Origin of the sequence: Stenotrophomonas nitritireducens (assembly GCF_001431425.1) — a bacterium.
Classification (GTDB): domain Bacteria; phylum Pseudomonadota; class Gammaproteobacteria; order Xanthomonadales; family Xanthomonadaceae; genus Stenotrophomonas; species Stenotrophomonas nitritireducens.
Window position 1 is genome coordinate 170,597 of sequence record NZ_LDJG01000002.1, and the last position, 56,558, is coordinate 227,154.

A 56,558-nucleotide genomic window follows, 5' to 3' on the forward strand; every position below is an offset into this window, starting at 1 on the left:
GAAGACCCTCAACCCCTTCGATCTGTTCGACGTGCGTTCGCTGCTGAGCGAGGAGGAACGCGCGGTGCAGGATTCCGTGGCCCGCTTCACCGACGAACGCGTGCTGCCGATCATCGGCGACTGCTTCGACCAGGGCCGCTTCCCCGACGAACTGATCCCCGAGATCGCCGACATGGGCCTGCTCGGCTGCACCCTGCCCGAGCAGTACGGCGGCGCCGGCCTCAACGGCGTCAGCTACGGCCTGATCTGCCAGGAGCTGGAGCGCGGCGACTCGGGCCTGCGCAGCTTCGTCTCGGTGCAGAGCTCGCTGTGCATGTACCCCATCTATGCCTACGGCTCGGAAGAGCAGCGCATGCGCTGGCTGCCGGACATGGCGCGCGGCAAGGTGATCGGCTGCTTCGGCCTGACCGAAGCCCACGGCGGTTCCGACCCGGCCAGCATGAAGACCCGCGCGGTCAAGGACGGCGGCGACTGGGTGATCAACGGCTCCAAGATGTGGATCACCAACGGCTCCGTGGCCGACATCGCCATCGTCTGGGCCAATACCGAGGAGGGCGTGCAGGGCTTCGTCGTCGAGAAGGGCACCCCGGGCTTCACCGCCCAGGAAATCAAGCACAAGATGAGCCTGCGCGCCTCGGTGACCGGAGCGCTGTTCTTCGACAACGTGCGCGTGCCCGACGCCAACCGCCTGCCCAACGTGAAGGGCCTGAAGGGTCCGCTGGGCTGCCTGACCCAGGCCCGTTATGGCATCACCTGGGGCCCGCTGGGCGCCGCGATCGCCTGCCTGGACGAAGTGCTGGCCTACACCAAGGAGCGCATCCTGTTCGGCCGCCCGGTGGCCGCCACCCAGAGCGCGCAGATCAAGATGGCCGACATGGCCCGCCGCATCACCGCCGGCCAGCTGCTGGTGCTGCAGCTGGGGCGCCTGAAGGATGCCGGGCAGATGCAGCCGCAGCAGGTCAGCCTGGCCAAGTGGAACAACTGCCGCCTGGCCATCGACATCGCCCGCGAATGCCGCGACCTGCTCGGCGGCGCCGGCATCACCACCGAGCACGGTGCGATCCGGCATGCACTGAACCTGGAGTCGGTCATCACCTACGAAGGCACCGAGACCGTGCACCAGCTGGTGATCGGCCGCGAACTGACCGGCATAAACGCGTTCTGAACGCGCCTTCTGAATGCCAGGCGGCCTGCATGCGATCATGCCGGCCGCCTTTCGCATGACTGGACATGAAGACACCCCCACAACTGCAGGTACTGATCGACGACGGCGTCATCGACGAAGTGCTGCGCCCGCTCAAGAGCGGCAAGGAAGCGGCCGTCTATGTCGTCCGCAGCGGCGATGAGATCCGTTGCGCCAAGGTCTACAAGGACATGGCCCAGCGCAGTTTCCAGCAGCGGGTGCAGTACCAGGAAGGACGCAAGGTGCGCGGCTCGCGCGAGGCGCGCGCCATCGGCAAGGCCAGCAAGTACGGCCGCAGGCAGCAGGAAGCGGCGTGGAAGAACACCGAGGTGGATGCGCTGTACCAGCTGCGCGGGGCCGGCGTGCGCGTGCCCGAGCCGTTCGGCTATTTCCACGGCGTGCTGGTGATGGAACTGGTCACCGACGCCGAGGGCTTCAGCGCCGCGCGCCTGGGCGAGGTCGAGCTCGACGCCGCGCAGGCCCGGCGGTTCCATGCGGTGCTGGTGCAGCAGGTCAAGCTGATGCTGTGCTGCGGCCTGATCCACGGCGACCTGTCGCCCTACAACGTGCTGGTCGGCCCGGATGGCCCGGTGGTCATCGATTTCCCGCAGGTGGTCAGCGCCGGCGGCAACAACGCCGCGCGCGCGATGCTGCTGCGCGACGTCAACAACCTCACCGCCTGGCTCGGGCGCTCGGCGCCGGAGTTGTTCGATACCTGGTATGGCGAGGAAATGTGGGAGCTGTTCCAGGCCGGCGACCTGCAGCCTGACAGCGCGTTGACCGGCGAATTCACCCCGGACCTGCGCGCGGTCGACCTGGACGGCGTCCGCGAGGCAATCAACGACGCCCGCGAGGAAGCCCTCATCCGCCAGCAGGGGCGCGAGGCGGCGGAAGAAGACTACTGAGCGTGGGCAGGTCGCGCCGGGCGTGGCGATGGTCCGCGGCTGGGCATGGCGGTGTTGCCAGGCGTCTGGACATGGCAACCTTCCTGCCTGCGGACTGCGTGGTGATCGGATGAAGCTGCTCGAAGGTATCCGCGTGCTCGACCTGTCGCGCATCCTGGCCGGGCCGTGGGCCACCCAGGTGCTGGCCGATTTCGGCGCGGAGGTCATCAAGGTCGAGCGCCCCGGCGTGGGCGACGATACCCGCGGCTGGGGACCGCCGTTCCTGAAGGATGCCGAGGGCAACGACACCGGCGAGTCGGCGTATTACCTGTGCGCCAACCGCGGCAAGCGTTCGGTGGCCATCGACTTCACCCGGCCGCAGGGGCAGGCGCTGATCCGCGCGCTGGCCGCGCGGTGCCAGGTGCTGGTGGAGAACTACAAGGTCGGCGGGCTGGCGAAGTACGGGCTGGACCATGCCAGCCTGCGCGCGATCAACCCGGCGCTGGTGTACTGCTCGATCACCGGCTACGGCCAGGACGGGCCGTACGCGCACCGCGCCGGCTACGACGCGGCGATCCAGGCCGTCGGCGGACTGATGAGCGTGACCGGCGAGCCGGACGGTGCGCCCGGCGGCGGACCGCAGAAGGTGGGCGTGGCCGCCACCGACCTGATGACCGGCATGTACGCGGCCAGTGCGATCCTGGCTGCGCTGCGCCATGCCGAGCGCACCGGGCAGGGCCAGCAGATCGACCTGGCCCTGCTGGATACGCAGGTGGCGTGGCTGGCCAACCAGGCCTCGAACTGGCTGGTCGGCGGGGTGGTGCCGGAGCGGCAGGGCACGGCGCACCCGAACATCGTGCCCTACCAGGTGATGCCGGCGGCAGACGGCCATTTCATGCTGGCGGTGGGCAACGACGCGCAGTTCGCGCGTTTGTGCGACGTGATCGGCGAGCCGCAGCTGGCCGCCGATGCCCGCTATGCGACCAACGCCGCGCGTGTGGCGCATCGCGCCGAACTGGTGCCCTTGCTGCAGCGGCGCCTGCGCGCCCGCCCGGCGGCCGAGTGGCTGGCCGCGCTGGAGCAGGCGGTGGTGCCGGCCAGTCCGGTCAACCGTATCGACCAGGTCTTCGACGATGCGCAGGTCCGCGCGCGCGGCCTGCGCGTCGACCTGCCGCACGCCACCGGCGGCACCGTGCCGGGGGTGCGCAATCCGCTGCGGTTCTCGGCCACGCCGCTACAGTACCAGCAGGCCGCGCCGGTGCTGGGGCAGCACACCGCGCAGGTGCTGGGAGAGATGCTGTCGCTCGACGCCGACCGCCTGCGGGAACTGCAGGCGGCGGGCGTGATCGACGGCTGCGGGTGAGCCCGCAGCCGTCGGAGGTTCAGGGCCGGTTTTCCGGCTGGCTGATGCCGGTCTTGCGCATCACATCCATGGTCTGTTCGCGCATCGCCGCGCGCTCGGCCACGGTCATGCAGACGGTCTGGGCGCGGTTGCTGCCAATTGCCGTCTCGCGGCGGCAGATGAGCCGGCTGTCTGCCTTGGCCTTGGCGAGAATGGTATTGACCAGCGTCTGGTCGCTGGCGACTTCCGCCTGGGCGGCCGGGTCCAGCGGGGGCAGCACGCCGTCGTCGCCAAGCTTCCCGCGGATCCGCGAAAGCGCATCGACGACCTGGGCACGGTCTGCCTGCTTCAGCTCGCTGTAGGTCTTGTTGTCCGCCAGTTCGGTCTGTATGCGATCGATCTGCGGAGCCAGTGGCTTGCCCGCGTCGATCATCGGATTCGTTGAAGCCGCATGGATCTGGCCGGTGAAGGCGAGTCCAAGCAGTCCTGTGGCAATAGCGATACGCAGCATCATCCTTCCGGTGGTTGGCGCATTGGTATGCGGGGGTTGCCGAGCATACTGATGCAGGCCTGTCCAGCGCTACCTGTCGCCATGCCCTTGCTTCACTGGCCGCCGGGAAATCCATGCTGGCGCCATGCCTCGAACACGACCACGGCGACCGAATTGGACAGGTTGAGGCTGCGGTTGTCCGGCTGCATCGGCAGGCGCAGGCGGTGGCCGGCGGGCAGGCTGTCGAGCAGGTCCTGCGGCAGGCCGCGCGTTTCCGGGCCGAACAGGAAGGCGTCGCCATCGGCGAAGCGCACCGTGTCGTAGCGCACGCTGGCGCGGGTGCTCATGGCGAACAGGCGGTTGGGCGCGATGCGCGCCAGCGCGGTGTCCAGGTCCGGGTGGACCTGCATGCGCGCGTACTCGTGGTAATCCAGGCCGGCCCGCTTGAGCTGCCTGTCGCTGAGGTCGAAGCCGAGCGGTTCGATCAGGTGGAGCCGGGCGCCGGTGTTGGCGCAGAGCCGGATCACGTTGCCGGTATTGGGCGGGATCTCGGGCTGGTACAGCAGTACATGGAAAACGGGAGGAGCGGTCATCGGCGGAGTTTACGCCGTGGTCGTCTCGTTAGAACCTGTCCGCGCCGCTGCGGCCAATGGCGGGCGATGGTGCAGGCCGCGCGCCGTGCAGGGGCGGCACGGACAGGTCCGGATCGGGACGACGACTCACTTGGCGACCATCCCGTTGGCGACCTGGCCCAGGGTGTCGGTGGCCAGATCGGCGGCCAGCGTCTTGATCTGCTGGGCGTCCGGGCGAACGGTGATGGCCGGCAGCGAGACCATCCACTGGCCGATGCTGGCGCCGATCGCCACCGGGGTGTGCGCGGCGAGCTGGGCGGCAGCCTGCTCGGCAGCCAGTTCGACGATCTGGCCGGCGGTCGGGCGCACCTGCACCGAGGACAGGGTCGGGATGGCGCTGCTGCGCTCGAGTTCGGCCTGGGCCAGCTGGTCGGCGGAAGGACGCACCTGCACGGTTTCCAGGGTGACGATATTGGCGGCATGCGCGGAGGCGGCAAAACCGGCGGCGAGGACGAGGGCGATGGCGAAGGTTTTGGTGTTCATGGCGGGCCTGCTTGGTGTTTGTGAGCGGTGGTGTGGTAGTAAAGTAATACACCAAATCTCGAGATGCAAGGAATTTTTTGCTTTCCTTCGATTTGTTCAGCATCCAGTCATGATCGCTTCGGTTTTGACTGGTTGCTGGTATTACTCAAGCAGGATGCGTGCCAATCGCATCATTTTGATTTTCAAGGATATTTCTCATCGCCGGAGTGTCCGCTGTCCGGACGGTGCAGCCAGCGGCCGGCGTCCGCGGACAGCGGAGCGGCCATGGGCGTGTTGATGGTTCATTGCCGGCGAAGGGAATGCGTCGCCCGGAAGGAAGCGGTGTGGCGCAGGCAAGCGATGCGTCGGCGACCGGCAATAAAGACGTGCCTGGGTGGCTGCCACCCATGACGCATGGCGTATGCCCTCCGATGGCATGCCGGGTAGGATCGGCGTTCACATTCATTGCTCAAGGAAAGTGGGATGAACGCAGCAACACCCCGGACCGCCCTTCTCGCCGCCGCGCTCGGCCTCGCCCTTGGCGGACTCGCCGGCGTGCCGCTGACCGCCGCGGCGAAGGCCCCGGCCGCCGCGCCGGCGGTGGATATCCCGTTCGAGGAGTTCACCCTGCCCAACGGCCTGCGCGTGGTGGTGCACACCGACCGCAAGGCGCCGATCGTGGCGGTCAACATCTGGTACCACGTCGGCGCCAAGGACGAGCCGTCCGGCCGCACCGGTTTCGCCCACCTGTTCGAGCACCTGATGTTCCAGGGCAGCGAGAACCACCATGGCGAGTTCTTCGAACCCTTCAAGCAGGTCGGCGCCACCGACCAGAACGGCACGACCAACACCGACCGCACCAACTACTTCCAGAACGTGCCGACCACCGCGCTGGACATGGCGCTGTGGATGGAGTCCGACCGCATGGGCCACCTGGTCGGCGCGATCGACCAGGCCGCGCTCGACGAGCAGCGCGGCGTGGTGCAGAACGAGAAGCGCCAGGGCGAGAACCAGCCCTACGGCCAGGTGTGGGACAAGCTGACCCGCGCCCTGTACCCGGCCAGCCACCCGTACCACCATGGCGTGATCGGCTCGATGAACGATCTCAACGCCGCCTCGCTGGACGACGTGAAGACCTGGTTCAAGACCTGGTACGGCCCGAACAACGCGGTGCTGGTGCTGGCCGGCGACATCGACGTGGCCACCGCCAGGGAGAAGGTCGCCCGCTACTTCGGCGACATCCCGGCCGGCCCGACCATGGCCCAGCCCAAGGTCGACGTGGCCCAGCGCGCGGCCTCCACCCGCGAGGTGATGACCGACAAGGTGCCGCAGGCGCGCATCTACCGCGCCTGGAACGTGGCCCAGGTCGGCACCACCGACATCGACCAGCTGCAGCTCTTCGCGCAGGTGCTGGGCGGGGCCAAGTCCTCGCGCCTGGACCAGCGGCTGCTGCACCAGGACAAGCTGGTGGACAACATCGGCACCATGGTCGGTCCGTCGCAGCTGGGCTCGAACTTCATCATCATGGCCACGGTCAAGCAGGGCGTGGACCCGGCCAGGGTCGAGGCGGTCATCGACGAGGAACTGAAGAAGCTGGTGGCCGAAGGCCCGAGCGCCGATGAGCTGGCGCGCGCCAAGACCGCGTTCCGCGCCGGCTTCATCCGCGGCATCGAGCGCATCGGCGGTTTCGGCGGCAAGGCCGACGCGCTGGCCGAATGCGCCGTCTACGAAGGCGACCCGGGCTGCTTCCGCACCTCGCTGGCCACCATCCGCAACGCCAATGCCGCCGACCTGAAGGCGGTCGGCGCCAGGTGGCTGGGCGTGGGCGACCACACCCTGGTGGTCGAGCCGGGTGAGCGCGTGGCGCTGGAGGAGCTGCCCTCGGGCAAGCCGGCGCCGTTCAACGTGCCGGCGGTCGATCCGAAGTACCGCGTGCTGCCCTCCCAGGTCGACCGCAGCGCGGGCGTGCCGCAGACCGCGACCTTCCCGGAGCTGAAGTTCCCGCAGCTGCAGCGCGCCACGCTGAAGAACGGCACGCGGGTGGTCCTGGCCGAGCGCCACGACGTCCCGGTGGTGCAGTTCAGCTACGAGTTCCCGGGCGGCTTCACCGCCGACCAGGGGCGCAAGCCGGGCACCGCCAACTTCACCATGGGCATGCTCGACGAAGGCGCAGGCAAGCTCGGTGCGCTGGGCTTCGCCGATGCCGCCGACGCGCTGGGCGCACGCATCGGCGCCGGCGCCTCGCTGGACGGCGCCAACGTCTACCTGTCGGCACTGAAGGAGAACCTGGCGCCGTCGCTGGCCCTGTATGCCGATGCGCTGCGCGCGCCGCGCTTCGACCAGAGCGAGATCGACCGCATCAAGGCCACCTGGATCGCCGGCATCAAGCAGGAGAAGGTCAATCCGAACGCGGTGGCGATGCGCGTGCTGCCGCCGCTGCTGTACGGCAAGGGGCATCCGTACGCGATCCCGTTCACCGGCAGCGGCGACGAGGCGGCGATCCAGGCGCTGGGCCGCGAAGACCTGGTGGCCTTCCACAAGGACTGGGTGCGCCCGGAGAACGCGACCCTGGTCGTGGTCGGCGACACCACGCTGAAGGAGATCGTGCCGCTGCTGGACCGCCAGCTCGGTGACTGGAAGGGCGATGGAGTGGCGCCGAAGGTGGGTGCGCCGTCCCCGGTCGCGCGTCCGGACAAGGCCCGCGTGTACCTGATCGACCAGCCCGGTGCGGTGCAGGCCAACCTGTTCGCCGGCGAAGTCGTGCCATCGACCATGGACCCGGGCGCGACCCGCTTCGACATCGCCAACGGCGTGCTCGGCGGCGACTTCACCTCGCGCCTGAACATGAACCTGCGCGAGGACAAGCACTGGTCCTATGGCGCGCGTTCGAGCGCCAGCGGCGCGCTGGGGCAGCGGCCGTGGATGGCGGTGGCGCCGGTGCAGATCGACAAGACCGGCGAGGCGATGAAGGAAATGCAGGCCGAGATCAGCCAGTTCGCCAGCGGCCAGCGTCCGCCGACGACCGAGGAGGTCGCCCGCATCCGCAACATCCAGACGCTGAGCCTGCCGGGCGCCTACGAGACCGCCTCGGCGGTGATGAACACCATCGGCGGCATCGTGCGCTACCAGCGCCCGGACGACTATGTGTTCAAGCGCAAGGCCGAGATCGAGGCGATGACCCCGGCGCAGGTGGCCGAAGCGGCGAAGACGCTGGATCCGTCGAAGCTGACCTGGGTGGTGGTCGGTGATCTCAAGCAGACCGAGGCGCCGGTGCGCGCGCTCGGCCTGGGCGAGGTGATCGTGATCGACAGCGACGGCAACCCGGTGCCGGCCGCCAAGTAAGGCATTGCCGCGGCCCGCCCTTCGCGGGGCGGGCCGCGGATCATCATCGATTCATCCATGAACGGCACAATCCGTTCCGATCTCCACAAGGACCTGTCCATGCGCGCTCTGATCCTTACCGCCCTGATTGCCAGCACCGCCGCCTGCACCTGGGTGCCGATCGAAAGCGGCGGCAAGTCGGTGCGGGTGCTGCCGGCCGGCCCCGTGGCGCCGGGCTGCGTCGCCAAGGGCGAGATCGTGGTCTCGGTCAAGAGCAAGGTGGGTTTCTACAACCGCAACCCGCTGCGCGTGCAGGAAGAGCTGGAAACCCTGGCGCGCAACGAGGCGCCCAGCGCCGGTGCCAACGCGATCCAGGCGTCGGCTCCGCCGGCGGACGGCAGCCAGCGCTTCAGCGCCTGGCAGTGCCGTTGACGCGGCCGCCGGCTCGCGCCTGCTCCTTCAACGGTTGCATTGAATGAGGGCGGTCGCGGACCGCCTTCCGTAGCGTGGCGATGCGCCGGCCGTGGGCGGCGTCCCGATCGAAGCGGCGCTTCGTCCCATGCGCTTTCTACTTGACCATGTCCCGGCCCGGGGCATCCCTGTCGTCGGCCTGCCGTCCTGCCGGAAGCTCCCGGCCGGAGCGCATTCCGTCTGGCCGCAGGCGGGGCCGCCTCCATACGCACGGCCCGAAAATCGTTAAAGATGCGTCAAGGGCGGCCAGCCGCTAGAATAGCGCCCCCTTCGCCTGAGTCCTGGCGCCTCCCGATGCCTTTCCAGAATGTCTCGATCGCGGGACTGGCGCATGTCGACGCGCCGCATACGCTGACCTCCAAGGAAATCAACGAGCGGCTGCAGCCGACGCTGGAACGCCTGGGCATCCGCGCCGACATGCTGGGCGATGTCGCCGGCATCCACGCGCGCCGCCTGTGGGACCAGGGCACGCAGGCCTCGGACGCGGCCACGATGGCCGGGCGCAAGGCGCTGGAAGATGCCGGCGTGTCCGCCGACCGCATCGGCCTGCTGGTCAACACCTCGGTCAGCCGCGACTACCTGGAGCCGTCCACCGCCTCCATCGTTTCCGGCAACCTGGGCATCGGCGAGGACTGCGTCACCTTCGACATCGCCAACGCCTGCCTGGCCTTCATCAACGGCATGGACGTGGCCGCGCGCATGATCGAGCGCGGCGACATCGACTACGCGCTGATCGTCGACGGCGAAAGCTCCAACCTGGTCTATGAAAAGACCCTGGAGCGCATGATGGCGCCGGACGTCACCGCCCAGCAGCTGCGCGACGAGTTCGCCGCGCTGACCACCGGTTCGGGCGCTGCCGCCATGGTGCTGGCCCGCGCCGAGCTGGTGCCCGACGCGCCGCGCTACAAGGGCGGCGTGACCCGCGCGGCCAACCAGTGGAACAAGCTGTGCGTGGGCAACCTGGACCGCATGGTCACCGACACCCGCCTGCTGCTGATCGAAGGCATCAAGCTGGCCACCAAGACCTTTGAAGCCACGCGCATCGCGCTGGGCTGGGCGGTGGACGAAATCGACCAGTTCGTCATCCACCAGGTCAGCCAGCCGCACACCAACGCCTTCATCAAGGCCTTCGGCATCGACCCGAAGAAGGTGATGACCATCTTCGGCGAGCACGGCAATGTCGGCCCGGCCTCGGTGCCGATCGTGCTGAGCAAGCTGCGCCAGCTGGGCAAGCTCAAGAAGGGCGACCGCGTCGCGCTGATGGGGATCGGTTCGGGCCTGAACTGCACCATGGCCGAGGTGGTCTGGTAACACCGGCGCCCGCAGCGCCGCCATGGTCTGCCAGGCCGCACTGGCGTGAAACCCCGAAACGCCCGCAAGCAGCACTTGCGGGCGTTTTGCGTGGCGGCCCCCGCCCGCACTTCGCCGGCCATCACCCCGTGCCTTGTACGGGCGTGGGCTCGCCCTGTGCGGGCTCTACGGGGGATGGTGTGTGCCGGGAGGGCCCGGAACCTTCGCCGGGCCGGAGAGGCCGGGGATGCAACCCCGGCCAGGGGTTCGGCGTCTGGGCAGGCCTGCCCCGCCCGCTCAGTTCAGCCCGCAGCACTTCTTGTATTTCTTTCCGCTGCCGCAGGGGCAGTCATCGTTGCGGCCGGGTTCCGCGTCGCGGCGGATCGGCACGCGCGGGGTCAGGGCGTCGACGCGGTGGCGGTTGAGGTCGGCCAGCATCGCCGGCAGCTCCATGGTGATGTCCAGTCGTTCGCGGTAGGTGACCTTGGCCGGCGGCGCCCCGGGGTTCTCCGGATCGATCCGTTCGCCGCTGGCCAGCTGGTCGAGCAGGTCGAAGATCTCTTCGATCCACTCGTGTTCGTCCAGCCACTTGTCCCATTCCGCTTCATGCAGCATGACCGCGGTGAAGAAGCCCAGCGCCCAGTCCCGGCCCACATCGAGCTCGGATTCGGCCAGGGCGTCCTCGGCCTGCTCCGGGTCTTCCGGCAGCCACATCAGCGGCGCGAGGTGGTCGGGCAGGTCCTCGCCCTCGAACCGCGCACGTGCGGCGCACATGTTCCAGTGGCCCATCAGCAGGTTCTGGACCTGGAGGGCTTCGTCCTCGTCGTTCCAGCGCGGCACCTGGCCGCCCCAGACCTGCGGCTGCCATTGGCTGGGCGGCGCGGACGCCGGCGCAACCACCAGGGCCGAGAGGAAGCCGTCCAGCGCCTCGAGGTTGAGGCCCTTGAACGGCACCGCGCGCTGCTCAAGCAGGCTGGACAGCCGTTCGATCTGGTTGTCGTCGAGGAAGGGGGGAGGCGTGGACATGGCGGCCGCTGTCGTGGGGTGGGCGTGCATGGTAGTCGCTGCGGGTCCGGATCCCGCATCCGGGTGGATCGGGCCGGCAGCCGCAATCTTCCGCTTTTGCGGCATCCGGTGCCGACTGGTCCGGTCGTGGGTGCGCCGGCTCAGCCGGCCAGCGCGTCGGCCACCCGCGCGCGCAATACCGGCAGCAGATCGTGTTCGAACCACGGGTTGCGGCTGAGCCACAGCCGGTTTCGCGGGCTGGGGTGGGGCAGCGGCAGCACGCCGCGCTGCAGGTGCTGTCGCCAGCCCTGCACGGTCTCGGTGAGCGTGCGTCCGCGGCGGTCGCCGAGCAGGCCGGCCTGCGCGTACTGGCCGATCGCCAGCGTCAGGCGCAGCTGCTCCAGCCGTGGCAGCAACCGCGGATGCCAGGTGGGGGCGCATTCGGGCCGCGGCGGCAGGTCGCCGTTCCTGCCGGTGCCCGGAAAGCAGAAGCCCATCGGCACGATGGCGACCCTGGCCGCGTCGTAGAACACCGCCCGGTCGATCCCCAGCCAGCCGCGCAGGCGCTCGCCGCTGGGGTCGTTGAAGGGAATGCCGGTCTCGTGCACCTTGCGCCCGGGCGCCTGGCTGACGATCAACAGGCGCGCCCGTGGCGAAGCCTGCAGCACCGGACGACAGCCCAGGGGGAGGTGGGTTTCGCACAGGCGGCAGGCGCGGACGCGCGTCATCAGGGCATCGAACGTTGCGCTCACGGTTGCTCCATCCTCGGCCGTTGCCATTGTGCCGCCATCGGCCGCAGGAGGGCCGGCAGGCGCATTGGCCTACAATGCGCGCCCAGTCCGCGATTGCGTGAAACCGCCGATGCAGTTCCCCGGTTACCCCGCCACCACCCACCGTTTCGAGGTCCGCCCGGGCCTGTCGATGAACTACATCGACGCAGGCCCGCGCGATGGCGAGGTGATCGTCATGCTGCACGGCAATCCGTCGTGGAGCTACCTGTGGCGGCACCTGGTCAACGGCCTGGACGACAAATACCGCTGCATCGTGCCGGACCACATCGGCATGGGCCTGTCCGACAAGCCGGACGACAGCCGCTACGACTACACCCTGCAGTCGCGCGTGGACGACGTCGCCGCGCTGCTCGACCACCTCGGCATCACCGGGCCGATCACGCTCGCCGTGCACGACTGGGGCGGCATGATCGGTTTCGGCTGGGCGCTGGCGCACAACGCGCAGGTCAGGCGCCTGGTCATCACCAACACCGCCTCCTTCCCGCTGCCGGCGGAAAAGCCGATGCCGTGGCAGATCGCCATGGGCCGGCACTGGAAGCCGGGCGAGTGGTTCATCCGCACCTTCAACGCGTTCTCGGCAGGCGCCTCGTGGCTGGGCGTGAGCCGGCGCATGCCGGCCGACGTGCGCCGCGCCTACGTGGCGCCGTACGACAGCTGGGACAACCGCATCTCCACCATCCGCTTCATGCAGGACATCCCGCTGTCGCCGGCCGACCGGGCCTGGCCGCTGCTGGAGCGCGCCGCCGCGGCGCTGCCTTCCTTCGCCGACCGCCCGGCGTTCATCGCCTGGGGCCTGCGCGACATCTGCTTCGACCACCATTTCCTGGCCGGCTTCCGCAGGGCGCTGCCGCAGGCCGAGGTCATGGCCTTCGAGGACGCCAACCACTACGTGCTGGAAGACAAGCACGAGGTAATCGTGCCGGCGGTACGGGCGTTCCTGGAACGCAATCCGATCGGCTGAGCCCCGGCGTGCCCCTGCTTCCGTAGGAGCGACTTCAGTCGCGATGGGGTCTTGCCGGCAAAGCCCTTTCGCAACTGAAGTCGCTCCTGCAGTGCGGGAGGCTTGGCGCCCTGTGCGACCGGCGAAGAGCTCCGCTTGAATCAAGGGCGCGCGCGCCGACAGGCGCGGAGGGATGGGGAGGACGATGAGCCGAGGCCCACGATCTACGCGGTGGCCGTGGGGCGGCGCAGCGCGGATTCGCGCTTACGCCGCGACAGGCGTGTTCGGTGGCGACGAAGGGCTGTTGCCGTTGTCGTCCGGGTGGTCGCCGTCGTTGTCCGCTTCGTCGCGCCAGCGCCAGTCAGCCAGGGTGAGCGGCGCCATGCCGTGGGCGATGCGCGCACGGTCGCACTGCGAACTGGCCTTGCCGTATTCCCATGATGCATCCACCTCGCGGCACACGCTGGGCCGGTTGGGGTGGATGCTGCAGCGCGAATACACGCCGATCTCCGAATCCAGCGCCACGCAGCGGATCGGGTCCGAATAGGTGCCGCGCATGCACAGGCGGTGCGCATCCAGGCGCTCGGTCAGTTCGTGCGGCACGCCACCCTCGGTGAACTCGTCCGATTCCATCCAGTGGAAGGCGACGCGGTACTGGGTGCAGCAGGCGCCGCAGGTGAGGCAGGGATGGAGCATGGCGGCCGGCCTTCGCGCGGCTGATATGGGCGGGGAGGCGGAAAATTTTCCACGCGCCGGGGCCGCGCGCAAGAATTTTCTTCAGCGGCGACAATAGGAAGATGAACGAACCGTGCAACATCGCCGCGCGCCTGCCCGAGCTGGCGCGCGAACGGCCCGACCAGGTCGCCATCCGCTGCCCGGGCCGGCCCGGCGCCGGCGGCATGGCCGCCTACGACGTAACCCTGGACTACTGCAGCCTGGACGCGCGCAGCGACGCCATCGCCGCCGGCCTGTCCGCCCACGGCATCGGCCGCGGCGTGCGCACGGTGGTGATGGTGCGTCCGGGGCCGGAGTTCTTCCTGCTGATGTTCGCCCTGTTCAAGAGCGGCGCGGTGCCGGTGCTGGTCGATCCGGGCATCGACAGGCGCGCGCTGCGCCGGTGCCTGGACGAAGCGCAGCCGCAGGCCTTCATCGGCATCGGGCTGGCGCATGTGGCGCGGCTGCTGCTGGGCTGGGCGAAGTCGGCCAGGCGGCTGGTCACCGTCGGCACCCGCTGGGGCTGGGGCGGCACCACCCTGGCGAAGATCGAGGCGGCCGGTGCCGGCGCCGGCAGCCAGCTGGCCGATACCGCACCCGACGACGTGGCCGCGATCCTGTTCACCAGCGGCTCCACCGGCGTGCCCAAGGGCGTGGTCTATCGCCACCGCCATTTCGTCGGCCAGGTCGAGCTGCTGCGCAACGCCTTCGGCATGGAGGCCGGCGGCGTGGACCTGCCGACCTTCCCGCCGTTCGCGCTGTTCGACCCCGCGCTGGGCCTGACCTCGGTGATCCCGGACATGGACCCGACCCGGCCCGGCAGCGCCGACCCGCGCCGGCTGCACGATGCCATCGCCCGCTTCGGCGTGACCCAGCTGTTCGGCTCGCCGGCACTGATGCGGGTGCTGGCCGAGCACGGCCAGCCGCTGCCGACGGTAACGCGCGCGACCTCAGCCGGCGCACCTGTGCCGCCGCAGGTGGTGGCGAAGATCCGCGAGCTGCTGCCCGCACACGCGCAGTTCTGGACGCCGTACGGCGCCACCGAATGCCTGCCGGTGGCGGTGATCGAAGGCCGCGAGCTGGAGGACACCCGCGAGGCGACCGAGGCCGGCGCCGGCACCTGCGTCGGCCGCGTGGTGGCGCCGAACGTGGTGCGCATCATCGCCATCGACGATGCGCCGATCCCCGACTGGAGCGGCGCGCGCGAACTGCCCGCCGGCATCGTCGGCGAGATCACCGTGGCCGGCCCCACCGCCACCGACAGCTACTACAACCGCCCGCAGGCCACCGCGGCGGCCAAGATCCGCGAAACCCTGGCCGATGGCGGGCAGCGCATCGTGCACCGCATGGGCGACGTCGGCTGGTTCGACGACCAGGGCCGGCTGTGGTTCTGCGGGCGCAAGACCCAGCGCGTGGAAACCGCCGCCGGGCCGCTGTACACCGAGCAGGCCGAGCCGGTGTTCAATACCGTGCCCGGCGTGCGCCGCACCGCGCTGGTCGGCGTGGGTGAGTTCGGCAGGCAGTTGCCGGTGCTGTGCTACGAGCTGCTGCCCGGCGCCGATGCGGCGACGGTCGAGCCGCAGCTGCGCGCGCTGGCCGCGCGCCATCCGCACCTGGCCGGTATCTGCCACTACTTGCGCCATCCCGCTTTCCCGGTCGATATCCGCCACAACGCCAAGATCGGCCGCGAGAAACTTGCCGCCTGGGCCACGGGCTTGGTGTGAGGTAAAGCTAGCTCTCCCCAACCCTCCCCCATGCGCTGCGCGCAGAGGAGGGGATAGGGGCAGTTTGCCGTGTGCTGTCGGATTTGCCCCCTCCCTTTCGCCGCAGGCGAAGGGGAGGGTTGGGGAGGGGTAGCTTTTGCACCTGCTTTCCAATGGACTAAGACAAGCATGGACATGCTCCGTCGCCGCGCACGCCACTTGCGCAACAACGCGACCGATGCTGAACGCCACCTCTGGCTATTCCTTCGCAAGCGAAACCTTGCCGGCCATCGTTTCCGCCGGCAGATGCCACTGGCCGGCTATATCGCCGACTTCGTCTGTCCTGCGCTGAAACTCATCGTCGAACTGGACGGCGGGCAGTATCTCGAGCAGGCCGACTACGACGCGCAGCGCACTGAAGTGCTAGAGGCTCTCGGCTACCGGGTGCTGCGCTACTGGAACGACGATGTGCTGGTGAGGACGGGGGACGTCTTGGAGGATATCCTGCGCGCTGTTTCGCAGAACAACGGCACCCCTCCCCAGCCCTCTCCTTCGCCTGCGGCGAAAGGGAGGGGGTAAAAGCCGCAGCATCGTGCATCCTTCATCTTGCCGCAGGCGAAGGGAAGGGCTGGGGAGGCGGAGCCCTCCAACAGGGACATCCGGAAGAATGAAAATCCTCGTCACCGGTGGCGGCGGTTTCCTCGGGCAGGCGCTCTGCCGCGGCCTGGTCGAGCGCGGGCATGAGGTGCTCAGTTTCAATCGTGGCCATTACCCGGCGCTGGCCGAGCTGGGCGTGGGCCAGATCCGCGGCGACCTGGCCGACGCCAATGCCGTGCGCCATGCCGCCGCGGGCGTCGATGCGGTATTCCACAATGCCGCCAAGGCCGGCGCGTGGGGCAGCTACGACAGCTATTTCCAGGCCAACGTGGTGGGCACGCGCAACGTGCTCGACGCCTGCCGCGCGCACGGCATCGGCCGGCTGGTCTACACCTCCACGCCCAGCGTGACCCATCGCGCCACCCATCCGGTGGAAGGGCTGGGTGCGGACGAAGTGCCTTACGGCGAGGATTTCCAGGCGCCGTATGCGGCCACCAAGGCCATCGCCGAGCGCGAGGTGCTGGCCGCCAACGGCCCGGAACTGGCCACCGTGGCGCTGCGCCCGCGGCTGATCTGGGGCCCGGGCGACAACCAGCTGGTACCGCGCCTGGCCGAGCGCGCCCGTGCCGGGCGCCTGCGCTTCGTCGGCGACGGGCTGAACAAGGTGGACACGACCTACATCGACAATGCCGCGCAGGCGCACTTCGATGCCTTCGACCACCTGGTGGCGGGCGCGGCCTGCGCCGGCAGGGCCTACTTCATCTCCAACGGCGAGCCGCTGCCGATGCGCGAGCTGCTCAACAAGCTGCTCGCGGCGATGGGCGCGCCGGCGGTGGAGAAGTCGATCTCCTTCAAGGCCGCGTATCGTATCGGCGCGGTGTGCGAGAGGCTGTGGCCGCTGCTGCGGCTGCGCGGCGAGCCGCCGATGACGCGCTTCCTCGCCGAACAGCTGTGCACGCCGCACTGGTATTCGATGGAGCCTGCGCGGCGCGACTTCGGCTATGTGCCGAAGGTGTCGATCGAGGAAGGGTTGCGCCGGCTTCGCGACAGCGCGCGCGCAGGAGGTTGAGCCGGTTCCGGCGAACGGCCTGTTCACGGTTCATCACCGTGCCGTGATGCGCGGCTTGGCACAGTTCGGCCACGCCCACGCGTCTTCATCGAGGAGGCCGACATGCTGCACTACGCCATCGTGTTCTTCGTCATCGCCATCATCGCCGCGCTGCTGGGGTTCAGCGGCATCGCCGGCGCGGCGAGCAACATCGCCTGGATCCTGTTCGTCGTGTTCCTGATCCTGGCGGTGATCTCCCTGTTCCGCAGGAAGGGATGAATCGGGCCCGCCGCCGGCCGCTGCCGGCCGGCGGTGGGTTCAGGCGCGCAGCACCCGCTCGAAGTAGGTGACGGTCTTGCCGCCCGGCAGGCGCGCCTGGCCGATCGGCGCGAAGCCCAGTCCACGATGGAACGCCAGCGACGCCGGATTGGGCGGTTCGGCGTTGATCTCGCACACCAGCCGCTGCTGGCCGTGGACCCGCGCGTATTCGATCAGCGAGTCGTACAGGCGCCGCGCAAGGCCGCGGCCGCGCGCGTGTGCGGCCACCACCACGCGGTCGATGTAGACGAAGCGCGGATGGCGCGCGGCCAGCCATGCGAAGTTGGGATTGTCGTACTGCGCGTCCTGGTCGAGGGCGACCAGCAGCGCATCGGCCGCGCCGATGCAGCGCACGAAACAGGCGCGGTCGAGCAGGCGCGCGAATGCGTCCGGCGCCTGCCAGGACAGTTCGACGGCATGCGCGTTGTTGAGCGCCAGCAGGGCCGGCAGATCGTCGCCGGCGGGTACGCGGGGCACGCCACCGGCATCGGCCAGGGCGGCGCCGGTCATGCGCCGGTGATCGAGCTGCGCAGGGCCTTGTCGGCGGCGTGGCGCTCCAGCGCAAGCTCCACCAGGCGGGTGATCAGCGCGGTGTAGTCCAGGCCGCTGGCGCCCCACAGCTTGGGATACATGCTGATGCGGGTGAAGCCGGGCAGGGTGTTGATCTCGTTGATGACGACCTCGCCGGCCGGGGTGAGGAACACGTCCACGCGCGCCATGCCGGCGCAGTCCAGCGCCTGGTAGGCGGCGATGGCGATCCGGCGGATGCGCTCCTGCGCCTCGGCCGGGATGTCGGCCGGGATCACCGTCTCGGCGCCGTTGGCGCTGATGTACTTGGTGTCGTAGGCGTAGAAGTCGTCGTGCACCACCACCTCGCCGCAGACGCTGGCCTCGGGGTGGTCGTTGCCCAGCACCGCGCACTCGATCTCGCGTCCGGCAATAGCCGATTCGACCAGCACCTTGTGGTCGAAGGACAGCGCCAGCGCCATCGCCGTGCGGAACTCCTCCGCGTCGCGCACCTTGCTCACGCCCACCGACGAGCCCTGGTTGGCCGGCTTGACGAACAGCGGAGTGCCCAGCTGCGCGACCAGCGCGTCGTAATCGGCCCTGGCCGCGGTGGCGCGGTTGAAGCAGACGCATGGCGCCACCGGCAGGCCGGCGTCGCGCAGCAGGCGCTTGGCCACGTCCTTGTCCATCGCCACCGCCGAGCCGAGCACGCCGGAGCCGACGAAGGGCAGGTTGGCCATGCGCAGCAGGCCCTGCAGCGAGCCGTCCTCGCCCAGGGTGCCGTGCACGATCGGGAACACCACGTCGATCTGCGCCAGCGCCGTGGCCGGGTCGCTGGGCACCAGCTGCGCCCGTTCGCGGCCGGGCAGCACCGCCAGCGCATTGCCGGAGCGGTTCAGCGCGATCTTGGCCGGATCGCCGGGATTGAGCAGGAACTGCTGCGGATCGCTCAGGTGCCAGTGGCCCTGCTTGTCGATGCCGATCAGGCTGACGTCGAAGCGCTCCTTGTCCAGCGCGTCGAGGATGTTCTTCGCCGACTGCAGCGAGACCTCGTGCTCGGCCGAACGACCGCCGAAGATGATGCCGACCCGGGTCTTGCCCATTGCCTGTGTGCTCCTGCCGATTGCGTCTGATGTGTATGCATAGCATGAACCCTGTGGCGCCGATGCGGGAACAGGGGAGGGCGAATGGCAGGTGAATCCGCCCAGCGGGCGGGCCCGGGTGGCGCCGCCGGCGCCGACGCGCGTTCCCGCTTCGGTAGAATGCGGGCCATGCCTGCTTCCCCCTTCAAGTTCATCAAGCCGCTGGCCGGCCGCGCGCTGGAAACGGCGCTGAACCGCGCGCTGGCGCTGGACCCCGATACCCGCGCCGCGCTCGCGCCGCTGGACGGCCAGCGCATCGCCCTGACCCTGGAATCGCCCGCGCTGGCGCTGCAGATCGGGGTCGAAGGCCAGCGCCTGACGGTCGGCCCGGTGGATGCGTCGCAGGAGCCGGACCTGGCCGTGCGCAGCACGCTGGGCGGGGTGCTGGCGCAGTTGCCGTTCCTGGCCAATGCGCGGCGCAGCCCGGGTGCGCCGCCGGCCGGGCGGGTGAAGGTGTCCGGCGACGCCGAACTGGCGCGGCGCCTGCAGCAGCTGGCCACGCGCTTCGATCCGGACTGGCAGCAGCCGTTCGTGGCAGTGTTCGGCGAGGTGCTGGGCGTGCAGGTCGCGCAGACCCTGCGCGCGGCGCTGGCGCAGGCCCGCCGCGGCGCCACCGACCTGGCGCAGACCGCGGCCGAATACGTGACCGAGGAATCGCGCGACGTGGTGCCGCGCGCCGAACTGGACGCCTTCCACGACGACGTGGACGCGATCCGCGACGACGTCGAGCGGCTGGCCGCGCGCGTGGCGCGCCTGCGCAGTGGAGGCCGGGCATGAAGGCGACCCGCGCGATGTTCCGCGCCAGCCGCATCGGCCGGGTGATGCTCCGCTACCGGCTCGACGACCTGTTCGACGGCACGCCGGCCGAGCGCTGGCTGCGCATCGCCAAACCCTTCGTGCCGCGCGCGCGCGGCGACATCGCCTCGCTGCCGCGCGGCGCGCGCCTGCGCCTGGCGCTGCAGGAACTGGGGCCGATCTTCGTCAAGTTCGGGCAGATCCTGTCCACCCGCCGCGACCTGGTGCCGCCGGACGTGGCGGTCGAACTGACCCTGCTGCAGGACCGGGTCAAGCCGTTCGACGGCGAGCACGCGCGACGGATCGTCGAGCAGGCGCTGGGCCTGCCGGTCGGCGAGGCGTTCGCCAGCTTCGACACCGCGCCGCTGGCCTCGGCCTCGATCGCGCAGGTGCACGCGGCCACCCTGCACGACGGCCGCCAGGTGGTGGTCAAGGTGCTGCGCCCGGACATCGAGCGGCAGATCGACGCCGACATCGCCCTGCTCAGATCGCTGGCCGCGCTGGTCGAGCGCACCCACCCGCGCGCGGACAAGATCCGCCCGCGCGAGGTGGTGGCCGAGATCGAGACCACCCTGGCCGCGGAACTGGACCTGCAGCGCGAAGGCGCCAACGCCAGCGTGCTGCGCCGTTTCTGGCAGGATTCGGACGACCTCTACGTGCCCGAGGTGATCTGGACCCACACCGCCGAACGCGCGCTGACCCTGGAGCGGGTCTGGGGCATTCCCTCGGACGACATCGCCGCGCTGGACGCGGCCGGCATCGACCGCCGCGCCCTGGCCGCCAAGGGCGTGCGCGTGTTCTACACGCAGGTGTTCCGCGACAACTTCTTCCACGCCGACGCGCATGCCGGCAACATCTGGGTCGACACCGACCCGGCGCGCCGCGAAAACCCGCGCTTCATCGCGCTGGACTTCGGCATCATGGGCCAGCTCTCGGAAGAGGACCAGTACTACCTGGCCGAGAACTTCATGGCCATCTTCAACCGCGACTACCGCCGCATCGCCGAACTGCACGTGCAGGCGCGCTGGATGCCGGCCACCGTACGCATCGACGATCTGGAAGCGGCGGTGCGCGCGGTGTGCGAGCCGTACTTCACCCGGCCGCTGTCGCAGATTTCTCTGGCCGAGGTGCTGCTCAAGCTGTTCCGCACCGCGCAGCGCTACCAGCTGACCCTGCAGCCGCAGCTGATCCTGCTGCAGAAGACCCTGCTCAACATCGAGGGCGTCGGCCGCCAGCTCGACCCGCAGATCGACATCTGGGCGGTGGCCAGGCCGGTGCTCGAACGCATCCTGCGCGAACGCTACAGCCCGCGCCGCGCATTGAAGGAACTGCGCCGCCGGTTGCCGGAGATCATGACCCGCACCCCGGACATGCCGGTGCTGGTGCATGCTTGGCTGCGCCAGCAGGTCGAAGGCCGGCACGAGCTGTCGATGCGTTCGCAGGACATCGTCAACCTCGAGCAGACCCTGCGGCGCATGCAGCGGCGCGTGGTCACCGCCGTGGCCGGCGCCGGCCTGCTGGTGGTGGCCGCCCTGCTGCACGGTTTGCATGCCGGCGGCCCGCAATGGGCGACGGTGCCGCTATGGTCGTGGGTCAGCGGCGGCGCGGGCGTGCTGGCGCTGGCCTCGGCATGGCTGCGGCGATGAGCGCCGGTGCCGCCGCGGCGCCGACGATCGTCAGCAACGAACGGATCGACAAGGACCGCTTCACCGGCGCCAGGGTCGCCAATACGCATTTCCTCAACTGCGATTTCTCCGGCGCCGACCTGACCGGCGCCGAGTTCGTGAACTGCGTCTTCTACGATGCCGGCACCCAGGCCGGCTGCCGCTTCAACGGCGCGCAGCTCAAGGAAGCCAGCTTCCGCCAGTGCGACCTGAGCCTGTGCCGGTTCGCGTTCGCCAAGGCGCTGGGGCTGGAGATCGTCGGATGCAGGGCGCAGGGCGCGGATTTTTCCAATGCCAGCTTCATGAACCAGATCACCGCGCGCACCTGGTTCTGCAGCGCCTTCATCAAGCAGTCCAACCTCAGCTATGCCGATTTCTCCGGGGTGGCGCTGGAGAAATGCGAGCTGTCGGAGAACCGCTGGGTCGGCGCCAACGTCGCGGGCGCGAACTTCAGCGGGTCGGACATGTCCGGTGGGGATTTCTCGTCGCTGGACTGGCGCTCGGCCGACTTCACCCACTGCGACCTGACCGGTTCGGAGCTGGGCAACCTGGACCTGCGCGCGGTCGACCTGGAAGGCGCCAGCCTCGACACCCTGCAGGTCGCGCAGCTGATGTTGCGCATGGGCATCACGGTCGAACCGCTGAAGTCCTGACGTCCGCTTGTCCTACCGCTCCGCTGCCGCGGGGCCCCCACGAACCGGGCCGCGCATGGCGGGCCCGAGCAGGTATGCCGAACGATGGAACACGACACGACGACAGCGATGCCCGACCGGACGTTGCCGGTGCTGTACGCCGACGACTGGCTGGCCGTGGTCGACAAGCCGGCCGGGCTGATGGTCCACGACAGCAAGCTGGCGCGCGGCGAGGACGATTTCCTCGCCGACCGCCTGCGCGAGCAGCTGGGCCGGCCGATCTTCCTGATCCACCGCCTGGACCGCGCCACCAGCGGCTGCCTGCTGCTGGCCTTCGACCGCGACACCGCCAGTGCCCTGGGCAAGACCCTGATGGGCGGCGACGTCGAAAAGGATTACCTCGCCGTATGCCGTGGCTGGCCGGCGGAGGAGGCGTTCACGGTCGATCACGACCTGGACGGCGGCCCGGGCAAGCCGGTGAAGAAGCAGGCCATCACCCGTTTCCAACGGCTGATGACCGGCGAGTTGCCGGTGCCGGCGAACGGTTTTGAAACCTCGCGCTACGCGCTGCTGCGCTGCCAGCCGCAGACCGGCCGCTTCCGCCAGATCCGCCGGCACCTGAAGCACGTGTTCCATCACCTGATCGGCGACACCAGCCATGGCGACGGCCGCCACAACCGCACCTTCCGCATGCACGGCGTGCACCGCATGCTGCTGCACGCGCAGCGGCTGTCGTTCCCGCATCCGCAGGACGGACGCCGCATCGAGGTGGAAGCGCCGCTGGACGCCGGGTTCCGCAAGGCATTCCAGCTGCTGGGCTGGAGCGGGGTCTTCTAGGGCTTCAGCCGACCCGCAGCGCGGCCAGCACGATCAGCGCCACCGCGCAGGCGAAGCCGCCCAGCCATGACAGGCTGCGCAGCGGCGGCTTGTCGGCGACGTAGAACAGGCCATGCAGGACGCGGAACACCACGAAGGCGATGGCGAGTTGATTGACCAGCGGCGCTTCCACGCCCGCCAGCTGCGCCATGACCACGCCGGCGGCGAACGGCGCGAAATTCTCGAAGGCGTTCAGATGCGCCGCGTTGGCGCGCTGCACGAGGTAGTTGTCGCTTCTGGCGACCCAGGCGCGCGGGTTGCGGTTGTTGTAACCGGGCCGCGCCTTGGCCGCGGCCACCCAGACGTAAGGCAGCAGCGCGGCGATCAACACACACCAGTAAGCGGTCGACATGGGCTGCTCCGTGCGGAAGAAGCCAGCAGCCTAGCAGCCGTTCCGGCGGAGCGGAAAGCCGCCGCGACCGCGTCCGCACGCGCGGCCAGCGGGCCAGGCCGATACAATCGGCCGCCATGGCCAATCCCCCGCTCGCCGTCGATGTGTCGCTGACAATTCCGGAGACGGAGATCGTCGAGCGTTTCGTGCGCGCCAGTGGCGCCGGCGGGCAGAACGTCAACAAGGTGTCCAGCGCGGTCGAACTGCGCTTCGACGTGGCCGGCTCGCCGTCGCTGCCCGAGCCGCTGCGCGCGCGCCTGCTGGCGCGGCGCGACCGGCGCCTCACCGACGAGGGCGTGCTGGTGATCGACGCGCAGCGCTTCCGCACCCAGGAGCGCAACCGCGCCGACGCGCGCGAGCGCCTGGCCGATTTCATCCGCGCGGGGCTGTCGGTGCCGAAGGCACGGGTGGCGACCAAGCCGACCTACGGCTCCAGGCTGCGCCGGCTGGACGAGAAGAAAGGACGGGCGCAACTCAAGCGCGGCCGTTCGCAACGGAACTGGGAGTAGCGCTTGGACAACACACCGCCGCCGGGCAGGCCGCCGGTCGTTCCCCCCGTTCCCGCGAACGTGCCGCGCGTGGGCGGCAGCGGTTTCGTCCGCTGGCTGGGGCGCGCGATCCTGCGCCTGGGCGGCTGGCGCGTGGTCGGGCCGATCCCCGACCTGCGCAGGGCGGTGGTCATCGCCGCGCCGCACTCGTCCAACTGGGACGGCCTCTGGGGGCTGGCGGCGAAGATGGCGCTGGGCGTGGAGGCGCGCATCCTCGGCAAGGACAAGCTGTTCTGGTGGCCGCTGGGCGCGGTACTGCGCCGGCTGGGCGTGGTGCCGCTGGACCGCAGCTCGCCGCAGGGCACGGTGGGGCAGGCGGTGGCGATGATCCAGGGCAGCGAGCGCATCTGGTTCGCGCTGGCGCCGGAGGGCACGCGCAAGCCGGTGAAGGAATGGAAGAGCGGCTTCATCCGCATCGCGCGCATGGCGCAGGTGCCGATCGTGCCGGCCTATTTCCACTATCCGGAAAAGATCATCGGCTTCGGCGCGCCGATCCACACCAGCGGCGACGATGCCGCCGACATGGCCGTGGTGCGCCAGTGGTACCGGCCGTGGATCGGCCGCAACCGTGGCACGGTGTAGGCGGTGAACACCGCCCTGGTCTGGCTGCGCGACGACCTGCGCCTGGACGACCAGCCGGCCCTGCGCGCGGCGCTGGATCGCGGCCTGCGGCCACTGCCGGTCTATATCCATGCGCCGGAGGAGGAAGGCGGGTGGGCGCCGGGCGCGGCGTCGCTGGCGTGGCGCCGGCGGTCGCTGGCGGCGCTGGCCGATGCGCTGGAACGCCGCGGTTCGCGCCTGCTGCTGTCGCGCGGGCCCACGCTCGCGGCCCTGCAGGCGCTGGCCGCGCGCACCGGCGCCGAGGCGGTGCTGTGGACCCGGCGCTACGAGCCGGCCATCGAGCGGCGCGACGCGCACATCAAGCGCAGCCTGCGCCAGGCCGGCCTGCACGCGGAGAGCTTCAACGGCGCGCTGCTGTTCGAGCCCTGGGAGCTGGCGACCCGGCAGGGAGACCCGTACCGCGTGTTCACGCCGTTCTGGAAATCGGCGCGCGCGCACTGGCGGACACCGGCCACCTGGGACGCGCCGGCGCGCCTGCCTGCGATGGACGCGCTCGACCTGCCCGCGGGAGAACGCCTGGACGACCTGCTGCCGGCCCCGCGGCCCGCCTGGGACGCCGGCTTCTGGCAGCACTCCACGCCGGGCGAGGACGGCGCGCGCGCGGCGTGGCACGCTTTTCTCGACGGCGCGGTACACGGCTACGCGCAGGGCCGCGATTTCGCCGCGCAGGCCGGCACCTCGCGGCTGTCGCCGCACCTGCATCACGGCGAGCTGTCGGTACGGCGGACCGCCGCGGCGGTGCTGGCCGCCGGCGACGCCATCGCCGAGGCCGACCGCGACCGCTTCCTCGCCGAACTGGGCTGGCGCGAATTCGCCCATCATGTGCTGCACCACTACCCGCGGGTTCCCGACAACAACCTCGACCCGCGCTTCGACGATTTCCCGTGGGCGCCGCCGGATGAGGTGCTGCTGGACGCCTGGCGGCAGGGGCGCACCGGCGTGCCCATCGTCGATGCCGGCATGCGCGAGCTGTGGCACACCGGCTGGATGCACAACCGCGTGCGCATGGTGGTGGGCAGCTGGCTGACCAAGCACCTGCGCCAGCACTGGCTGCACGGCGCGCGCTGGTTCTGGGACACGCTGGTGGATGCCGACCTGGCCAACAACACCCAGGGGTGGCAGTGGACCGCCGGTACCGGCGCCGACGCGGCGCCGTACTTCCGCGTGTTCAATCCGGTCAGCCAGGCGCGGCGGTTCGACCCGGATGGCGCCTATATCGCGCGCTGGGTGCCGGAGCTGGCGGGCCTGCCGCTGCCGGCGCGTTTCGCGCCGTGGGAGCATCCTGAACTGGCGCGCCGGCTGGCGCCGGGCTACCCGGCACGGCCGCAGGTGGAGCTGGCCGCGGGCCGGGAGGGGGCATTGGCCGCCTTCGCCACGCTGCGTCGCGGGCGTGCGGACTGAGCCAAACGACAGGCGCCGCGTACCCACACGCCACCATCGGCACATGCCAGTCCGCGGCCGACGGAGTAGGGTTTGCGATCGCACGCAACCCGTCCCACAGGAGCACGTTACATGTCGCGTACCGTCATTTTGGCCGCCGCCATCAGCCTTGCGCTGGCGGCCTGTTCCGGCAAGGAGTCCACCGCCCCCGTGACCACCGAGACCCCCACTGCCGGCCAGCCGGCCGATGCCTCGGCCAATCCGTTCATGACCGCCAGCGCGCTGCCGTTCCAGGCGCCGGCCTTCGACAAGATCAAGGATGGCGACTACCTGCCGGCGTTCGAGGAGGGCATGCGCCAGCAGCTGGCCGAGATCGGGCAGATCACCGACAACGCCGAACCGGCCACTTTCGACAACACCCTGCTGCCGCTGGAGAAATCCGGCGCCATCCTCGACCGCACCAGCCGCGTGTTCTTCAGCGTGGTGCAGGCCGACACCAACCCGGAGCGGCAGAAGATCCAGGAAGAGGTGATCCCGAAACTGGCCGCGCATAGCGATGCGATCCACCTGGACGCCAAGCTGTTCGAGCGGGTGAAGGCGGTCTACGACGCGCGCGCCGGCGCCGGGCTCGATCCGGAACAGCTGCGCGTGGTCGAGGAAACCTACAAGGGCTTCGTCAAGGCCGGCGCCCAGCTCAGCGACACCGACAAGGAAACGCTGAAGCAGTACAACGCCGAGGAAGCCACGCTGGCCAACGATTTCCACAACAAGCTGGTCGCGGCTACCGCCGCCGGTGCGGTGGTGGTCGAGGACAAGGCGCGGCTGGCCGGCCTGTCCGAGGGCGACGTCGCCTCGGCGGCCGAAGACGCCAAGGGCCGCAAGCTCGACGGCAAGTGGGTGCTCGCGCTGCAGAACACCACCCAGCAGCCGGTGCTGATGTCGCTGCAGGACCGCGACCTGCGCGCCAAGGTGCTGGAGGCCTCGGAAACCCGTACCGAGCATGGCGATGCCAACGACACCCGCAAGATCATCCAGCGCCTGGCGCAGCTGCGCGCGGCCAAGGCCAAGCTGCTGGGCTTCCCGAGCTACGCCGCCTACAACCTCACCGACCAGATGGCGCAGAACCCGGCCAACGCGCTGAAGCTGCTGACCGACACCGTGCCGGCGGCGACCGCCAAGGCGCGCGGCGAGCTGGCCGAGATCCAGAAGGTGGTCGATGCGCAGAACGGCGGCTTCAAGGCCGCGGCCTCGGACTGGGACTTCTACGCCGAGCAGGTGCGCAAGGCCAAGTACGACCTGGACGAAGCGCAGATCAAGCCGTACTTCGAACTGGACAACGTGCTGCAGAACGGCGTCTTCTTCGCCGCCAACCAGCTCTACGGCCTGACCTTCAAGGAACGCAAGGACATCCCGGTTTATCACCCGGACGTGCGCGTGTTCGAGGTCAGCGACGCCGACGGCAAGCCGCTGGCGCTGTTCTATGCCGACTACTACAAGCGCGACAGCAAGTCCGGCGGCGCGTGGATGGACGTGTTCGTCGAGCAGGACGGGCTGACCGGCGCCAGGCCGGTGGTCTACAACGTGTGCAACTTCACCAAGCCCGCCGCCGGCCAGCCGGCGCTGCTGAGCTGGGACGACGTGACCACCATGTTCCATGAGTTCGGCCACGCCCTGCACGGCATGTTCTCGAACACCAAGTACCCGAGCGTGGCCGGCACCGGCGTGCCGCGCGACTTCGTCGAGTTCCCGTCGCAGTTCAACGAGCACTGGGCGTCGGACCCGAAGGTGTTCGCCAATTATGCGAAGCATTACCAGAGCAAGGAGGCGATGCCGCAGGCGCTGGTGGACAAGATCGCCAAGGCCAAGACCTTCAACCAGGGCTACGCCACCACCGAGTACCTGGCCGCGGCGCTGCTGGACCTGGCCTGGCACACGCAGGGCGCCGACGCGCCGCAGCAGGACGTGGACAAGTTCGAGGCCGATGCGCTGAAGAAGTACCACGTCGATCTGGCGCAGGTTCCGCCGCGCTACCGCAGCAGCTACTTCGACCACATCTGGGGCGGCGGCTATTCGGCCGGCTATTACGCCTATTTCTGGGCGGAGATGATCGACCACGACGCCTTCGAGTGGTTCAAGGAACATGGCGGCCTGACCCGCGAGAACGGCCAGGTGTTCCGCGACAAGATCCTGTCCATCGGCAACACCCGCGATCTGGCCACCGCCTATCGCGAGTTCCGCGGCAAGGATCCGAGCGTGGAGCCGCTGCTGAAGAACCGCGGGCTGAAGTAAGCCTGGCGGCATCGAAGCGGGAGGGGCGACCCTCCCGCTTTTTTGTTGCCGCCCTCCTTGGGCGGAGGGGCAACGCCTATCCACACGCCGTAGATGCGGGGCAAGCCCCGCATCTACAGGTCCGACGCGCGGCGATAGTCCGTCAGCCGGGCTTGCCCGGCATTGCCGATGCGTCCACGAAGCCAGGAACTTTCCACGAAGGCCGGCAGTCGATGCTGGACCTGCCGATGGAGTCCAGCCATGACCCGCCAAGAACGCGCCGCTTCCGCCCACCCCGTGCTGGCCTGGCTGCGCCGCGAAGCGCTGCCGCTGGCGGCGATGCTGTTGCTGCTGGGCGCGGCGCGCGACACCCTGGCCAATCATTACCAGGTGCCCAGCGGCTCGATGCAGCCGACGCTGCAGCCCGGCGACCATGTCATGGTGGACATGCGCGCCTATGGCCTGCGCCTGCCGTTCACCGGCATCCGCCTGCTCGACACCGGCCACCCGCAGCGCGGCGACGTGGCCGTGTTCGATTCGCCGGCCGACGGCACGCGGCTGATCAAGCGGGTGGTGGCGGTGGCTGGCGACCACGTCGAACTGCACGGCGGTTACCTGCGCATCAACGGCCTGCCGCTGAACCAGGAGCCACGGCAGGAAAGCTTCGGCGCGAAGCAGGTGACGTTGGACCTGGATGCCGGCGGCGGTCCGGACATCGACGGCATCACCATTCCCGAGGGCAAGCTGCTGGTGCTGGGCGACCATCGAGGCAACAGCTTCGACGGTCGCTTCTTCGGACTGGTCGATGCCGACACCGTGTACGGCAAGGCGCGCGCGGTGTTCTGGCGCCGGGGCGAGGGCATGGAGTGGCGGGCGCTGTAGTCGCGCTGCATTGGCCGTGTGTGTATCCGGCTTTCCTTAAAATTGGTCTGTCCAATATCCAGAAAATAGCTGTGCTCTAATGCGTTCTCCGCGGAGCGCCTGATTCCATCTGCATCCGTTGGTGCGGTTGCCGTACATTGGTAATACCAATATGCGGCGCCGTGACATGCCTGCCGCGTGCAGGCGCTGTCCTGTCCAATGGGGAGTCGACATGCAGCCTTGGGAACAACTGTACGACCCGGCCGGCAATATCTGGCTGTCCAGCCTGATCGCGCTGCTGCCCATCGCCTTTTTCTTCGTCGCGCTCGCCGTGCTGCGCATGAAGGGCTGGCTGGCCGGCACGCTCACCGTGGCCATCGCCCTGGGCGTGGCGCTGCTGTTCTACCGCATGCCGCCGCTGCAGGCGCTGGGCGCGGCGCTGTACGGCTTCGTCTACGGACTGTGGCCGATCGCCTGGATCATCCTGGGCGCGGTGTTCCTGTACAAGATTTCGGTCAGGACCGGCCAGTTCGACATCATCCGCGCCTCGATCCTGTCGGTGACCGAGGACCAGCGCCTGCAGATGCTGATGGTCGGCTTCGCCTTCGGCGCGTTCCTGGAGGGCGCGGCCGGCTTCGGCGCGCCGGTGGCGATCACCGCCGCGCTGCTGGTCGGGCTGGGTTTCAAGCCGTTGTACGCGGCAGGCCTGTGCCTGATCGCCAACACCGCGCCGGTGGCGTTCGGCGCGATGGGCATCCCGATCATCGTCGCCGGCCAGGTCACCGGACTGGACGCGTTCGAGATCGGGCAGATGGCCGGCCGCCAGCTGCCGTTCCTGACCCTGGTCGTGCTGTTCTGGATCATGGCGATCATGGATGGCTGGCGCGGCATCCGCGAAACCTGGCCGGCGGTGCTGGTGGCCGGCGGTTCGTTCGCGCTCGCCCAGTACCTGACGTCCAACTTCATCGGCCCGGAACTACCGGACATCACCGCCTCGCTGGCCTCGCTGGTGTGCCTGACCCTGTTCCTGCGCCGCTGGAAGCCGCGGCGCATCTTCCGCTTCGAGACCGAGGCCAGCGCCGAGGCCGTGACGCTGGCGCAGCAGGCGCCGCGCCACAGCGCCGGGCAGATCGCGCGCGCGTGGTCGCCGTTCCTGGTCCTCACCGCCCTGGTCACGCTGTGGAGCATCAAGCCGTTCAAGGCGCTGTTCGCCGCCGGCGGCACGCTGGAAGGCTGGGTGCTGAAACTGCAGGTGCCCGGCCTGGACAAGCTGGTGCGGAAGATGCCGCCGATCGTTGATGCGCCCTCCGCCTACGAGGCGGTGTACAAGTTCGACTGGTTCTCGGCCACCGGCACCTCGATCCTGCTGGCGGCGCTGATCTCCATCCTCGTGCTGCGCATGCCGGCCAGGGCTGCGCTGTCCACCTTCGGCGAGACCGTGCGCGAGCTGAAAACGCCGATCTATTCCATCGGCATGGTGCTGGCCTTCGCCTTCATCGCCAACTATTCCGGGCTGTCGGCGACGCTGGCGCTGGCCCTGGCGCATACCGGCGATGCGTTCACCTTCTTCTCGCCGTTCCTGGGCTGGCTGGGCGTGTTCCTGACCGGCTCGGACACCTCGTCCAACGCGCTGTTCTCGGCGCTGCAGGCCACCACTGCGCAGCAGATCGGCGTATCGGACGTGCTGCTGGTGGCGGCCAACACCACCGGCGGCGTCACCGGCAAGATGATCTCGCCGCAGTCCATCGCCATCGCCTGCGCCGCGGTGGGACTGGCCGGCAAGGAGGCGGACCTGTTCCGTTTCACCATCCGCCACAGCCTCGCGTTCACGGTGCTGGTCGGGCTCATCACCAGCGCGCAGGCATGGTGGCTGACGTGGATGATCCCGTGAGCGCCATGGCCGGTACGCGACGCGGCTTAACGGTGCGGGGCGGCACAATGGCGGCATGAACATGCATCGCGGAACCCCGCAGCGGGTATCGGACCGGGTCGCCGCGCAGCTGCGCGCGCTGGTGCAGGAGCAACAGCTGCAGGCCGGCGACCGCCTGCCCGCCGAGCGCACGCTGGCGGTGCAGCTGGGCGTGTCGCGTACCGCGCTGCGCGAGGCCATCGCCCAGCTCAGCAGCCAGGGCCTGCTGAGCGCGCGGGTCGGTGGCGGCACCTTCGTGGCCGAACCGGCGGCACGTGCGCGGCAGGCCATCGACGAGCCGCTGGCACCTTACCTGCCGCTGTTCCAGGGCGACCCGGAATACCGCTTCGACGTGCTGGAGATCCGTCATGCGCTGGAAGGCGCGGCAGCGTGGCATGCCGCGCTGCGCGCCACCGCCGAAGACCGCGAGCGCATCGCCCAGGCCTTCCAGACGATGATGGATGCGCACGGCAAGGACGATCCTGCCGGCGAGGCCAGCGCCGACGCCGATTTCCACCTGTCCATCGCCGAGGCCTCGCACAACCTGGTGCTGCTGCAGGTGATGCGCGGCCTGTTCGACCTGCTGCAGACCAACATCTCGCAGAGCCGGGAACGCCTGTACACCTCGCCGCGCACCTTCTCGCCGCTGTCCGACCAGCACCGGGAAATGATGGACGCGGTGCTGGCCGGCGATCCCGTGCGCGCGCGCGCTGCCGCGCTGGCCCACCTGGAGTTCGTGCACACCACGCTGCGCACGCTCGACGACAACGAGGCCCGGCGCGCGCGCGCCTCGCGCCTGCCTTCTTCCACGGCCGACCCATGATCATCTCCGCCTCCACCGACTACCGCGCGGCCGCGCAGCGCCGCCTGCCGCCGTTCCTGTTCCACTACATCGACGGCGGCGCCTATGCCGAGCACACGCTCCGGCGCAACGTGTCCGACCTGGCCGACATCGCCCTGCGCCAGCGCGTACTGCGCGACATGGCCGACCTGAGCCTGGCCACCGAACTGTTCGGCGAGAAACTGGCGATGCCGGTGGCGCTGGCGCCGGTCGGGCTGACCGGCATGTACGCGCGCCGCGGCGAAGTGCAGGCCGCGCGCGCGGCCGACAGCCGCGGCATTCCGTTCACCCTGTCCACGGTCTCGGTATGCCCGATCGAGGAGGTGGCGCCGGCGATCAGGCGGCCGATGTGGTTCCAGCTGTATGTGCTGCGCGACCGCGGCTTCATGCGCAACGCGCTGGAACGCGCGCAGGCGGCGGGCGTCACCGCCCTGGTGTTCACCGTGGACATGCCGGTGCCGGGCGCGCGCTACCGCGACGCGCATTCGGGCATGAGCGGCCCGCACGCGGCGCTGCGCCGCTACCTGCAGGCGACGACCCATCCGCGCTGGGCCTTCGACGTGGGCCTGTGCGGGCGCCCGCATGACCTGGGCAACATCTCCGCCTACCGTGGCCACCCGACCGGGCTGGAGGACTACATCGGCTGGCTGGGCAGCAACTTCGACCCGTCGATCTCGTGGAAGGACCTGGAGTGGATCCGCGAGTTCTGGAAGGGGCCGATGCTGATCAAGGGCATCCTCGACCCGGACGACGCGCGCGACGCGGTGAAGTTCGGCGCCGACGGCATCGTCGTTTCCAACCATGGCGGCCGCCAGCTCGACGGCGTGCCGTCCACCGCGCGCGCGCTGCCGGCGATCGCCGATGCGGTGCAGGGCGAGCTGAAGATCCTTGCCGATTCGGGCATCCGCAACGGCCTGGACGTGGTGCGCATGCTGGCGCTTGGCGCCGACGGCGTGCTGCTCGGCCGCGCCTTCGTCTACGCGCTGGCCGCGCAGGGCGAAGCCGGCGTCGCGAACCTTCTCGACCTGATCGCGAAGGAGATGCAGGTAGCCATGACCCTGACCGGCGCGCGCCGCATCGCCGACATCGGCCGCGACTCGCTGGTGCGACTGCCGTGAGCGACGCGCTGCTGGCGCGCCTGCGCGGAGCGGTCGGCGCCGGCCATGTGCTGACCGGCGACAAGGCCACGCGTCGTTTCCGCAGGGGCTACCGCTTCGGCGATGGCCCGGTGCTGGCGGTGGTGCGGCCGGGCACGCTGCTGGAACTGTGGCGCGCGCTGCAGGCGGCGGTGGAGGGCGGTGCGGCGATCATCCTGCAGGCGGCCAATACCGGCCTGACCGGCGGCTCCACGCCCGATGGCGACGACTACGGACGGCCCGTCGTGCTGGTCAGCACGCTGCGCCTGGCCGGCATCCAGTTGCTGGACGGCGGCCGCCAGGTGCTGTGCCTGCCCGGCGCCACGCTCGACCGGCTGGAGCAGGTGCTGGCGCCGCTGGGCCGCGAACCGCATTCGGTGATCGGTTCCTCGTGCATCGGCGCTTCGGTGCTGGGCGGCATCTGCAACAACTCCGGCGGCGCGCTGGTGCGGCGCGGGCCGGCCTATACCGAGATGGCGCTGTTCGCGCAGGTCGATGCCGATGGCCGGCTGCGTCTGGTCAACCATCTCGGCATCGCGCTGGGCGGGAGCCCGGAGGAAATCCTGCAGCGCCTGCAGGCCGGCGACTACACGGCGGCCGATGTCGGCGCCGGCGAGGGCCGCGCCGCGTCCGATCCGGATTACGCCGCGCAGGTGCGGCAGGTGGATGCCGCCACGCCGGCGCGCTTCAACGCGGATCCGGCGCGGCATTACGAAGCCGCAGGGTCGGCCGGCAAGCTGGCGGTGTTCGCGGTACGCCTGGACACCTTCGAGAAGGAACCGGTCGAGGTCTTCTACATCGGCAGCAACCGCACCGAAAGCCTGACCGCGATCCGCCGGCAGCTGCTCACCGGCTTCGAGCGCCTGCCGATTTCCGGCGAGTACATCCACCGCGATGCGTACGACATCGGCGAGCGCTACGGCAAGGACGTGTTCCTGTTGATCGACAGGCTCGGCACCGCGCGCGTGCCGGCCGCGTTCGCGTGGAAGAGCCGCATCGACGGCTGGTTCGAGCGGCTGGGCCTGCGCGGCGCGAGCGACCGCGCGCTGCAGGCGCTGGCCGGGCTGCTGCCCGCGCACCTGCCGCCGCGCATGGGCCAGTTCCGCCAGCGCTACGAACACCACCTGCTGCTGAAGGTTTCCGCGCGTGACGCGGCGGAAACCGAGGCCTGGCTGCGCGGCTTCTTCGACGGCCACGAAGGCGGCTTCTTCCATTGCAGTGCCGATGAGGGGCGCAAGGCCTTCCTGCACCGCTTCGCCATCGCCAGCGCGGCGGTGCGCTACCGCGAGGCGCACCGCGACCGCGTCGAGGACATCGTTGCGCTGGACATCGCGCTGCGCCGCGACGACCGCGACTGGTTCGAGCGGCTGCCGGCCGATCTCGATGCGCGCCTGCTGCACAAGCTGTATTACGGCCACTTCCTGTGCCACGTGTTCCACCAGGACTACATCGCGCGCAAGGGCGAGGATCCGCTGGCGATCGAGCACGCGATGTGGGCGCTTCTGGACGCGCGCGGCGCCGAATATCCGGCCGAGCACAACGTCGGCCATCTGTATCCGGCCAAACCCGCGCTGGCCGATTTCTACCGGCGCCTGGACCCGAGCAATACCTTCAACCCGGGCATCGGCCGGACCAGCAAGCAGGCGGGCTGGAAGGGCTGCGACTGCGCGCCTTGAGCGGCTGCGCCGCGCCGCGGGAAGCGGCCCGATCCCATGGACCGGGCCGCCTGCATTACGCCCGCCTCAGCGGCGGATGTCCTGGACGTGGGTGCGGATCGCGTCGGCCAGGCCGGGCACGCCATCCGCGCCGGCCGGCACGGTGATGCTGGAACCGTTGAAGTCGGTGCCGATGGGTTGCGCGCGGCCGCCCAGGCATTGCGCCAGGAAGCCTTCGGTCACGGCGTTGAACGCCTTGTTGTTCTCCGGGCGCGCGAAGCCATGGCCTTCGTCCGGGAACAGCACGTAGGTGACCGGGATGTGCTTTTCGGTCATCGCCTTGACGATCTGGTCGCTCTCGGCCTGGTGCACGCGCGGGTCGTTGGCGCCCTGGCCGATCAGCAGCGGCTTGCTGATGCTGGCGACGCGGGTCAGCGGCGAGCGCTCGGCCAGCAGCTGCTTGCCGGCCGCGGTGCGCGGATCGCCGACGCGCCTGGCGAACTGTTCGAAGAACGCGGCCCAGTACGGCGGGATGGTGGACAGCAGCGTGTCGAGGTTCGACGGGCCGACGATGTCCACGCCGCACTTGAACGTCTCGGGAGTGAAGGTCAGCCCGACCAGGGTGGCGTAACCGCCGTAGCTGCCGCCCATGATCGCGACCTGCTCCTTGGTCGTGACGCCGTTCTTGACCGCCCAGTCCACCGCATCGATCAGGTCGTCGTGCATCTTGCCGGCCCATTCGCCGTCGCCGGCATTGGTGAAGGCCTTGCCGAAGCCGGTGGAGCCGCGGTAGTTGACCGCCAGCACCGCATAGCCGCGGTTGGCCAGCCATTGGTGATAGCCGTTGTAGCCATAGTCGTCGCGTGCCCACGGCCCGCCATGCACCAGCAGCACCAGCGGCACCGGGGCGTCGGCCTTGCCGTCGCCATTGGCGTCCGCGGTCCGGGGCAGGGTGAGATAGCTGACCAGGGTCAGGCCGTCGCGCGAGCGGATTTCCTGCGGCCACTGCGCCACCAGCGCCTTGCCTTCCAGCGCCGGGCGCGCGGAGAACAGCTTTTCCGGTGTGCCGCCGCGCGCATAGCGGTAGTACGCGGCCGGCGTTTCGGCGGCGGAGTAGGCGACGATCCAGGTCTTGTCGTCGAGCGTGCGCGAGGTGACGCTGAAGCTGCCGGGGCCGATGGCCTTGAGCTTCTCCAGGTCGGGGGCGACGGCGGGATCGATCGCCTTCCACTCGTTCTTCAGGTAATTGACCGCCACCGCCTGCGCGCGCTGGGTCGTTGGCTCGTCGAGGGCGTCGCTGATATCGGCGCGGGCATCCTCGAAGACCAGCGTCTTCGCGCCCGTGCCGGTATCGATGGCGTACAGCGCCGCGGTGTCGCGGCCGCGCGAATCGAAGAAGTACTGGGTCCCGCCGTCGCTGGTGTAGCCGCCGGGGAAGCTGGTCAGCGAGTCGGCGAACGGGATTTCGCCGCTGACCTTCCAGCCGCCCTTGCCGTCGGGTTCGAGCAGGTCGTTGCCGCCGTCGTCACGCGCGCGGCTGGCCATCCTGACCTTGAAATCCGGGTCGGCGATGTAGCCGGCGATCTGCTGGCTGTTCTTCTCCAGCAGCGTGCGCTGGCCGCTGGCCAGGTCCACGCGGTACAGGTCGTGCCATTTCGGGTCGCGGTCGTTCATCGCCACCAGCACCGACTCCGGATGCAGGTGGCTGACGCCGACCACCTCGGCGCGGGTGTTCGGGAAGTTGCTGAGGTCGCGCGCCTGCCCGGAGGCGAGGTCCACCGAGAACAGGTGGAAGTTCTCGTCGCCGCCGGTATCGCGCAGGTACAGCAGGGTGTCCGGCCGGTGGCTCCAGAAGTACTGGCGGATGCCGCGCGCCTTGTCCTCGGTCACCGCGCGCGCCTTGCCGATGTCGTCGGCCGGGGCGACCCAGACGTTCAGCACGCCGTCGACCGCGGCGACCCAGCCCAGGTATCTGCCGTCGGGGCTGATCTGCACGTTGGCGCGTTCGGGGTTGCCGAACAGGGCATCGCGCGGGATGAGTTCGGGCGGAGCGGCCGGCGCAGCGGCGGTTGGCGCCATCTGCGCGTCGCTGCCGGCCGGCGTGCCGTTGCAGGCGGAAAGGCTGAGTGTGAGGGCGAGACTGACAGCGAACAGCAGAGTGCGATCCATGGCGAAACTCCGGTAGGCCGCGCTGGCGGGTGCGGCAACGCTAGCGCGGAAGCGGGCACCAAGCGTTAAGCCGGAGGCCGCCGGCCGGGCGCGGCGTTCACCGCTCCGAAGGCCCGGTGTCGTCGTACTGGCGCGGGGCGAACAGATCCGGGCGGATCAGCTCTATGAAGGCGCGCGCCTGCGGCGAAAGCACCTTGCCGCGGCGCACCGTCACCCCGTAGCTGCGCTTGGGGAAGTAACGCGCCATCGGGCGGATCGCCAGCCGCTCGCGGTCGGCGTCGTTGAGGCACAGCGCGGTGACGATGGAGATGCCCATGCCCATCGCCACGTACTGCTTGATCACCTCCCAGCCGCCGACCTCCAGTGCCACGGTGTAGGGCACGCGGTGGCGCTGGAACACCAGGTCCACCAGCCGCCAGGTGATCTGCCGCTTCGGCGGCAGGATCAGCGGGCAGGACGAGAGGTCTTCCAGGGTGAGCTCGCGCCTGCCGGCCAGCGGGTGTCCGCGCGGGGCGATCAGCACCTGCTCGAAGTCGTAGACCGGCGCGTAGCTCAGGTCGCCCGGCACATCCAGCATCGAGCCGACGGCCAGGTCGGCGGCGTCGCTGCGCAGCAGTTCGGTGCCGTCGGCGCTGATCGCGTCCTGCAGGGTGAGCCGCACTTCGGGGTGGCGCCTGCGGAACTCCTCGACGATCTTCGGCAGCAGGTACAGGATCGTCGACGAATTCGCGGCGACGGTCAGTTCGCCCGCGTCCAGCCCGCGGACCTTGTCGCGGAAGCTGGCCTCCAGCCCGTCCAGGCTCTCCACCAGTGGCTGCGCCATCTCGTACAGCAGTTGGCCCTCGCGGCTGGGCACCAGGCGCCGGCCGCTGCGCTCGAACAGCACCACCCCCAGCTCCCGTTCCAGCGCCTGCAACTGCAGGCTCACCGCCGGCTGGCTGACGAACAGGGCCTCCGACGCACGCGAAACCGAGCCCAGGCGGACCGTCTGGCAGAACGCGCGCAGCGGCTTGAGCCGGTCGGACTTGTAGGAAAAACGCGGACTTGCGGGCTTGTTTCCGGTCATCCCGGTCGATTATTAGCACAACTTATGTTGGATATTGCAAAAACTGTTTTGATAAATAAGCCGCTCCGGCGGCACGGTGGAATCCCCGACACACGCAGGTTTCCGCCATGTCCGCCGTCGCCGCCGCCATCCCGTCCGTTCCCGCCCGCCCGACCCCGGGCATCACCGTGACCGCCCGGCTCGCCGGCCAGGCGGCGCTGCTGCCGGCCGGGGCGCTGGCACTGCTGGTGTCGCTGCACCGGGCGGTGGAGCCCGAGCGGCAGGCGCGGCTGGCGGCGCGGCGCCAGCGCCAGGCCTTTTTCGACCAGGGCGGCCTGCCGGACTTCCGCGCCGACACCGCGTCCATCCGCGAAGGCGACTGGACGGTGGCGCCGATCCCGGCCGCGCTGCAGGACCGTCGCGTCGAGATCACCGGCCCGACCGATCCGAAGATGGTGATCAACGCGCTGAACTCCGGTGCCCGGGTGTTCATGGCCGACTTCGAGGATTCGACCTCGCCGACCTGGCGCAACCTGCTGGCCGGCCAGCAGGCGCTGGCCGGTGCGGTGCGCGGCGACCTCGACTACACGGCGCCGGCGGTGGGCGGCAGGCCCGGCAAGTACTACGCGCTGCGCCCGTTCGAGGAACAGGCGGTGCTGATCGTGCGGCCGCGCGGCTGGCACCTGGACGAGAAGCACGTGCTGGTCGACGGCCAGCCGATCGCCGGCGGCCTGTTCGACGCGGCGGTGTTCGCCTTCCACAACGCCCGCGCGCTGATGCGCCGTGACCGCGGCCCGTACTTCTACCTGCCCAAGCTGCAGTCGATGGAGGAGGCGGCGCTGTGGGAGGCGGCGCTGTCGCACATCGAAGGCATGCTCGGCCTGCCGCACGGGCAGATCAAGGTCACGGTGCTGATCGAGACGCTGCCGGCGGTGTTCGAGATGGACGAGATCCTGCACGCGCTGCGCGGGCGCATCGTCGGCCTGAACTGCGGGCGCTGGGACTACATCTTTTCCTACCTGAAGACCTTCCGCCGGCATGCGGACAAGGTGCTGCCCGAGCGCGGCCAGGTGACGATGACCCAGCCGTTCCTGAAGGCCTATTCGGAACTGCTGATCCAGACCTGCCACCGCCGCGGCGCGCATGCGATGGGCGGCATGGCCGCGCAGATCCCGATCAACCACGACGCGGCCGCCAACGAGCAGGCGATGGCGCGGGTGCGCGCGGACAAGCTGCGCGAGGTCACCGCCGGCCACGACGGTACCTGGGTGGCGCACCCGGCGCTGATCCCGGTGGCGCGCGCGATCTTCGACGAATACATGCCGGCCGCGAACCAGCACAACGTGCTGCGTCGCGATGTACAGGTCTGCCGCGACGACCTGATCGCGCCCTGCGCCGGCACCATCACCCGCGCCGGCTTCGAGAACAGCGTGGAAGTGTGCGTGCGCTACATGGCCGCGTGGCTGGACGGCAACGGCTGCGTGCCGATCCACAACCTGATGGAGGACGCCGCCACCGCAGAGATCAGCCGCAGCCAGATCTGGCAGTGGCTGCATGCCGGCAACCAGCACCTGGACGACGGCACGGCGATCGACTTCGCCCTGCTGCAGAGCACGCTGCGCGCGCTGCCTGCGCGGCTCGGCGACACCGCCGCGCTGCCCGGCGGCGGCCGCATCGCCCAGGCCATCGACCTGCTTGACGAGCTCAGCCGCGCCGACGGACTGGCCGAGTTCCTGACCCTGCCGGCGTACCGGCAGATCGACTGACGGTTTCCTTCTTTCCTGTCCTTTCCCCGTACCTGTCCTTCCTCGTAGGAGCGGCTTCAGCCGCGACGGAGCTTTCCCGGTGAAGCCCCTTCGCGACGGAAGCCGCCCCACAAGCAAGCCACGCGACCCCAAGGAGTTACACCATGAGCACCCATCAGCAACAGATCGACGCCCTGCAGCACGACTGGGACAGCAATCCGCGCTGGACCGGCATCAAGCGCACCTACAGCGCCGCCGACGTGGTGCGCCTGCGCGGCAGCGTGCAGCCCGAGCACACCCTGGCCAAGCGCGGCGCCGAGCGCCTGTGGGAACTGGTCAATGGCGCCTCGAAGAAGGGCTATGTCAATGCCTTCGGTGCGATCAGCGCCGGCCAGGCGATGCAGCAGGCCAAGGCCGGGCTGGAAGCGGTGTACCTGTCCGGCTGGCAGGTGGCCGCCGACGGCAACACCTCCGAGACAATGTACCCGGACCAGTCGCTGTACGCCTACGACTCGGTGCCGGCCATGGTCCGCCGCATCAACAACACCTTCCAGCGCGCCGACGAGATCCAGTGGAAGAACATCATCGACGGCAAGCTCAAGGCCGAGGACGCGATCGACTTCTTCCTGCCCATCGTCGCCGATGGCGAGGCCGGCTTCGGCGGCGTGCTCAATGCCTATGAGCTGATGAAGAACATGATCACCGCCGGCGCCGCCGCGGTGCATTTCGAGGACCAGCTGGCGGCGGTGAAGAAGTGCGGCCACATGGGCGGCAAGGTGCTGGTGCCGACCCAGGAGGCGATCCAGAAGCTGTCGGCCGCGCGCCTGGCGGCCGACGTGCTGGGCGTGCCGACCATCGTGCTGGCCCGTACCGACGCCGAGGCGGCCAACCTGCTGACCAGCGACTTCGACCCCAACGACGCCCCGTTCGTCACCGGCGAGCGCACCGCCGAGGGCTTCTACCGCGTGAAGAACGGCCTGGAGCAGGCGATCAGCCGCGGCGTGGCCTATGCCCCGCATGCCGACCTGGTGTGGTGCGAGACCGGCACCCCGGACCTGGGCTTCGCCCGCGAGTTCGCCCAGGCCGTGCATGCCGCCAGCCCCGGCAAGCTGCTGTCCTACAACTGCTCGCCCTCGTTCAACTGGAAGAAGAACCTGGACGACCGCACCATCGCCCGCTTCCAGGATGAACTGGCGGCGCTGGGCTACAAGTACCAGTTCATCACCCTGGCCGGCATCCACATCAACTGGTTCAACACCTTCAGGTTCGCCCAGGACTACGCCCGCGGCGAAGGCATGCGCCACTATGTGGAACAGGTGCAGGAGCCGGAGTTCGCGGCGCGCGGGCAGGGTTACACCTTCGTCTCGCACCAGCAGGAAGTGGGTGCGGGCTACTTCGACGACGTGACCACGGTGATCCAGGGCGGCGCTTCCAGCGTCACCGCGCTGACCGGTTCCACCGAGGAAGCGCAGTTCCAGCCGGGCAAGGCGGCCTGACCAGCTCGCATCGATACTTTTTTGAGCTTTCGGGTATGGAGGGCGGGCGGCCGCGGCGGCCGTCCGTCGCGCCGCTGCGGCATGAATGGGAGGGATGCCGGATTGCGGCATCCCGCATGCTTTGCGCCGGTGCTATCCTTCCGCGCTGGCCCCAGGGGACGACGGGGCGGTGGGGCTGAGGGAATGACCAGCGACAGTGCTGCAATCATGGCCGAAGAACGCGAACTGGGCGTCGCCCGCATGGCGATGGCCGAAATCGTGCATCCCGTTCTGTCGCCCGACGAATTCGCGCTGTTCTCGCGGTTCGGCCGGCAGCGCCAGGTCGCGGCCGGGGAAATGCTGTTCCGCCGTGGCGATTCGGGCGATGGGATGTTCGTCATCGTCAACGGCATCGTCGATCTCGATTTCGGCGAGGACCTGGTGGTCAAGTACCTCGGGCCGGGCGAGTTCTTCGGCGAACTGGGCCTGCTGATCGGCGACCATCGCCGCGGCGCCGATGCCCGCGCGTCGACGGAACTGACCCTGTTCGAACTGAGCCATCCCGATTTCCAGAAGCTCGTGGACCATGATCCCGGCCGGGTCGCCTATTTCCTGCGCCGCACGATCATGCGCGTGGTGTCCAACGAGCAGATGCTGATCCGGCAACTGCGCCGCCGCAATCACGACCTGGAAGCGGCGCTGGACAACCTCTACACCACCACCCACCAGCTCAACCACACCGAAGAGCTGGTGCGTACCGACGAACTGACCGGCCTGTACAACCGCCGCGGGCTCACCCTCTATCTGCAGGAATGCCGGCAGCCGTCGCGGAACCCGCCGCAGGGGCTGCTGCTGATCGACTGCGACCGCTTCAAGAGCGTCAACGACGAGCACGGCCACCTGGTGGGCGACCGGGTGCTGCAGGCGGTCGCCAACATCCTGCGTTCGGTGGTGCAGCCCGGCGGGCTGGCCTGCCGCCTCGGCGGCGACGAATTCTGCCTGCTGGTGCAGGACGCGGACGCCGGGGTGCTGGAGCATGTGGCCGGTTTCATCCTGCATGCGGTGCACGGCCTGCTGGAACGCTCGCAACCGGTGCCGCGCGTCTGTCCGGTGAGTATCGGCGCCTGCCTGCTCGATCCTGCGCGCGACTGGAACGACTGGTATGCCCATGCCGACAGCGCCCTGTACGAGGCCAAGCGGCGTGGCGGCAACCGGCTGCAATGGCCGGTGGACTGGCTGGGAGCCGGCTGACGTGCGGCAGGAGCAGGCCGCGCGCGGCAACGACGCAATGGCGGATATCCCCGCCCCCCGCTTGCATACGCTGCTGCTGACCGACCTGTGTGATTCGGTCGCTCTGGTGGAGAGGTTGGGCGATACCGCGGCCGCGGAACTGTTCCAGGAACACGACCGCCTGGTGCTGCGCCTGCAGCAGCACTGGAAGGGGCGGATGATCGACCGCTCCGATGGCCTGCTGTTGCTGTTCGACCGGCCGATCAACGGGCTGGGGTTCGCGCTGGACTACCGGCAGGGCCTGGAGGAGCTGGCGCGCTCGCGCGGCGTCGGCCTGCAGGCGCGGACCGGCATGCATGTCGGCGAGGTACTGACCTGGCACAACAGCGCCGAAGCGGTGCAGGCCGGCGCCAAGCCGCTGGAGGTCGAAGGCCTTGCCAAACCCTTGGCCGCGCGACTGATGGCGCTGGCGCGGCCGGGGCAGATCCTGCTTTCGGCCGTGGCCGAATCGCTGGCGCGCCGTTCCGCCCGCGAGCTGGGCGGGCGCAGCGAGCACCTGCTGTGGAAATCGCACGGCCGCTGGCACTTCAAGGGCGTGCCGATCACGCAGGAAGTGTTCGAGGTCGGCGAGCCGGGCTTCGCCCCGCTGCGCATGCCGCGCAGCACTCCCAAGGCCTGGCGCGACCTGCCGCTGTGGCGGCGCCCGGTGGCCCTGGTGGCGGAGCTGGCGCTGCTGGGGGGCCTGGGCATCGGTGCGTGGTTCATCCTGCGCCCCGAGCCGGCCATCGCCTTCGCCGAGCGCGACTGGGTGGTGATGGGCGACGTACGCAACCTGACCGGCAATGCCGTGCTGGATGACTCGATGGCACAGGCGTTGCGCATCAGCCTGGAGCAGTCGCGCTACCTCAACGTGCTCAGCGACATGACCGTCGGCGATACCCTGGCGCGGATGCGCAGGCAGCGCGGAACCCGCATCGACCGCGCCGTCGGCAGCGAGATCGCGATCCGCGATGGCGCCAGGGCCGTCGTCCTGCCGACGCTGGCGCAGGTTGGCGGGCGCTTGCGGGTGACGGTGGAAGTAGTCGATCCGCAGACCCAGGCCACCGTCTATGTGCTGACCCGCGATGTCTGGAAGATGGATGACCTGCTGGCGTCCATCGACAGCATCGCCGGTTCGGTGCGCGACCACCTGGGCGAATCTTCCGATGCGATCCGGAATCTGTCGCAGCCGCTGCCTGAAGTCACCACCGCCAGTCTCGATGCGTTGAAGCTGTATGCCGCCGGCAACAGTGTCTACAACCAGCGGCGGATGGAAGACGCACGCGTGCTGTACCAGAAGGCGGTGGACATCGATCCGCAGTTCGCGCTGGCGCTGCTCGGCATTACCCGCACCTACATGACGCAGGGCGATGCGGAAAAGGCCGAGCCCTATCTGCGCAGGGCGCTGGCGCTGCCTGACCATCTGCCGATGCGCAACCGCCTGTACATGGAAGCCCTGGCGGCCGAGTTCGAGCCGCAGCCGCTGCGCCATGCCCCGGCAAAATGGCGCCTGCTCGGCGAGGTATATCCGGACTATGCCGCCGCCCACCAGAACTATGCCTGGGACCAGTTCACCAACGGCAACCTGGACGAGGCATTGACGGCGGTCACCGCGGCGACGGCATCCAAAGAGCCGCTGCGCTATGTCTCCTGGGAACTGAAGGGCCGGATCCAACTGGCGCAGGAAAAGTACGACGCCGCGATCGCCAGCTTCGAACAGATGCAACGGATTTCCGGGGCACCGGCGAACCGGCACCATGCCTCGGCCCTGGCCGCGCAGGGCAAGTTGCCCGAAGCCCTGCGCATGCTGGAGGCGAGCGCGGCACGCGAGCCTTCCAGTGCGTTGATCCACGTGCAGTGGGTGGCGGCGCTGCTGGCTGCCGGGCGGGCCGCGGACGCGGTGCAGGTTGCCGAGGCGGGAATCGCCAAGGCGGCGGGCGACAGCAATGGGACGCGCCTGTCCCAGCAACTGGGCGCCCTGGTGGCCCGTTACCGTACCGGTGTGCGGCCCGCGGCCGAGCTCGCCGCTCTGCTCGAGCAGGCCATCGGGATGGCCGAGGCCGCAGGTGCCGGGGAACTGGACGACCTGGCCGGCAACACGCTTGCGGCGGCCCGCCTGCAGCAGCGCTACGCGGGGCGTGCGCTGAGTGCGGCGGACGAGCAGCGTCTGGCGAGACTGGTGCAGCGCTCGGGGGATCCCGGGAATGAGGCCCTGCATGCGGTCGTTGCCGCCGACCAGTGGCGGCTGCGGGGCGACCCGCAGCAGGCGATGCGGCGGTTGCGTGCGGCTGGCAAAGCCAGCGCCCTGACCCAGTGGCATGTGGCGATGCGTGATGGCCTGCAGGCTGCGGGCGACGCGCAGGGCAGCCGACGGGAGCAGGCCTGGCTTTCCAGCCACCCGGGCGCCGCCTGGGGCAACCGGATGGGCGGCGAGGCGTGCCTGGTGATGAACGTGGTGGAGACGCTCGCGGGGGATGCCGCGAGCGTGGGGGCCTCAGTCGTTGAAGGCGAAAATGACGGTGTGCGGCTGCTCGCAGGTAAGACCCTGCATTAGGCGCTCGCGTGCGGCACGCAGCGCTTCCTTGCTCGCCAGCACGGTGGTGACGCGCAGGCAGCTTTGGCCGCGCAGCGCCAGCGCGGCCTGTTCGGGCGACAGCCCCAGCTGGACCAACGCCTGTTCCGGATCCTGCGCGAACAGATCGCGGAAGGCATCGTCTTCGGACAACAGGTCAAGCAGGTGCGTCGCTACTTCCTGACTCAACGGCGGGTGTGCGGCATTGCCGTGGTGATGGTGGTTCATGGGTCCCCTGTGGTGTGTGGCCTCCGCCTGATGCGAAGGATCTGCCGCGAGCATACAGTCCAAACCTGCCGGATTCATTGGTCCAGCCCAACTGGCGGAATGTTTCTACGCCGTGACAACGCCCGACACCTGGTCAAGCGGGCTGTGCGATGGCGCCGGCCAATGATCGATATCCATGTGGCCCCAGCGCCGCGCGGGGGATTTCCGGCATCCTGCAGAGCCCGTCATGAGGAAACAGCGTGCGAGTACGTCGATGTGGTGCCTTGGTCATCGAGCCGAATGAAATTCCATCCCTGGATATCGGCGACCTGCTGTCGGGGGGCGATGGAGTACGGACCCGGGTCGAGATCAGGGTATGGGCGGCGCACCTGGACGAATACCGGCGGGTAAGCCCCGCGCAGGCGCAATGGCTGCTCCAGTGCAGCGCCGAGTACTGGCAGGACCTGCCTGCGGATGCGGATTCAAGGGCGCTGGTGCACTCGCTGCTGGCGCTGGAACTGTTGGTGGCCGAAGAGGTACCCGATGCGGAAACGGGCGTCGGGCCCGTGTCCCGTTCCACGCCGGGAGAGGGCCACTGGTGGCCGCTGGCAGCGATCCACCACCGCCATTCGCGCTGGCAGGGCGTGGACAGCGTGACGGACATGGAGAGGAGCCAGCTGGTCACGGCCCACGATCTTCGCCAACGGCTCGGTTCCCCGCCGCCCGCGGTGCCGGATCAGGGGCCGCTGCCGGGGCAGATCGGCCTGCCGGAGGTTCCCGCCAGCGCACTGGAATCACTGGGGCGCAGGCGCGTGACCTGCCGCAATTTCGACCCCGGGCGTTCCGTGTCGATGGCGCAGCTGGCGGCAGCCCTGCAGCAGACGTTCCGCGCGCATGCGCAACTCGAACCCGCGCCCGGCCTGGTGTTCCTGAAGAAGAACGTGCCCTCCGCCGGCGGCCTGCATCCCATGGAGGCGTGCCTGCTGGTGCAGCGCGTGGAAGGCCTGGCGCCCGGCCTCTATCGCTATCACCCGCTCCGGCATGCGCTGACGCCGGTGGTCCCGGAGTGCGAGCTCGATGCGGACACGGCGCGGCGGTTCTTGGCGGGCCAGCACTGGTTCGTGGATGCGGCGGTGCTGGTGGTCTTCGTCTGCCGCTTCGAGCGCAGCCTCTGGAAGTACCGCAACCATCGCAAGGTCTATCGCGCGATGATGCTCGACGCCGGCCATCTGTCGCAGGCGCTGTACATGGCCGCGACCGAATGCGGGCTGGGCGCTTTCGTTACCTCGGCGATCAATGAAGTCGACATCGAGAAGGCGCTTGCGCTCGATCCCCTGAAGGAAGGTCCGTTGGCCATCTGCGGCATGGGCTGGCGTGCGCAGGAAAGGACGACCGCCGAGCTGGACCCGCTTCAAGGCGCCTGGCCCGCACCGGGCGGCGCCTGAGGTTCGCCGTCCCGGGCGGACTACGACCTCAGTCCGCCTCGAAATCCACCAGCACCGCGCCATCGCCGACCTGTTCGCCCGCGCGCACGCGATAGCCGTTGACCACGCCCTCGGCCGGGGCCTGCAGGGTGTGTTCCATCTTCATCGCTTCCATCACCAGCAGCGGGGCGCCGCGGGCGACCCTGCTGCCGGGTTCGACCAGCAGGGCGATGACGCGGCCGGGCATCGGCGCGAGCAGGCTGCCGCCGTGGTCGCCGGGATTGTCGGCATCGGCAACCGGGTCGTGCAGGGTGTAGCGGCGCTGGCCGGTGTCGCCGAAGACGTACAGCGCACTGCCGTCGTGCAGGACATCGCCGCGGAGCAGGCGGTCGTCGATCTGCAATGCGTAGTTCCCACTTCCGGCATGGCCAATGATCCGCAACGAAGTGGCATCGCTGCCCTGGACCTGCCAGCCATCGGCCTCGCGGCGTACCTGCAGCGTCTGTTGCTGCTGCAGGTGCTCCAGCGTGATCGAACGCGCTGCTGGTCCGGTCAGGCGCCAGCCGTCGGCGATGGCCCACGGCGAGGCCTCGGCTGTCGCGGAGGCGCTTTCCTCGACGGCGAGCACCGCGGCCAGTGCCCAGTCCGCGGCGCTGGCAGGGTGATGCGCGATGTCCAGCGCTTCGTGTTCGCGTTCGATCAGGGCGGTGTCCAGATCGGCGTGCTGGAAGGACGCGGTCGCCACCAGCCGATGCAGGAAGGCGGCGTTGGTGGTGACGCCGGCCGCCTGGCACTGCGCCAGCGCACGCTGCATGCGCAGCAGCGCGCGTTCGCGGTCCACGTCCCAGACGACCAGCTTGGCGATCATCGGGTCGTAGTACGGGGTGATCGCATCGCCCTGTTCGACGCCGGCATCCACGCGCACATTGGCGCTGGCCTGCGGCAGCCGCAGGTGGCGCAGCGTGCCGGTGGAGGGCAGGAAGCCGCGGTCGGCGTCCTCGGCGTACAGCCGCGCCTCGATGGCATGGCCATGGATGCGCAGCTCGTCCTGCGTTTTCGGCAGCTTCTGGCCCGCGGCCACGCGCAGCTGCCATTCGACCAGGTCGGTGCCGGTGATCATCTCGGTCACCGGGTGCTCGACCTGCAGGCGGGTGTTCATTTCCATGAACCAGAACTCGCCCGACGGGGCGGCGATGAACTCCACCGTGCCGGCACCCACGTAGCCGACCGCGCGGGCGGCGTCGGTCGCGGCCCTGCCCATCGCCGCGCGGCGCTCTGGCGTCATGCCCGGCGCGGGCGCTTCTTCCAGCACCTTCTGGTGGCGGCGCTGCACCGAGCAGTCGCGCTCGAACAGATGGACCACGTTGCCGTGGCCGTCGCCGAACACCTGGATCTCGATATGGCGCGGGCGCTCGATGTACTTCTCCACCAGCACGTGCGCATTGCCGAACGCCGACTGCGCCTCGCGCTGGCAGCTGGCCAGGGCCGCTTCGAAATCCGCACTGGCCTCGACCCTGCGCATGCCCTTGCCGCCGCCGCCGGCGCTGGCCTTGATCAGCACCGGATAGCCGATGGCGTCGGCCTGCGCGCGCAGGAACGCAGGCTCCTGCCGCTCGCCGTGATAGCCCGGCGTCAACGGTACGCCGGCCTGCTGCATCAGCGCCTTGGCCGCGCTCTTGTCGCCCATCGCATCGATGGCGCTGGCCGGCGGGCCGATGAAGACGATGCCGGCCTCGGCGCAGGCGCGGGCGAAGCCGGCGTTCTCGGACAGGAAGCCGTAGCCGGGATGGATCGCCTGCGCGCCGGTGCGGCGCGCGGCGTCGAGGATGGCATCGCCGCGCAGGTAGCTCTCCGCCGCCGGCGCCGCGCCGATGCGGACGGCCTCGTCGGCCAGCCGCACGTGCCGCGCGTCGCGGTCGGCGTCCGAATACACCGCCACGGTGGCGATACCCAGGCGGCGGCAGGTGGCAATGACGCGGCAGGCGATTTCGCCGCGGTTGGCGATCAGGATTTTGTCGAACATGTCCGGTCTCCGTTCGCCGTTACATGCGGAACACGCCGAAGCGCGTGTCCTGCGTGGGCGCGTTGAGGCTGGCGGCCAGCGCCAGGCCGAGGATGCGGCGGGTGTCGGCGGGATCGATCACGCCGTCGTCCCACAGCCGCGCGCTGGCGTAATAGGGGTGGCCCTGCTGCTCGAACTGGTCGCGGATCGGCTGCTTGAACGCATCCTCCTCCTGCGCCGACCATTGCCCGCCCTTGCCTTCGATGCCGTCGCGCTTGACCGTGGCCAGCACGCTGGCGGCCTGCTCGCCGCCCATCACGCCGATGCGCGCGTTCGGCCACATCCACAGGAAGTGCGGCGAATAGGCGCGGCCGCACATGCCGTAGTTGCCGGCGCCGAACGAGCCGCCGATCACCACCGTGTACTTGGGCACGCGCGCGTTGGCCACTGCCATCACCAGTTTGGCGCCGTCCTTGGCGATGCCGCCGTGTTCGTACTTGCGGCCGACCATGAAGCCGGTGATGTTCTGCAGGAACAGCAGCGGGATGCCGCGCTGGCAGCACAGCTCGATGAAATGCGCGCCCTTGAGCGCCGATTCGGAGAACAGGATGCCGTTGTTGGCGATGACGCCCACCGGATGGCCGTGCACGTGCGCGAAACCGGTGACCAGGGTGTTGCCGTAGCGCGGCTTGAACTCGTCGAAACGCGAGCCATCGACGATGCGCATGATCACCTCGCGCACGTCGTAGGGTTTGCGGGTGTCGCCGGGGATCACGCCATACAGTTCCCGGGCGTCGAACAGCGGCGCTTCGCCGGCCTGCAGCGCGACGCCCGGTTCGGGCCTGCGCCAGTTGAGGTTGGCGACGATGGCGCGCACCCGCGCCAGCGCCTGCAGGTCGTTGTCGGCCAGGTGGTCGGCGACGCCGGAGATGCGCGTGTGCACGTCGGCGCCGCCCAGCTCCTCGGCGCTGACCACCTCGCCGGTGGCGGCTTTCACCAGCGGCGGGCCGCCGAGGAAGATGGTGCCCTGTTCCTTGACGATGACCGTCTCGTCGCTCATCGCCGGCACGTAGGCGCCGCCGGCGGTGCAGCTGCCCATCACGCAGGCGATCTGCGGGATGCCCTGCGCCGACAGGTTGGCCTGGTTGTAGAAGATGCGGCCGAAGTGGTCGCGGTCGGGGAACACCTCGTCCTGCAGCGGCAGGAAGGCGCCGCCGGAATCCACCAGGTAGATGCAGGGCAGGCGGTTCTGCTGCGCGATTTCCTGCGCGCGCAGGTGCTTCTTCACCGTGACCGGGTAGTAGGTGCCGCCCTTGACCGTGGCGTCGTTGGCGACGACCAGGCATTCCACACCGGAGACGCGGCCGATGCCGGCGACCATGCCGGCGCCGGGCACCGGGTCGTCGTACATGCCGTGCGCGGCCAGCGGCGCGATTTCGAGGAACGGGCTGCCGGGGTCGAGCAGGGCGTCGATGCGCTCGCGCACCAGCAGTTTGCCGCGCGCCGTGTGCTTGGCCCGCGCCGCCTCGCTGCCGCCGCGCGCGGTGGCTTCCAGCGTGGCGCGCAGATCGTCGACCAGCGCCTGCATCGCCGCGCGGTTGGCTTCGAAGGCGTCGGTGCCGGGTTGCAGCTGGGATTTCAGTACGGTCATGGCGGTGGCCTTGGCTTTCCCTTCTCCCGGTGGGAGGAGGTGCCCCGATGGGGCGGATGAGGGTCCGGAAGAAGCCTCGGGAAGATTCAGGGGGTGTCGTCCCGCGCCTTCTCCATCGCTTCCGCTTCGCGCGCCGCTCCTGCGCTGGCGCAGGGGCGCTCGCGGAGGTCCGCAAACCGCCGCTCTCCCTCCGGAGGGAGAGCGGCTTCGATCACGCCGTGCGCTGGAACAGCTCGCGCCCGATCAGCATGCGCCGGATTTCCGAAGTACCAGCGCCGATTTCATACAGTTTGGCATCGCGCCACAGGCGCCCGGCCGGGTATTCGTTGATGTAGCCGTTGCCGCCGAGGATCTGGATCGCCTCGCCGGCGGCCCAGGTGGCCTTCTCGGCCGAATACAGGATCGCGCCGGCCGCGTCCTGGCGGGTGGTCCGCCCCTGGTCGCAGGCGCGTGCCACCGCATATACATAGGCGCGGCAGGCATTGAGGCCCACATACATGTCGGCGAGCTTGGCCTGGATCAGCTGGAAGCTGCCGATCGCCTCGCCGAACTGCCTGCGCTCGTGCACATAGGGCAGCACCACGTCCAGCGCCGCGGCCATCAGCCCGAGCGGGCCGCCGGACAGCACCACGCGCTCGTAGTCCAGCCCGGACATCAGCACCTTCACCCCGCCGCCGACTTCGCCGAGCACGTTCCCGGCCGGCACCTCGCAGTCCTGGAACACCAGCTCGCAGGTGTTGGAGGCGCGCATGCCCAGCTTGTCCAGCTTCTGCGCGGTGGAGAAGCCCTTCATGCCCTTCTCGACGATGAAGGCGGTGATGCCGCGCGAGCCGGCTTCCGGATCGGTCTTGGCATAGACCACCAGCACGTCGGCATCCGGGCCATTGGTGATCCACATCTTGTTGCCGTTGAGCACGTAGTGGTCGCCGCGCCGGTCCGCGCGCAGCTTCATCGACACCACGTCCGAGCCGGCGCCCGGTTCGCTCATCGCCAGCGCGCCGATGTGTTCGCCGCTGCACAGCTTCGGCAGGTAACGCTGCTTCTGCGCTTCGCTGGCGTTCTTGCGCAGCTGGTTGAGGCACAGGTTGGAATGCGCGCCGTAGGACAGGCCGATGCCGCCGGACGCGCGCGAGATTTCCTCCATCGCCACCACATGGGCCAGATACCCCATGCCGCTGCCGCCGTATTCTTCCTCCACGGTCATGCCGAGCAGGCCCTGCTCGCCGAGCCGGCGCCAGAGCGGGTTGGGGAAGTGGTTGGTCGCATCGGCTTCCGCCGCCAGCGGGGCGATATGCGCGGCCGCGAACTGGGCCACGCTTTCGCGCAGCATGTCGATCTCTTCGCCGAGATCGAAGGGAAGGGTGGGGACGTGCATGGGGCGGCTCCGGCTGGAAGAGGGCGCTCCGGGATGGTGGGGGCGGACCGGCCGCCAGCACGGGCGTTTGCGCGCAGCCTAGCGGGTCTCCATGAAAAAGTGAATACAAATTCAAAAATTGAACCTAGAATCAAACCATGGCCTACAAACGCTCGGAACTGATGGAAAAACGCCTCGCAGGCAACCGCGAGGCGATCCTGGCCGCGGCCCGCCGGCTGGTCGCCGCCGGCGGTTACCGCAATGCGCCCATCACCGCCGTGGCGGCCGAGGCGGGCGTGTCCACCGGGCTGATCTACCGCCACTTCCCGTCCAAGGCCGAGCTGTTCGTGGAAGTGCTGAGCGCCGCGGTCGAGCACGAGCTGGACATCCTGTCGGCCATCGCCGACGAGCCGCAGCCGGCGGCGCTGCGCCTGCAGCAGGCGGTGGCCTCCTTCGTGCGCCGCGCACTGGCCGGGCCGGCGCTGGCCTATGCCTTCATCGCCGAACCGGTGGACCCGGAGGTCGAGGCCGAGCGCATCCGCTGCCGCCGCCTGTTCGGCGATGTGTTCAAGCGCATCCTCGACGATGGCGTGCGCGCTGGCGAATTCCCGCCGCAGGACCTGGACGTGGGCGCGGCCTGCATCGTCGGCGCCTTCACCGAAGCGTTGGTCGGCCCGACCGCGCCCAGCCGCGACGGCCTGCGCGGCGGCGAACCCCTGGTCGAGGCGATCGGCGCGCTGTGCCTGCGCGCGGCCGGCGCTGGAGCCGTGGCGGGCAAGCCATGATGGCGCGCCGGCGCGGTCCCGGCCGGCGACCGTTGCCGGTGGGTAGGGGCGCTGGTCTATACTCCGCCGGTAGCTGTGGTCCATCGACTACTTGCCAGGGGTTTGATACGTGCGGAATTACGACCTTCAGTTCCTGAAACGCTTCTCCATCGTGATCGCCTTCTTGGCTGTCGTCACGATCGGCCTGATCATCTTCGCTTCGTTCCTGCAGCGCGCGATTCCCACCGAAGCCTCTCCGCAGGCGGTTGCGCGCGTCGAGCAGCGCATTGCGCCGGCCGGCGCCGTCTATGCGGGCAGCACCGGCGCGGCAGCGCAGGCCGCGGCCGCGGAAGCCGCCGCCGCACAGGCCGCAGCCGCGGGCGGCGCCTATGAAGGCACCCTCGACGGCAAGGTGATTTTCGACAAGCTGTGCACCGCCTGCCACCTGACCGGCGTGGGCATGGCGCCGACCTTGGATCATGCGCATTGGGACAAGCGCATCGCCCAGGGCACCGAAACGCTCTACAAGCACGCCATCGACGGCTATACCGGTCCGGACGGCGGAGTGATGCCGCCCAAGGGCGGCAATGCCGGGCTCAGCGAAGCGCAGATCCACGCCACCGTGGACTGGATGCTCGCAAACCTGAAATAAAACGTCCTCATCATGGACACTCGGCGCCGCCCTCCCGGGCGGCGCTTTGTTTTCCGCCGTTCCGGAGTCCACCTCATGCGCCACCTTCCCTCGCTGCTCGCCCTCTCGCTGTCCGTCGCCCTCGTGCCGCAGGCCGTCGCCAGGGGGCCGGCCGTCATCGCCATCGGCCAGGTGCAGGGCAGCGGCGAACGCAGTCCGCTGGAAGGTCGGCAGGTGACCATCGAAGGCATCGTCACCGCCGATCTGCGCGCCGGACTGGGCGGCGTCTTCGTGCAGGACGAAGGCGACCATGATCCGGCGACCTCCGATGCGGTGTTCGTGCAGCTGGATCCGGCGCAGAACGCATCGGCAGGACAGTGGCTGCGCATTACCGGCACGGTGCTGGAGCTGCCGGCCGGCAAGAGCGGGCAGAGCCTCACCGCGCTGAAGGCGGAGACGGTCGTCGCGGCCCGTTCCCGCCCGGCGCCGCCGGTCACCGTGCTCGACGGCGTGCCGGCCAACTGGGAGGCGCTGGAAGGCATGCAGGTGCGCATCGCCGCGCCGCTGACCCTGTCCGGTCAGGACCAGTTGGCGCGTCATGGCGAACTCGCCGTCGCATTCGAGGGCCGGCTGTGGCAGCCCACCGAGCTGGCCGCCGCCGGCACCGCGGAAAACGCGGCGCTGCTGGCCGACAACGCGCGCCGCCGCCTGCGCCTGGACGATGGCAGCGGCCAGCGCGATCCGGGCCATGTGTCCTATCTGCCCGACGATGCGCAGCTGCGCACCGGCATGGTGTTCACGGGTGTCGAGGGCGTGGTCGACCAGCGCTACGACGGCGCATACCGGCTGCAGCTGACCCGTCCGCTGCAGGTGCCCGCCATCGAGCGCCCGCAGCCGCCGGCCGTGGCGGGCGCGCTGCGCATCGCCGCGTTCAACCTGGAGAACTACTTCAATGGTGACGGCCGGGGCGGCGGTTTTCCGACGCTGCGCGGCGCAAAGACGCTCGCGCAGTTCCAGGCGCAGCAGGCCAAGCTGATCGCCACCATCCGCGCTCTCGACGCGGACGTGGCCGCGCTGATGGAGCTGGAGAACGACGGCTACGGTCCGGATTCGGCGATCGCCGGGCTGGTGCGTGCGCTCAACGAGGGGCAAGGCAAGGACCGCCAGTGGGCGTTCGTCGACGCCGGCAAGGGCCCGGGCGACAACCCGATCCGCGTGGGCATCATCTATCGCGCCTCGCGCGTGGCGCCGGTAGGCAAGCCGGTGGTGCTGGAGCACGAACCTTTCGGCGAGCGCAGCCGGGTGCCGTTGGCGCAGGCCTTCCGCGTGGGGCGCAAGGGCCAGCCGTTCGTGGTCGTGGCCAACCATTTCAAGTCCAAGGGCTGTACCGACGCGACCGGTGCCGATGCCGACCAGAACGACGGCCAGGGTTGCTGGAACGCGACCCGCGTGGAATCGGCACGGCTGTTGAGCCAGTGGCTGCAGCGCGACCCGACCGGCAGCGGCAGCCGCGACGCGGTGCTGCTGGGCGACTTCAACGCCTATGCGATGGAAGACCCGATCCGCCAGCTGCATGCCGATGGCTGGCGCGATGCGTTCAAGGTGGCCGGCGTGCACCAGCCCTACAGCTATGTCTACAACGGACTGACCGGCCGTCTCGACCACGCCCTGCTCAATCCCGGCATGGCGGCGCGGTTGAAGGGCGCCGCCGAGTGGCACATCAATGCCGACGAGGCCGACGAAGCGGGCTACCAGGGGCGCAACGTGCCCGGTCCTTGGCGCAGTTCGGACCACGACCCGCTGCTGCTGGGCTTCGATCCCTGATCGGGGAATCGCGATCGTAGGAGCGGCTCCAGCCTCTCCTACGCCTGCGCCCCGCGCGCGATCAGCGCGATCGCCATCACCGCCAGGCCCAGGCCGATGCGGTTCCAGCGGCTGGTCTTCTCGCCGAAGGCGAGCATGCCGACCAGTGCGCCAAGGCAGACCACGCCGATGTTCATGCCGGCGAAGATGGTGGCCGGGCTGTGCGGCATCGCCTGGTGGGCGCGCACATAGAACAGGATGTTGCCGAAGTTGATCGCGCCCAGCAGCAGGCCGAAGCCGAGGTTGCGGGCTTCCAGCCGGCGGCGGCCGCTGAAATGGCGCTGCAGCTGCCAGCCCAGCATCAGCACGAAGGCGATGGCGAAGCTGGCCAGCAGCGCGGCGGTGGAAGGCGTGCCGGACAGCGCCACCTGCTTGAGCAGGATGTCGATGAGCGCGAAACCGGCCCATACCGCCAGCAGCCAGCGCCAGCCCGATGCCGTGGCGCCGCCGGCATCGCCGTTGCGCGCGCTCACCCCGACGATGGCCAGCAGGCCCAGGCCCAGCCCGGCCAGCTTCCAGCCGTTGGCATGTTCGCCGAACAGCGCGAACGCCGCGCCCAGCGACAGCAGCAGCGACAGCCGCTGCGCCACGTCGCTGCGCACGATGCCTGCCTCGCGCACGGCGCGCGCCAGCACCAGGAAGATGCCCGGCAGGGCCAGCGCCAGGCCGAGCAGCGCCAGCCAGGGCGCGTGCCCGTTCCGCAGCGACTGCAGCGAGGGCTGGAGCAGCAGCAGCGACAACGCACTGGCGGCCAGGTAGTTCCAGGTCACGGCCTGGGCGATGTCGATGCCGCGCCGCGGCGCCAGTTTCAGCAGGACCGAGACCAGCACGCTGCACACCACGCTCAGGATCAGGAAGTGCATCGCGTTCGTTACCGGGCAGGGCGGCGGTGAAGCCGGTGGATGGGGCCGTTATTATGGCGGCATGAGCAATCCTTCCTTTCCCCACGAATCGATGGCGCTGATGCTGGAAGGCCCCGCCGGGCCGCTGGAGGTCGCGGTCGATCCGCCCGAGGGCGGCATCGCCGCGCATCCGGTCGTCGCCGTCATCTGCCATCCGCTGTCCACCGAGGGCGGCAGCATGCACAACAAGGTGGTGACCATGGCCGCGCGCGCGCTGCGCGAGCTGGGCGTCACCACCGTGCGCTTCAATTTCCGTGGCGTCGGCGCTTCGGCCGGCAGTTACGACAACGGCGAGGGCGAGCAGGACGACCTGCGCGCGGTGGCGGCGTGGGTACGCGCCGAGCGCCCGGACTGCGCACTGTGGCTGGCCGGTTTCAGCTTCGGCGCCTATGTGTCGCTGCGCGCCAGCGGCGCGCTGCAGCCGCAGGCGCTGATTTCGATCGCACCGCCGGTCGGCCGCCGTACCTGGGATTTCGACGGGCTGCGGCCGCCGGCGCAATGGCTGGTGGTGCAGGGCGACGCCGACGAGGTGGTCGATGCGCAGGCCGTCTATGCCTGGCTGGAAACGCTGGCCGCTCCGCCGCAGCTGGTGCGCATGCCCGACACCAGCCATTTCTTCCATCGCAAGCTGATCGACCTGCGCGGCGCGATCCAGCACGAAGTGCGGCGCTGGCTGCCCGACGGCAGCTGCTGAGCATGGACGCGACGACCCCCTCGCAGCGCTACGCCGCCGGCGTGGCCCGTGGCGACTGGCGCGACGATCCGGCCCAGCACGCGGCGCTGGCCGAACTGGATCGCATCCACGACGCCATCGTCGATTCGGCGCAGGACGGCTGGCTCGACCGGCTGTCGGCCTTCTGGAAGAAGCCCGAGCCGGTCAAGGGCCTGTACTTCTGGGGCGGCGTCGGCCGCGGCAAGACCTTCCTGGTCGACCTGTTCTACGACGGCCTGCCGATCGAACAGAAATACCGCACCCACTTCCACCGCTTCATGCGCGGCATCCACGAGCGGCTGCGCGAACACCAGGGGCAGAGCGACCCGCTGGCGAAAATCGCCCAGGAGTGGCGC

General features: G+C 69.5%; 50 protein-coding genes (2 of these 50 running past the window's edge). 34 read left to right on the forward strand and 16 right to left on the reverse strand.

Features of this window, described 5'->3' with window-relative positions:
- The 3 genes from ABB22_RS01580 to ABB22_RS01590 form a co-directional block, all read left to right on the forward strand.
- Positions 1–1,165: the 3' portion of an acyl-CoA dehydrogenase family protein gene (locus ABB22_RS01580; protein WP_055766967.1), read on the forward strand. 8 nt of this gene lie to the left of the window's left edge; 1,165 of the gene's 1,173 nt are visible here — the last part of the coding sequence; the start codon falls outside the window, past its left edge; it ends in the stop codon at positions 1,163–1,165.
- Positions 1,166–1,230: 65 nt separating this feature from the next.
- Complete coding sequence (locus ABB22_RS01585; protein WP_055766964.1) at positions 1,231–2,088, forward strand: PA4780 family RIO1-like protein kinase; 858 nt, start codon at positions 1,231–1,233, stop codon at positions 2,086–2,088.
- A 109-nt stretch (positions 2,089–2,197) separates the two neighbouring features.
- Positions 2,198–3,430, forward strand: coding sequence for a CaiB/BaiF CoA transferase family protein (locus ABB22_RS01590; RefSeq protein WP_055766961.1), 1,233 nt, complete (start codon positions 2,198–2,200; stop codon positions 3,428–3,430).
- A 19-nt stretch (positions 3,431–3,449) separates the two neighbouring features.
- On the opposite strand, the gene ABB22_RS01595 is transcribed toward ABB22_RS01590, so the two are convergent.
- The 3 genes from ABB22_RS01595 to ABB22_RS01605 form a co-directional block, all read right to left on the reverse strand.
- Complete coding sequence (locus ABB22_RS01595) at positions 3,450–3,920, reverse strand: hypothetical protein (RefSeq protein WP_156357988.1); 471 nt, start codon at positions 3,918–3,920, stop codon at positions 3,450–3,452.
- A 92-nt stretch (positions 3,921–4,012) separates the two neighbouring features.
- Positions 4,013–4,492: a tRNA (cytidine(34)-2'-O)-methyltransferase gene (locus tag ABB22_RS01600; RefSeq protein ID WP_055766955.1), complete on the reverse strand. Its 480-nt coding sequence runs from the start codon at positions 4,490–4,492 to the stop codon at positions 4,013–4,015.
- Between the two features lie 126 nt (positions 4,493–4,618).
- Positions 4,619–5,014 (reverse strand): hypothetical protein, encoded by a 396-nt coding sequence (locus ABB22_RS01605; RefSeq protein WP_055766952.1) that lies wholly within the window; start codon positions 5,012–5,014, stop codon positions 4,619–4,621.
- 462 nt (positions 5,015–5,476) lie between these two features.
- Here ABB22_RS01605 and ABB22_RS01610 point away from each other — a divergent pair, with 462 nt between their 5' ends.
- From ABB22_RS01610 to ABB22_RS01620, 3 genes are all read left to right on the forward strand, one after another.
- On the forward strand, positions 5,477–8,335 hold the full coding sequence (locus tag ABB22_RS01610; protein WP_055766949.1) for a M16 family metallopeptidase: 2,859 nt from the start codon (positions 5,477–5,479) through the stop codon (positions 8,333–8,335).
- A 99-nt stretch (positions 8,336–8,434) separates the two neighbouring features.
- Positions 8,435–8,746 carry a DUF4156 domain-containing protein gene (locus ABB22_RS01615; RefSeq protein WP_055767406.1) on the forward strand — a complete coding sequence of 104 codons (312 nt, stop codon included), beginning with the start codon at positions 8,435–8,437 and terminating at the stop codon, positions 8,744–8,746.
- 333 nt (positions 8,747–9,079) lie between these two features.
- On the forward strand, positions 9,080–10,096 hold the full coding sequence (locus ABB22_RS01620) for a 3-oxoacyl-ACP synthase III (protein ID WP_055766946.1): 1,017 nt from the start codon (positions 9,080–9,082) through the stop codon (positions 10,094–10,096).
- Between the two features lie 276 nt (positions 10,097–10,372).
- On the opposite strand, the gene ABB22_RS01625 is transcribed toward ABB22_RS01620, so the two are convergent.
- Together ABB22_RS01625 and ABB22_RS01630 are read right to left on the reverse strand one after the other, a co-directional pair.
- Entirely contained in the window at positions 10,373–11,101 is a 729-nt protein-coding gene (locus ABB22_RS01625; RefSeq protein WP_055766943.1) for a UPF0149 family protein, read from the reverse strand.
- Between the two features lie 140 nt (positions 11,102–11,241).
- Positions 11,242–11,832, reverse strand: coding sequence for a uracil-DNA glycosylase family protein (locus tag ABB22_RS01630; RefSeq protein ID WP_425477760.1), 591 nt, complete (start codon positions 11,830–11,832; stop codon positions 11,242–11,244).
- A gap of 109 nt (positions 11,833–11,941) precedes the next feature.
- On the opposite strand from ABB22_RS01630, the gene ABB22_RS01635 reads away from it, so the two are divergent.
- Positions 11,942–12,832: an alpha/beta fold hydrolase gene (locus ABB22_RS01635; RefSeq protein WP_055766938.1), complete on the forward strand. Its 891-nt coding sequence runs from the start codon at positions 11,942–11,944 to the stop codon at positions 12,830–12,832.
- Positions 12,833–13,075: 243 nt separating this feature from the next.
- Here the strand turns inward: ABB22_RS01635 and ABB22_RS01640 are convergent, their stop codons facing one another.
- On the reverse strand, positions 13,076–13,507 hold the full coding sequence (locus tag ABB22_RS01640; protein WP_055766933.1) for a YkgJ family cysteine cluster protein: 432 nt from the start codon (positions 13,505–13,507) through the stop codon (positions 13,076–13,078).
- Between the two features lie 101 nt (positions 13,508–13,608).
- Between ABB22_RS01640 and oleC the strand changes: the two genes are divergently transcribed.
- From oleC to ABB22_RS17625, 4 genes are all read left to right on the forward strand, one after another.
- Complete coding sequence (gene oleC, locus ABB22_RS01645; RefSeq protein ID WP_055766931.1) at positions 13,609–15,249, forward strand: olefin beta-lactone synthetase; 1,641 nt, start codon at positions 13,609–13,611, stop codon at positions 15,247–15,249.
- A gap of 168 nt (positions 15,250–15,417) precedes the next feature.
- Positions 15,418–15,807, forward strand: a complete 390-nt coding sequence (locus tag ABB22_RS01650; protein ID WP_055766928.1) for an endonuclease domain-containing protein — start codon at positions 15,418–15,420, stop codon at positions 15,805–15,807.
- Positions 15,808–15,895: 88 nt separating this feature from the next.
- Positions 15,896–16,894, forward strand: coding sequence for a 2-alkyl-3-oxoalkanoate reductase (gene oleD, locus ABB22_RS01655; RefSeq protein WP_055766925.1), 999 nt, complete (start codon positions 15,896–15,898; stop codon positions 16,892–16,894).
- A gap of 102 nt (positions 16,895–16,996) precedes the next feature.
- The gene (locus ABB22_RS17625; protein ID WP_082443529.1) at positions 16,997–17,152 is read left to right on the forward strand and encodes a DUF1328 domain-containing protein; all 156 of its coding nucleotides are present in this window, start codon (positions 16,997–16,999) and stop codon (positions 17,150–17,152) included.
- A gap of 39 nt (positions 17,153–17,191) precedes the next feature.
- On the opposite strand, the gene ABB22_RS01660 is transcribed toward ABB22_RS17625, so the two are convergent.
- Both ABB22_RS01660 and ddlA read right to left on the reverse strand, forming a co-directional pair.
- Positions 17,192–17,701 (reverse strand): GNAT family N-acetyltransferase, encoded by a 510-nt coding sequence (locus tag ABB22_RS01660; protein WP_082443528.1) that lies wholly within the window; start codon positions 17,699–17,701, stop codon positions 17,192–17,194.
- Complete coding sequence (gene ddlA, locus ABB22_RS01665; protein ID WP_055766924.1) at positions 17,698–18,801, reverse strand: D-alanine--D-alanine ligase; 1,104 nt, start codon at positions 18,799–18,801, stop codon at positions 17,698–17,700. The genes ABB22_RS01660 and ddlA overlap by 4 nt, the downstream gene beginning before the upstream one ends.
- Before the next feature lie 168 nt (positions 18,802–18,969).
- On the opposite strand from ddlA, the gene ABB22_RS01670 reads away from it, so the two are divergent.
- From ABB22_RS01670 to ABB22_RS01685, 4 genes are all read left to right on the forward strand, one after another.
- Positions 18,970–19,617: a ubiquinone biosynthesis accessory factor UbiJ gene (locus ABB22_RS01670; protein ID WP_055766921.1), complete on the forward strand. Its 648-nt coding sequence runs from the start codon at positions 18,970–18,972 to the stop codon at positions 19,615–19,617.
- Complete coding sequence (gene ubiB, locus ABB22_RS01675) at positions 19,614–21,281, forward strand: ubiquinone biosynthesis regulatory protein kinase UbiB (protein ID WP_055766918.1); 1,668 nt, start codon at positions 19,614–19,616, stop codon at positions 21,279–21,281. Before ABB22_RS01670 ends, ubiB begins: the two co-directional genes overlap by 4 nt.
- Positions 21,278–21,952 (forward strand): Qnr family pentapeptide repeat protein, encoded by a 675-nt coding sequence (locus ABB22_RS01680; protein WP_055766915.1) that lies wholly within the window; start codon positions 21,278–21,280, stop codon positions 21,950–21,952. The genes ubiB and ABB22_RS01680 overlap by 4 nt, the downstream gene beginning before the upstream one ends.
- An 84-nt stretch (positions 21,953–22,036) precedes the next feature.
- Complete coding sequence (locus ABB22_RS01685; RefSeq protein WP_055766912.1) at positions 22,037–22,768, forward strand: pseudouridine synthase; 732 nt, start codon at positions 22,037–22,039, stop codon at positions 22,766–22,768.
- A gap of 4 nt (positions 22,769–22,772) precedes the next feature.
- Here ABB22_RS01685 and ABB22_RS01690 read toward each other — a convergent pair whose 3' ends face one another.
- Positions 22,773–23,159, reverse strand: a complete 387-nt coding sequence (locus ABB22_RS01690) for an MAPEG family protein (protein ID WP_055766909.1) — start codon at positions 23,157–23,159, stop codon at positions 22,773–22,775.
- Positions 23,160–23,275: 116 nt separating this feature from the next.
- On the opposite strand from ABB22_RS01690, the gene arfB reads away from it, so the two are divergent.
- From arfB to dld, 9 genes are all read left to right on the forward strand, one after another.
- Positions 23,276–23,707, forward strand: a complete 432-nt coding sequence (arfB, locus tag ABB22_RS01695; RefSeq protein ID WP_055766905.1) for an alternative ribosome rescue aminoacyl-tRNA hydrolase ArfB — start codon at positions 23,276–23,278, stop codon at positions 23,705–23,707.
- Positions 23,708–23,710: 3 nt separating this feature from the next.
- The gene (locus tag ABB22_RS01700; RefSeq protein WP_055766902.1) at positions 23,711–24,328 is read left to right on the forward strand and encodes a 1-acyl-sn-glycerol-3-phosphate acyltransferase; all 618 of its coding nucleotides are present in this window, start codon (positions 23,711–23,713) and stop codon (positions 24,326–24,328) included.
- Between the two features lie 3 nt (positions 24,329–24,331).
- Positions 24,332–25,768 carry a cryptochrome/photolyase family protein gene (locus ABB22_RS01705; RefSeq protein ID WP_055766897.1) on the forward strand — a complete coding sequence of 479 codons (1,437 nt, stop codon included), beginning with the start codon at positions 24,332–24,334 and terminating at the stop codon, positions 25,766–25,768.
- 111 nt (positions 25,769–25,879) lie between these two features.
- Positions 25,880–28,036, forward strand: a complete 2,157-nt coding sequence (gene dcp, locus ABB22_RS01710; RefSeq protein WP_055766894.1) for a peptidyl-dipeptidase Dcp — start codon at positions 25,880–25,882, stop codon at positions 28,034–28,036.
- A gap of 240 nt (positions 28,037–28,276) precedes the next feature.
- The gene (gene lepB, locus ABB22_RS01715) at positions 28,277–28,897 is read left to right on the forward strand and encodes a signal peptidase I (RefSeq protein WP_055766891.1); all 621 of its coding nucleotides are present in this window, start codon (positions 28,277–28,279) and stop codon (positions 28,895–28,897) included.
- A 211-nt stretch (positions 28,898–29,108) separates the two neighbouring features.
- Positions 29,109–30,767, forward strand: a complete 1,659-nt coding sequence (gene lldP / locus ABB22_RS01720) for an L-lactate permease (RefSeq protein ID WP_055766888.1) — start codon at positions 29,109–29,111, stop codon at positions 30,765–30,767.
- Between the two features lie 55 nt (positions 30,768–30,822).
- Positions 30,823–31,608 (forward strand): transcriptional regulator LldR, encoded by a 786-nt coding sequence (lldR, locus tag ABB22_RS01725; protein WP_055766885.1) that lies wholly within the window; start codon positions 30,823–30,825, stop codon positions 31,606–31,608.
- Positions 31,605–32,744 (forward strand): FMN-dependent L-lactate dehydrogenase LldD, encoded by a 1,140-nt coding sequence (gene lldD, locus ABB22_RS01730; protein ID WP_055766881.1) that lies wholly within the window; start codon positions 31,605–31,607, stop codon positions 32,742–32,744. The genes lldR and lldD overlap by 4 nt, the downstream gene beginning before the upstream one ends.
- On the forward strand, positions 32,741–34,438 hold the full coding sequence (gene dld / locus ABB22_RS01735) for a D-lactate dehydrogenase (protein WP_055766877.1): 1,698 nt from the start codon (positions 32,741–32,743) through the stop codon (positions 34,436–34,438). The genes lldD and dld overlap by 4 nt, the downstream gene beginning before the upstream one ends.
- Positions 34,439–34,504: 66 nt before the next feature.
- Here dld and ABB22_RS01740 read toward each other — a convergent pair whose 3' ends face one another.
- Both ABB22_RS01740 and ABB22_RS01745 read right to left on the reverse strand, forming a co-directional pair.
- Positions 34,505–36,586, reverse strand: a complete 2,082-nt coding sequence (locus ABB22_RS01740; protein ID WP_055766874.1) for a S9 family peptidase — start codon at positions 36,584–36,586, stop codon at positions 34,505–34,507.
- A gap of 97 nt (positions 36,587–36,683) precedes the next feature.
- A complete protein-coding gene (locus ABB22_RS01745) occupies positions 36,684–37,652 on the reverse strand; it encodes a LysR family transcriptional regulator (protein ID WP_055766871.1) in 969 nt (322 codons plus the stop codon).
- Positions 37,653–37,759: 107 nt separating this feature from the next.
- Here ABB22_RS01745 and aceB point away from each other — a divergent pair, with 107 nt between their 5' ends.
- The 4 genes from aceB (at position 37,760) to ABB22_RS01765 (ending at position 44,674) form a co-directional block, all read left to right on the forward strand.
- Positions 37,760–39,397, forward strand: a complete 1,638-nt coding sequence (aceB, locus tag ABB22_RS01750; protein ID WP_055766869.1) for a malate synthase A — start codon at positions 37,760–37,762, stop codon at positions 39,395–39,397.
- A gap of 143 nt (positions 39,398–39,540) precedes the next feature.
- On the forward strand, positions 39,541–40,872 hold the full coding sequence (gene aceA / locus ABB22_RS01755; protein WP_055766866.1) for an isocitrate lyase: 1,332 nt from the start codon (positions 39,541–39,543) through the stop codon (positions 40,870–40,872).
- Positions 40,873–41,112: 240 nt separating this feature from the next.
- Positions 41,113–42,102, forward strand: a complete 990-nt coding sequence (locus tag ABB22_RS01760; protein WP_425477764.1) for a GGDEF domain-containing protein — start codon at positions 41,113–41,115, stop codon at positions 42,100–42,102.
- Between the two features lie 61 nt (positions 42,103–42,163).
- Complete coding sequence (locus ABB22_RS01765; protein WP_161809336.1) at positions 42,164–44,674, forward strand: putative peptide modification system cyclase; 2,511 nt, start codon at positions 42,164–42,166, stop codon at positions 44,672–44,674.
- On the opposite strand, the gene ABB22_RS01770 is transcribed toward ABB22_RS01765, so the two are convergent.
- Complete coding sequence (locus ABB22_RS01770; protein ID WP_055766857.1) at positions 44,615–44,920, reverse strand: NHLP-related RiPP peptide; 306 nt, start codon at positions 44,918–44,920, stop codon at positions 44,615–44,617. The two genes, ABB22_RS01765 and ABB22_RS01770, sit on opposite strands and share 60 nt — an antisense overlap.
- Before the next feature lie 239 nt (positions 44,921–45,159).
- Between ABB22_RS01770 and ABB22_RS01775 the strand changes: the two genes are divergently transcribed.
- Positions 45,160–46,344 carry a putative peptide maturation dehydrogenase gene (locus ABB22_RS01775; RefSeq protein ID WP_082443525.1) on the forward strand — a complete coding sequence of 395 codons (1,185 nt, stop codon included), beginning with the start codon at positions 45,160–45,162 and terminating at the stop codon, positions 46,342–46,344.
- A gap of 28 nt (positions 46,345–46,372) precedes the next feature.
- Here ABB22_RS01775 and ABB22_RS01780 read toward each other — a convergent pair whose 3' ends face one another.
- The 3 genes from ABB22_RS01780 to ABB22_RS01790 all read right to left on the reverse strand — a co-directional run bounded on the left by ABB22_RS01780 (position 46,373) and on the right by ABB22_RS01790 (position 51,351).
- Positions 46,373–48,346 carry an acetyl/propionyl/methylcrotonyl-CoA carboxylase subunit alpha gene (locus ABB22_RS01780; protein ID WP_055766851.1) on the reverse strand — a complete coding sequence of 658 codons (1,974 nt, stop codon included), beginning with the start codon at positions 48,344–48,346 and terminating at the stop codon, positions 46,373–46,375.
- A 19-nt stretch (positions 48,347–48,365) separates the two neighbouring features.
- Positions 48,366–49,976, reverse strand: coding sequence for a carboxyl transferase domain-containing protein (locus ABB22_RS01785; RefSeq protein WP_055766847.1), 1,611 nt, complete (start codon positions 49,974–49,976; stop codon positions 48,366–48,368).
- Between the two features lie 211 nt (positions 49,977–50,187).
- Positions 50,188–51,351: an isovaleryl-CoA dehydrogenase gene (locus ABB22_RS01790; protein WP_055766844.1), complete on the reverse strand. Its 1,164-nt coding sequence runs from the start codon at positions 51,349–51,351 to the stop codon at positions 50,188–50,190.
- A 137-nt stretch (positions 51,352–51,488) separates the two neighbouring features.
- Between ABB22_RS01790 and ABB22_RS01795 the strand changes: the two genes are divergently transcribed.
- The 3 genes from ABB22_RS01795 (at position 51,489) to ABB22_RS01805 (ending at position 54,549) form a co-directional block, all read left to right on the forward strand.
- Entirely contained in the window at positions 51,489–52,115 is a 627-nt protein-coding gene (locus ABB22_RS01795; protein ID WP_055766841.1) for a TetR/AcrR family transcriptional regulator, read from the forward strand.
- 109 nt (positions 52,116–52,224) lie between these two features.
- Positions 52,225–52,746: a c-type cytochrome gene (locus tag ABB22_RS01800; protein ID WP_055766839.1), complete on the forward strand. Its 522-nt coding sequence runs from the start codon at positions 52,225–52,227 to the stop codon at positions 52,744–52,746.
- Positions 52,747–52,821: 75 nt separating this feature from the next.
- Complete coding sequence (locus tag ABB22_RS01805) at positions 52,822–54,549, forward strand: ExeM/NucH family extracellular endonuclease (protein WP_057505018.1); 1,728 nt, start codon at positions 52,822–52,824, stop codon at positions 54,547–54,549.
- 38 nt (positions 54,550–54,587) lie between these two features.
- Here ABB22_RS01805 and ABB22_RS01810 read toward each other — a convergent pair whose 3' ends face one another.
- Positions 54,588–55,451: an EamA family transporter gene (locus tag ABB22_RS01810; protein WP_055766832.1), complete on the reverse strand. Its 864-nt coding sequence runs from the start codon at positions 55,449–55,451 to the stop codon at positions 54,588–54,590.
- 61 nt (positions 55,452–55,512) lie between these two features.
- Here ABB22_RS01810 and ABB22_RS01815 point away from each other — a divergent pair, with 61 nt between their 5' ends.
- Together ABB22_RS01815 and zapE are read left to right on the forward strand one after the other, a co-directional pair.
- Complete coding sequence (locus ABB22_RS01815; RefSeq protein ID WP_055767399.1) at positions 55,513–56,184, forward strand: alpha/beta hydrolase; 672 nt, start codon at positions 55,513–55,515, stop codon at positions 56,182–56,184.
- A 2-nt stretch (positions 56,185–56,186) separates the two neighbouring features.
- Positions 56,187–56,558, forward strand: the 5' portion of a protein-coding gene (zapE, locus tag ABB22_RS01820; RefSeq protein ID WP_055766829.1) for a cell division protein ZapE. The gene runs 723 nt beyond the window's last position; the window shows 372 of its 1,095 coding nt (coding positions 1–372); it begins with the start codon at positions 56,187–56,189; its stop codon lies beyond the right edge, outside the window.

Excerpts from the sequence above, each read along its gene's own strand:
- ABB22_RS01690 (WP_055766909.1), bottom strand. The coding sequence starts at position 23,159 with ATGTCGACCGCTTACTGGTGTGTGTTGATCGCCGCGCTGCTGCCTTAC.
- lldR (WP_055766885.1), top strand. The coding sequence starts at position 30,823 with ATGAACATGCATCGCGGAACCCCGCAGCGGGTATCGGACCGGGTCGCC.
- lldD (WP_055766881.1), top strand. The coding sequence starts at position 31,605 with ATGATCATCTCCGCCTCCACCGACTACCGCGCGGCCGCGCAGCGCCGC.
- oleC (WP_055766931.1), top strand. The coding sequence starts at position 13,609 with ATGAACGAACCGTGCAACATCGCCGCGCGCCTGCCCGAGCTGGCGCGC.
- aceB (WP_055766869.1), top strand. The coding sequence starts at position 37,760 with ATGTCCGCCGTCGCCGCCGCCATCCCGTCCGTTCCCGCCCGCCCGACC.
- ABB22_RS01815 (WP_055767399.1), top strand. The coding sequence starts at position 55,513 with ATGAGCAATCCTTCCTTTCCCCACGAATCGATGGCGCTGATGCTGGAA.
- ABB22_RS01685 (WP_055766912.1), top strand. The coding sequence starts at position 22,037 with ATGGAACACGACACGACGACAGCGATGCCCGACCGGACGTTGCCGGTG.
- lldP (WP_055766888.1), top strand. The coding sequence starts at position 29,109 with ATGCAGCCTTGGGAACAACTGTACGACCCGGCCGGCAATATCTGGCTG.
- arfB (WP_055766905.1), top strand. The coding sequence starts at position 23,276 with ATGGCCAATCCCCCGCTCGCCGTCGATGTGTCGCTGACAATTCCGGAG.
- ABB22_RS01620 (WP_055766946.1), top strand. The coding sequence starts at position 9,080 with ATGCCTTTCCAGAATGTCTCGATCGCGGGACTGGCGCATGTCGACGCG.
- ABB22_RS01785 (WP_055766847.1), bottom strand. The coding sequence starts at position 49,976 with ATGACCGTACTGAAATCCCAGCTGCAACCCGGCACCGACGCCTTCGAA.
- ABB22_RS01600 (WP_055766955.1), bottom strand. The coding sequence starts at position 4,492 with ATGACCGCTCCTCCCGTTTTCCATGTACTGCTGTACCAGCCCGAGATC.
- ABB22_RS01770 (WP_055766857.1), bottom strand. The coding sequence starts at position 44,920 with ATGAACCACCATCACCACGGCAATGCCGCACACCCGCCGTTGAGTCAG.
- oleD (WP_055766925.1), top strand. The coding sequence starts at position 15,896 with ATGAAAATCCTCGTCACCGGTGGCGGCGGTTTCCTCGGGCAGGCGCTC.
- ABB22_RS01650 (WP_055766928.1), top strand. The coding sequence starts at position 15,418 with ATGGACATGCTCCGTCGCCGCGCACGCCACTTGCGCAACAACGCGACC.
- ABB22_RS01610 (WP_055766949.1), top strand. The coding sequence starts at position 5,477 with ATGAACGCAGCAACACCCCGGACCGCCCTTCTCGCCGCCGCGCTCGGC.
- ABB22_RS01805 (WP_057505018.1), top strand. The coding sequence starts at position 52,822 with ATGCGCCACCTTCCCTCGCTGCTCGCCCTCTCGCTGTCCGTCGCCCTC.
- ABB22_RS17625 (WP_082443529.1), top strand. The coding sequence starts at position 16,997 with ATGCTGCACTACGCCATCGTGTTCTTCGTCATCGCCATCATCGCCGCG.
- dcp (WP_055766894.1), top strand. The coding sequence starts at position 25,880 with ATGTCGCGTACCGTCATTTTGGCCGCCGCCATCAGCCTTGCGCTGGCG.
- ABB22_RS01590 (WP_055766961.1), top strand. The coding sequence starts at position 2,198 with ATGAAGCTGCTCGAAGGTATCCGCGTGCTCGACCTGTCGCGCATCCTG.
- ABB22_RS01595 (WP_156357988.1), bottom strand. The coding sequence starts at position 3,920 with ATGCTGCGTATCGCTATTGCCACAGGACTGCTTGGACTCGCCTTCACC.
- ABB22_RS01670 (WP_055766921.1), top strand. The coding sequence starts at position 18,970 with ATGCCTGCTTCCCCCTTCAAGTTCATCAAGCCGCTGGCCGGCCGCGCG.
- ABB22_RS01640 (WP_055766933.1), bottom strand. The coding sequence starts at position 13,507 with ATGCTCCATCCCTGCCTCACCTGCGGCGCCTGCTGCACCCAGTACCGC.
- ubiB (WP_055766918.1), top strand. The coding sequence starts at position 19,614 with ATGAAGGCGACCCGCGCGATGTTCCGCGCCAGCCGCATCGGCCGGGTG.
- ABB22_RS01605 (WP_055766952.1), bottom strand. The coding sequence starts at position 5,014 with ATGAACACCAAAACCTTCGCCATCGCCCTCGTCCTCGCCGCCGGTTTT.
- ABB22_RS01795 (WP_055766841.1), top strand. The coding sequence starts at position 51,489 with ATGGCCTACAAACGCTCGGAACTGATGGAAAAACGCCTCGCAGGCAAC.
- ddlA (WP_055766924.1), bottom strand. The coding sequence starts at position 18,801 with ATGGGCAAGACCCGGGTCGGCATCATCTTCGGCGGTCGTTCGGCCGAG.
- ABB22_RS01585 (WP_055766964.1), top strand. The coding sequence starts at position 1,231 with ATGAAGACACCCCCACAACTGCAGGTACTGATCGACGACGGCGTCATC.
- ABB22_RS01740 (WP_055766874.1), bottom strand. The coding sequence starts at position 36,586 with ATGGATCGCACTCTGCTGTTCGCTGTCAGTCTCGCCCTCACACTCAGC.
- lepB (WP_055766891.1), top strand. The coding sequence starts at position 28,277 with ATGACCCGCCAAGAACGCGCCGCTTCCGCCCACCCCGTGCTGGCCTGG.
- ABB22_RS01780 (WP_055766851.1), bottom strand. The coding sequence starts at position 48,346 with ATGTTCGACAAAATCCTGATCGCCAACCGCGGCGAAATCGCCTGCCGC.
- ABB22_RS01660 (WP_082443528.1), bottom strand. The coding sequence starts at position 17,701 with ATGACCGGCGCCGCCCTGGCCGATGCCGGTGGCGTGCCCCGCGTACCC.
- ABB22_RS01810 (WP_055766832.1), bottom strand. The coding sequence starts at position 55,451 with ATGCACTTCCTGATCCTGAGCGTGGTGTGCAGCGTGCTGGTCTCGGTC.
- ABB22_RS01615 (WP_055767406.1), top strand. The coding sequence starts at position 8,435 with ATGCGCGCTCTGATCCTTACCGCCCTGATTGCCAGCACCGCCGCCTGC.
- ABB22_RS01635 (WP_055766938.1), top strand. The coding sequence starts at position 11,942 with ATGCAGTTCCCCGGTTACCCCGCCACCACCCACCGTTTCGAGGTCCGC.
- ABB22_RS01745 (WP_055766871.1), bottom strand. The coding sequence starts at position 37,652 with ATGACCGGAAACAAGCCCGCAAGTCCGCGTTTTTCCTACAAGTCCGAC.
- ABB22_RS01760 (WP_425477764.1), top strand. The coding sequence starts at position 41,113 with ATGGCGATGGCCGAAATCGTGCATCCCGTTCTGTCGCCCGACGAATTC.
- ABB22_RS01790 (WP_055766844.1), bottom strand. The coding sequence starts at position 51,351 with ATGCACGTCCCCACCCTTCCCTTCGATCTCGGCGAAGAGATCGACATG.
- ABB22_RS01625 (WP_055766943.1), bottom strand. The coding sequence starts at position 11,101 with ATGTCCACGCCTCCCCCCTTCCTCGACGACAACCAGATCGAACGGCTG.
- ABB22_RS01680 (WP_055766915.1), top strand. The coding sequence starts at position 21,278 with ATGAGCGCCGGTGCCGCCGCGGCGCCGACGATCGTCAGCAACGAACGG.
- aceA (WP_055766866.1), top strand. The coding sequence starts at position 39,541 with ATGAGCACCCATCAGCAACAGATCGACGCCCTGCAGCACGACTGGGAC.